47 protein-coding genes, 1 pseudogene and 2 riboswitches (1 of these 50 cut by a window edge) are annotated in these 57,671 nt (G+C 45.5%); of the genes and pseudogenes, 19 read left to right on the top strand and 29 right to left on the bottom strand.

Going from position 1 to position 57,671, the window contains the following annotated elements; all coding sequences use genetic code 11:
- Positions 1 to 843 (top strand): annotated as a pseudogene (locus DXX93_RS02250) (LysR family transcriptional regulator); it begins 15 nt to the left of the window's first position.
- A 57-nt stretch (positions 844 to 900) separates the two neighbouring features.
- On the opposite strand, the gene DXX93_RS02245 reads toward DXX93_RS02250, so the two are convergent.
- From DXX93_RS02245 to ftrA, 3 genes are all read right to left on the bottom strand, one after another.
- Positions 901 to 1,467, bottom strand: a complete 567-nt coding sequence (locus tag DXX93_RS02245) for a S41 family peptidase (RefSeq protein ID WP_258872744.1) — start codon at positions 1,465 to 1,467, stop codon at positions 901 to 903.
- 26 nt (positions 1,468 to 1,493) lie between these two features.
- Positions 1,494 to 1,934 (bottom strand): hypothetical protein, encoded by a 441-nt coding sequence (locus DXX93_RS02240; RefSeq protein WP_116006614.1) that lies wholly within the window; start codon positions 1,932 to 1,934, stop codon positions 1,494 to 1,496.
- Between the two features lie 88 nt (positions 1,935 to 2,022).
- Positions 2,023 to 3,057, bottom strand: coding sequence for a transcriptional regulator FtrA (gene ftrA / locus DXX93_RS02235; protein ID WP_116006613.1), 1,035 nt, complete (start codon positions 3,055 to 3,057; stop codon positions 2,023 to 2,025).
- A 180-nt stretch (positions 3,058 to 3,237) separates the two neighbouring features.
- On the opposite strand from ftrA, the gene DXX93_RS02230 reads away from it, so the two are divergent.
- Positions 3,238 to 3,633 carry a rhodanese-like domain-containing protein gene (locus tag DXX93_RS02230; protein ID WP_116006612.1) on the top strand — a complete coding sequence of 132 codons (396 nt, stop codon included), beginning with the start codon at positions 3,238 to 3,240 and terminating at the stop codon, positions 3,631 to 3,633.
- 72 nt (positions 3,634 to 3,705) lie between these two features.
- Here DXX93_RS02230 and DXX93_RS02225 read toward each other — a convergent pair whose 3' ends face one another.
- Positions 3,706 to 4,206 (bottom strand): lactoylglutathione lyase family protein, encoded by a 501-nt coding sequence (locus DXX93_RS02225; RefSeq protein WP_116006611.1) that lies wholly within the window; start codon positions 4,204 to 4,206, stop codon positions 3,706 to 3,708.
- A gap of 110 nt (positions 4,207 to 4,316) precedes the next feature.
- Between DXX93_RS02225 and DXX93_RS02220 the strand changes: the two genes are divergently transcribed.
- Positions 4,317 to 5,204 (top strand): LysR family transcriptional regulator, encoded by an 888-nt coding sequence (locus DXX93_RS02220; RefSeq protein WP_116006610.1) that lies wholly within the window; start codon positions 4,317 to 4,319, stop codon positions 5,202 to 5,204.
- Positions 5,205 to 5,206: 2 nt separating this feature from the next.
- On the opposite strand, the gene DXX93_RS02215 is transcribed toward DXX93_RS02220, so the two are convergent.
- On the bottom strand, positions 5,207 to 6,052 hold the full coding sequence (locus tag DXX93_RS02215) for a metalloregulator ArsR/SmtB family transcription factor (protein ID WP_258872566.1): 846 nt from the start codon (positions 6,050 to 6,052) through the stop codon (positions 5,207 to 5,209).
- Positions 6,053 to 6,527: 475 nt separating this feature from the next.
- Here DXX93_RS02215 and DXX93_RS02210 point away from each other — a divergent pair, with 475 nt between their 5' ends.
- A complete protein-coding gene (locus DXX93_RS02210) occupies positions 6,528 to 8,336 on the top strand; it encodes a lysophospholipid acyltransferase family protein (protein ID WP_116006609.1) in 1,809 nt (602 codons plus the stop codon).
- An 88-nt stretch (positions 8,337 to 8,424) separates the two neighbouring features.
- Here the strand turns inward: DXX93_RS02210 and DXX93_RS02205 are convergent, their stop codons facing one another.
- The 6 genes from DXX93_RS02205 to DXX93_RS02180 all read right to left on the bottom strand — a co-directional run bounded on the left by DXX93_RS02205 (position 8,425) and on the right by DXX93_RS02180 (position 14,497).
- The gene (locus DXX93_RS02205) at positions 8,425 to 9,177 is read right to left on the bottom strand and encodes an NRDE family protein (protein WP_116006608.1); all 753 of its coding nucleotides are present in this window, start codon (positions 9,175 to 9,177) and stop codon (positions 8,425 to 8,427) included.
- 12 nt (positions 9,178 to 9,189) lie between these two features.
- Positions 9,190 to 9,702 (bottom strand): DinB family protein, encoded by a 513-nt coding sequence (locus DXX93_RS02200; RefSeq protein ID WP_181902117.1) that lies wholly within the window; start codon positions 9,700 to 9,702, stop codon positions 9,190 to 9,192.
- Between the two features lie 422 nt (positions 9,703 to 10,124).
- Complete coding sequence (locus tag DXX93_RS02195; RefSeq protein WP_147302628.1) at positions 10,125 to 10,508, bottom strand: hypothetical protein; 384 nt, start codon at positions 10,506 to 10,508, stop codon at positions 10,125 to 10,127.
- 206 nt (positions 10,509 to 10,714) lie between these two features.
- The gene (locus DXX93_RS02190; protein WP_258872565.1) at positions 10,715 to 11,140 is read right to left on the bottom strand and encodes a hypothetical protein; all 426 of its coding nucleotides are present in this window, start codon (positions 11,138 to 11,140) and stop codon (positions 10,715 to 10,717) included.
- The gene (locus tag DXX93_RS02185; protein WP_116006605.1) at positions 11,140 to 12,423 is read right to left on the bottom strand and encodes a hypothetical protein; all 1,284 of its coding nucleotides are present in this window, start codon (positions 12,421 to 12,423) and stop codon (positions 11,140 to 11,142) included. Before DXX93_RS02185 ends, DXX93_RS02190 begins: the two co-directional genes overlap by 1 nt.
- Positions 12,398 to 14,497 (bottom strand): putative bifunctional diguanylate cyclase/phosphodiesterase, encoded by a 2,100-nt coding sequence (locus DXX93_RS02180; RefSeq protein ID WP_116006604.1) that lies wholly within the window; start codon positions 14,495 to 14,497, stop codon positions 12,398 to 12,400. The genes DXX93_RS02185 and DXX93_RS02180 overlap by 26 nt, the downstream gene beginning before the upstream one ends.
- 255 nt (positions 14,498 to 14,752) lie before the next feature.
- Here DXX93_RS02180 and DXX93_RS02175 point away from each other — a divergent pair, with 255 nt between their 5' ends.
- From DXX93_RS02175 to DXX93_RS02155, 5 genes are all read left to right on the top strand, one after another.
- The gene (locus tag DXX93_RS02175) at positions 14,753 to 15,772 is read left to right on the top strand and encodes a YncE family protein (protein ID WP_147302627.1); all 1,020 of its coding nucleotides are present in this window, start codon (positions 14,753 to 14,755) and stop codon (positions 15,770 to 15,772) included.
- Between the two features lie 120 nt (positions 15,773 to 15,892).
- Positions 15,893 to 16,408, top strand: a complete 516-nt coding sequence (locus DXX93_RS02170; RefSeq protein WP_116006602.1) for a nuclear transport factor 2 family protein — start codon at positions 15,893 to 15,895, stop codon at positions 16,406 to 16,408.
- Positions 16,409 to 16,826: 418 nt separating this feature from the next.
- Complete coding sequence (locus DXX93_RS02165) at positions 16,827 to 17,405, top strand: GbsR/MarR family transcriptional regulator (protein ID WP_309545391.1); 579 nt, start codon at positions 16,827 to 16,829, stop codon at positions 17,403 to 17,405.
- 126 nt (positions 17,406 to 17,531) lie between these two features.
- A complete protein-coding gene (locus tag DXX93_RS02160; RefSeq protein ID WP_258872564.1) occupies positions 17,532 to 18,965 on the top strand; it encodes a cytochrome ubiquinol oxidase subunit I in 1,434 nt (477 codons plus the stop codon).
- A gap of 57 nt (positions 18,966 to 19,022) precedes the next feature.
- Positions 19,023 to 20,036 (top strand): cytochrome d ubiquinol oxidase subunit II, encoded by a 1,014-nt coding sequence (locus DXX93_RS02155; protein ID WP_116006601.1) that lies wholly within the window; start codon positions 19,023 to 19,025, stop codon positions 20,034 to 20,036.
- A gap of 83 nt (positions 20,037 to 20,119) precedes the next feature.
- Here DXX93_RS02155 and DXX93_RS02150 read toward each other — a convergent pair whose 3' ends face one another.
- The 8 genes from DXX93_RS02150 to DXX93_RS02115 all read right to left on the bottom strand — a co-directional run bounded on the left by DXX93_RS02150 (position 20,120) and on the right by DXX93_RS02115 (position 28,925).
- Positions 20,120 to 20,596 (bottom strand): pilin, encoded by a 477-nt coding sequence (locus DXX93_RS02150; RefSeq protein ID WP_116006600.1) that lies wholly within the window; start codon positions 20,594 to 20,596, stop codon positions 20,120 to 20,122.
- A complete protein-coding gene (locus DXX93_RS02145) occupies positions 20,593 to 21,441 on the bottom strand; it encodes a hypothetical protein (protein ID WP_116006599.1) in 849 nt (282 codons plus the stop codon). Before DXX93_RS02145 ends, DXX93_RS02150 begins: the two co-directional genes overlap by 4 nt.
- A gap of 146 nt (positions 21,442 to 21,587) precedes the next feature.
- The gene (locus DXX93_RS02140) at positions 21,588 to 23,450 is read right to left on the bottom strand and encodes a TonB-dependent receptor domain-containing protein (protein ID WP_116006598.1); all 1,863 of its coding nucleotides are present in this window, start codon (positions 23,448 to 23,450) and stop codon (positions 21,588 to 21,590) included.
- Between the two features lie 61 nt (positions 23,451 to 23,511).
- Positions 23,512 to 23,647, bottom strand: a riboswitch (cobalamin riboswitch).
- A gap of 103 nt (positions 23,648 to 23,750) precedes the next feature.
- Positions 23,751 to 24,683: a cobalamin-binding protein gene (locus DXX93_RS02135; protein WP_258872563.1), complete on the bottom strand. Its 933-nt coding sequence runs from the start codon at positions 24,681 to 24,683 to the stop codon at positions 23,751 to 23,753.
- 24 nt (positions 24,684 to 24,707) lie between these two features.
- Positions 24,708 to 25,328 (bottom strand): cob(I)yrinic acid a,c-diamide adenosyltransferase, encoded by a 621-nt coding sequence (gene cobO, locus DXX93_RS02130; protein ID WP_116006597.1) that lies wholly within the window; start codon positions 25,326 to 25,328, stop codon positions 24,708 to 24,710.
- Entirely contained in the window at positions 25,315 to 26,865 is a 1,551-nt protein-coding gene (locus DXX93_RS02125; RefSeq protein WP_116006596.1) for a cobyric acid synthase, read from the bottom strand. The genes cobO and DXX93_RS02125 overlap by 14 nt, the downstream gene beginning before the upstream one ends.
- Positions 26,866 to 26,904: 39 nt before the next feature.
- A complete protein-coding gene (locus DXX93_RS02120) occupies positions 26,905 to 27,987 on the bottom strand; it encodes a FecCD family ABC transporter permease (RefSeq protein ID WP_116006595.1) in 1,083 nt (360 codons plus the stop codon).
- Positions 27,984 to 28,925: an ABC transporter ATP-binding protein gene (locus tag DXX93_RS02115; RefSeq protein WP_116006594.1), complete on the bottom strand. Its 942-nt coding sequence runs from the start codon at positions 28,923 to 28,925 to the stop codon at positions 27,984 to 27,986. The genes DXX93_RS02120 and DXX93_RS02115 overlap by 4 nt, the downstream gene beginning before the upstream one ends.
- Before the next feature lie 117 nt (positions 28,926 to 29,042).
- Positions 29,043 to 29,277, bottom strand: a riboswitch (cobalamin riboswitch).
- Positions 29,278 to 29,446: 169 nt separating this feature from the next.
- Here DXX93_RS02115 and DXX93_RS02110 point away from each other — a divergent pair.
- Positions 29,447 to 30,850, top strand: coding sequence for a GGDEF domain-containing protein (locus DXX93_RS02110; RefSeq protein WP_116006593.1), 1,404 nt, complete (start codon positions 29,447 to 29,449; stop codon positions 30,848 to 30,850).
- A 127-nt stretch (positions 30,851 to 30,977) separates the two neighbouring features.
- Here DXX93_RS02110 and DXX93_RS02105 read toward each other — a convergent pair whose 3' ends face one another.
- The gene (locus DXX93_RS02105) at positions 30,978 to 32,054 is read right to left on the bottom strand and encodes a hypothetical protein (RefSeq protein WP_181902116.1); all 1,077 of its coding nucleotides are present in this window, start codon (positions 32,052 to 32,054) and stop codon (positions 30,978 to 30,980) included.
- A 230-nt stretch (positions 32,055 to 32,284) separates the two neighbouring features.
- Here DXX93_RS02105 and DXX93_RS02100 point away from each other — a divergent pair, with 230 nt between their 5' ends.
- Positions 32,285 to 34,258 carry a DNA topoisomerase III gene (locus DXX93_RS02100; RefSeq protein WP_116006592.1) on the top strand — a complete coding sequence of 658 codons (1,974 nt, stop codon included), beginning with the start codon at positions 32,285 to 32,287 and terminating at the stop codon, positions 34,256 to 34,258.
- A gap of 88 nt (positions 34,259 to 34,346) precedes the next feature.
- Here DXX93_RS02100 and DXX93_RS02095 read toward each other — a convergent pair whose 3' ends face one another.
- Together DXX93_RS02095 and DXX93_RS02090 are read right to left on the bottom strand one after the other, a co-directional pair.
- The gene (locus DXX93_RS02095; protein WP_116006591.1) at positions 34,347 to 35,135 is read right to left on the bottom strand and encodes a hypothetical protein; all 789 of its coding nucleotides are present in this window, start codon (positions 35,133 to 35,135) and stop codon (positions 34,347 to 34,349) included.
- A gap of 369 nt (positions 35,136 to 35,504) precedes the next feature.
- Entirely contained in the window at positions 35,505 to 36,155 is a 651-nt protein-coding gene (locus tag DXX93_RS02090) for a PEP-CTERM sorting domain-containing protein (protein WP_116006590.1), read from the bottom strand.
- A 372-nt stretch (positions 36,156 to 36,527) separates the two neighbouring features.
- Between DXX93_RS02090 and DXX93_RS02085 the strand changes: the two genes are divergently transcribed.
- Positions 36,528 to 37,514, top strand: coding sequence for an aldo/keto reductase (locus tag DXX93_RS02085; protein ID WP_258872562.1), 987 nt, complete (start codon positions 36,528 to 36,530; stop codon positions 37,512 to 37,514).
- A gap of 12 nt (positions 37,515 to 37,526) precedes the next feature.
- Complete coding sequence (locus DXX93_RS02080) at positions 37,527 to 38,135, top strand: DUF6064 family protein (protein ID WP_116006589.1); 609 nt, start codon at positions 37,527 to 37,529, stop codon at positions 38,133 to 38,135.
- 90 nt (positions 38,136 to 38,225) lie between these two features.
- On the opposite strand, the gene DXX93_RS02075 is transcribed toward DXX93_RS02080, so the two are convergent.
- Positions 38,226 to 40,616, bottom strand: a complete 2,391-nt coding sequence (locus DXX93_RS02075) for a TonB-dependent receptor (protein WP_116006588.1) — start codon at positions 40,614 to 40,616, stop codon at positions 38,226 to 38,228.
- 148 nt (positions 40,617 to 40,764) lie between these two features.
- Here DXX93_RS02075 and DXX93_RS20700 point away from each other — a divergent pair, with 148 nt between their 5' ends.
- Positions 40,765 to 41,025, top strand: coding sequence for a hypothetical protein (locus tag DXX93_RS20700; protein WP_147302626.1), 261 nt, complete (start codon positions 40,765 to 40,767; stop codon positions 41,023 to 41,025).
- 150 nt (positions 41,026 to 41,175) lie between these two features.
- Here the strand turns inward: DXX93_RS20700 and DXX93_RS02070 are convergent, their stop codons facing one another.
- A complete protein-coding gene (locus DXX93_RS02070; protein WP_116006587.1) occupies positions 41,176 to 42,906 on the bottom strand; it encodes a solute:sodium symporter family transporter in 1,731 nt (576 codons plus the stop codon).
- Positions 42,907 to 45,081 carry a glycoside hydrolase family 31 protein gene (locus DXX93_RS02065; protein WP_116006586.1) on the bottom strand — a complete coding sequence of 725 codons (2,175 nt, stop codon included), beginning with the start codon at positions 45,079 to 45,081 and terminating at the stop codon, positions 42,907 to 42,909.
- Between the two features lie 414 nt (positions 45,082 to 45,495).
- Here DXX93_RS02065 and DXX93_RS02060 point away from each other — a divergent pair, with 414 nt between their 5' ends.
- The 4 genes from DXX93_RS02060 to DXX93_RS02045 all read left to right on the top strand — a co-directional run bounded on the left by DXX93_RS02060 (position 45,496) and on the right by DXX93_RS02045 (position 49,625).
- The gene (locus DXX93_RS02060) at positions 45,496 to 46,245 is read left to right on the top strand and encodes a GntR family transcriptional regulator (protein WP_116006585.1); all 750 of its coding nucleotides are present in this window, start codon (positions 45,496 to 45,498) and stop codon (positions 46,243 to 46,245) included.
- 369 nt (positions 46,246 to 46,614) lie between these two features.
- Entirely contained in the window at positions 46,615 to 47,574 is a 960-nt protein-coding gene (locus tag DXX93_RS02055) for an aldo/keto reductase (RefSeq protein WP_220347547.1), read from the top strand.
- A gap of 10 nt (positions 47,575 to 47,584) precedes the next feature.
- Positions 47,585 to 48,610 carry a TauD/TfdA family dioxygenase gene (locus DXX93_RS02050; RefSeq protein ID WP_116006584.1) on the top strand — a complete coding sequence of 342 codons (1,026 nt, stop codon included), beginning with the start codon at positions 47,585 to 47,587 and terminating at the stop codon, positions 48,608 to 48,610.
- A 22-nt stretch (positions 48,611 to 48,632) separates the two neighbouring features.
- Positions 48,633 to 49,625, top strand: a complete 993-nt coding sequence (locus DXX93_RS02045) for a YeiH family protein (RefSeq protein ID WP_374188920.1) — start codon at positions 48,633 to 48,635, stop codon at positions 49,623 to 49,625.
- 14 nt (positions 49,626 to 49,639) lie between these two features.
- Here the strand turns inward: DXX93_RS02045 and DXX93_RS02040 are convergent, their stop codons facing one another.
- The 4 genes from DXX93_RS02040 to DXX93_RS02025 form a co-directional block, all read right to left on the bottom strand.
- Positions 49,640 to 49,930 (bottom strand): DUF2845 domain-containing protein, encoded by a 291-nt coding sequence (locus DXX93_RS02040; RefSeq protein WP_181902115.1) that lies wholly within the window; start codon positions 49,928 to 49,930, stop codon positions 49,640 to 49,642.
- Positions 49,931 to 50,214: 284 nt separating this feature from the next.
- Entirely contained in the window at positions 50,215 to 51,378 is a 1,164-nt protein-coding gene (fadA, locus tag DXX93_RS02035; RefSeq protein ID WP_116006581.1) for an acetyl-CoA C-acyltransferase FadA, read from the bottom strand.
- Between the two features lie 15 nt (positions 51,379 to 51,393).
- On the bottom strand, positions 51,394 to 53,559 hold the full coding sequence (fadB, locus tag DXX93_RS02030; RefSeq protein ID WP_116006580.1) for a fatty acid oxidation complex subunit alpha FadB: 2,166 nt from the start codon (positions 53,557 to 53,559) through the stop codon (positions 51,394 to 51,396).
- 326 nt (positions 53,560 to 53,885) lie between these two features.
- Positions 53,886 to 55,844, bottom strand: coding sequence for a methyl-accepting chemotaxis protein (locus tag DXX93_RS02025; RefSeq protein WP_116006579.1), 1,959 nt, complete (start codon positions 55,842 to 55,844; stop codon positions 53,886 to 53,888).
- Positions 55,845 to 56,456: 612 nt separating this feature from the next.
- Here DXX93_RS02025 and DXX93_RS02020 point away from each other — a divergent pair.
- The gene (locus DXX93_RS02020) at positions 56,457 to 57,647 is read left to right on the top strand and encodes an MFS transporter (RefSeq protein ID WP_116006578.1); all 1,191 of its coding nucleotides are present in this window, start codon (positions 56,457 to 56,459) and stop codon (positions 57,645 to 57,647) included.
- The last annotated feature ends 24 nt before the right edge of the window (positions 57,648 to 57,671 follow it).

Below are 57,671 nucleotides of genomic sequence, written 5' to 3'. Positions count from 1 at the left end.
CTAAACAGCTTGAGAGTCTTTGAAGCCACTGCCCGAAAACAGAGTATGTCGGCAGCGGCAGATGAGCTGTATCTGACCCATGGTGCCGTTAGTCGCCAAATAAAATCGTTAGAGCACGCGTTAAATGTTCAGCTATTCGAGCGCAGAAATCGTGGGATTTATTTAACCAAGGAAGGAGCGGAATTACACAACACGTGTCAGGATATATTCTCGCAACTTACAAGCACCATAAAGAAGCTCACCGACAAAAAGCCTGTCAATTCATTGGTAGTATCATGCGAGCCGACGATAGCAATGCGCTGGTTGATAGCGAGATTAGGCGACTTTCAAGAAAAACATCCAGATATTCTGGTACATTTATTTGCTGGTGGTGGAAAAGTCGAGTTTTTCGAACAAGGAATAGACCTTGCGATAAGGCGAAATGACTTTGCGATAGATTGCTATGTAAAACCTGTGGCAGATGAGATGGTGGGACCCGTTTGTGTTCCGCAGCTTGCCCATACCGCGTTAATCGATGCCCCCCGTTTACATGCCCAAACGCGCAAAAACGCATGGTGAAACTGGTGCTCACAAAACAACCAGCCAATCGATACCAAGAGCGCAGAACGAGATTTCGAGCATTTTTATCTGAGCATCGAAGCGGCAAGCGCAGGTCTGGGTGTCGCTATCGCTTCAAAGTACATGGTTGAACAAAGCATAGCAGATGGTCGACTAGTGGCTCCTTATGGTTTCAGTCAAGACGGCTCAAAATACTGTTTGCTGTCGAATACAGAATTTGCCCTTGATGACAGAAAGCTTATTTTCTTGGAGTGGTTAAGAGCACAATTTAACTCGACAGTGTAAGTCTTCCCAATAACTCAAATCATGTAATCATTACCAATAACTCAAATCATGTAATCATTACCAACTGTTAATTTTTACACACCACTGTGCGGTCATTCGCTTTGCCTCCGTTAAGCTAGCTTCTAGTGCAATGTCTATATCGGGCGTTACCCCAATATGCTGCCAATTATTACCGTTAGGATCTTGATAGTGCGCGACTGGCATGTCAATTTGCAGTCCCAAAGGTAAATTAAAACTTTCCAGCCAAGTACTAACGCCCATAGTAGCGCGGCCAATCAGTGTCGTTTGTGGTCGTTGTTTTAGTTGATAGGCAAAAAATTCGCCACTGGCCTGCATAAACGGAGATGTCAGCAATACCACGGGCATATCTGCCTTTACGCGCTCACTCTCAAGTGTTGGCTGGCTCATTAAGGCTAAATAATCACTGGCATTGTCATTCGCTAAGCGACCAAAGCTTTGCTCAGAGGGGAAGAAGTAGCTCAACAGATGTTCAGCGGTGTTGATATCACCGCCATCTAGTTCAGTAAAATCTAAAATTAATGCGCAGCTGTTATGCACGGCTTGCATGGCATTATCTATGGCTTGTTTTGCCGCACCTCCCGTATCAAAGTTATTCAGTTTCAGGTAGCCGACACCTTTATCATCAATAGTTAGTTGTTCAATGCTCGTGACTGAGCTTTGGTCACTCGCTCGGCTTGGCTGGAGGTAAGTCTGACTAGACTTTGCTTTGCTTCAAGCCCTAAGTTGAGAAAACTGTCTTGGCTCACTGAGGTTAACGTGTGGCGCAGCAGATCTACTAGCTCATCTCGACTATTTGGCATTCGATAGGATGGCTGCCAGCTCAGCCCTTTTAACGCTAACACCAGTTCATTGGCGATGACCTTATCTGGATAGTGTTGCTTAATGAGTTGGCTTAAAGCTGTGATCACCTGTTGCTGCTCAGCTTGGCTAAACCGGCTGGTTTGCGTATTAGATGCCAGCAATTGCGGCTTAGTTAATTGATGTTCACTGAGTTGATGATCGCCAGCAATTCCATTAAAACTCCAACACAAAGCGATCAACAAAATCACTTTCCCTATTACTCGCATCATTAACACCACTCCTTAACGTTTACAAAAAGATATGGTCATTGAGCTTATCGCTTTCAAGGGACAGTGTTTTCACCTTAACCCTCCCTCGTTATTTCTGCTCAGTCATTGTTTTATTTAGCTGATTGCTAAAATGCCTGCGATAAGCCGTCGGCGAGATGTTTAATCGGTGGCGAAAATGATGGCGCAGTGTCATCGCTGTCCCTAAGCCACTTTGCTCAGCCACAAGTTCTAATGGCAAACTGCTTTGCTCGAGCAGACTTTTGGCACATTGCAGGCGCTGTTCAATCAACCACTCTGCTGGTGTTGTGCCAGTCGCGGCTTTAAAGTGTCGCAATAAGCTGCGCTCACTCATATGCATAAACTTGGCAAGCTCAGCGTTACTATGAGGTTTACTGATAGTTGCCTGTAGATAGGTTAATAACGGTGTCATCCGGTTGCGCTCATTGCAGGGGATTGGCTGTTCAATAAATTGTGCCTGACTCCCCTCTCGGATTGGCGGGATCACTAAACGTCTGGCAATGGTATTCACTACTTGCTGTCCGTAATCTTTTCTCACCAAATGCAGACATAAGTCTAAACCAGCGGCGCTGCCCGCAGACGTTAACACTGAGCCATTGTCAACATAGAGCACATCAGTATTCACCTGAATATCAGGGTACTGCTGTTGTAACTGGCTCGCATAGCGCCAGTGGGTAGTCGCCGTTTTGCCATTGAGTACGCCAGCGGCAGCGAGTACAAACACGCCTGAGCATATTGATACTAAGCGAACACCTGCTTGATGTGCTTGTTGAATCATGGCAATCAAGGCATTGGGCACGGGTTGATCTACCCCGCACCAGCCGGGAATAATCAGGGTATCGAGTTGCGTTAGCTCAGTGGCCGCTAATGTTGGTTGAATTTGCGCATGATATTGCGTGATAACAGCTGTACCGTCTATCGACAAGGTATCAAAGCGATAGCCTTTTGTTAACCACTGCTCACCTAATTCAGGGCGCGCTAAACCGAAGACTTCAGCAACACAACCAAATTCAAATACACACAAGCCGTCGTATACCAAAGCGGCAACGCGTTTTTGCTGATTGCCCAGCAGGTGGCTCTGATGGTTACTTAGTTCGTCACTCATAATATTCCATCAACATTCTTTTGGCGGCTTATTAACGATTATTGGCAATTACGCCAATATTGTCGACTCCATTTTCTCGCTACAGTTTGCTTACTCACGATTTATTACTCGCAATGCTTACACGAGTAGTTTTGTGACATCCGAGAGACACATGCTAGGACAACAAAAAAGGAGAACATCATGACCAATCCCGTCACCCAAGTACCTGCCGCGAGCAGTGAGCAAGCATTGGCGCATTTTGAAGCCATGTTCAGCGTTGAAACCGACTGCTGGGATACCCATTTCGCCCTGCAACAAGCAGCGCCTGAGTTTGTGCTACTGGATGTGCGCAATGAAGCGTTATTTCGCCAAGGTCATATCAAAGGCGCCATACATTTGCCGCATGGCAAAATTGTCGAGAGTAAACTGCAGCAATGGCCAGCTGATACCTTGTTTGTGGTTTACTGTGCAGGCCCCCATTGCAATGGCGCGGCAAAAGCTGCGGTTAGGCTGGCTAAATTAGGTCGACCGGTAAAATTAATGGCGGGGGGCATTACCGGCTGGCTAGATGAAGGCTTTACCCTTGAGTCTTGGTAGTGACCTGCCTATTAACAAGCAAAAGGCCGCTATAGATAAGCGGCCGATTACAACTTGCTTGGCATGCCGCAATTAATAAGCACCTGCTGAATAGGTTAACTCATAACTATGGCTGTAAATTTCTAAAATATTGCCAAACGGGTCTTCCATGTAAATCATACGATACGGCTTTTCACCCGGGTAATAATAACGTGGCTCAGCCATACGCTTTTTACCACCAGCGGCAACAATTTTCTCGACCAGCTCTTCAAGGTTAGGGTCTTGCACGCAGAAGTGGAAAACACCGGTTTTCCAGTACTCAAAGTTATTATCAGGGGCTTCATGGTTAACGAACTCGAATAATTCAACTCCAATGCGATCGCCGGTTGCCATATGGGCAATGCGGAACTTCTGCCAGTTGGCACCAAACACATCAGTACACATTTCACCAATCGGGCTATCGTCTTCAACAATTTCTGTTGGCTCCATAATTAAGTACCAACCGAGTACCTCGGTATAAAATTTAACGGCGGCTTCAACATCGGGCACCGAAATGCCAATGTGAGAAAACGTTCTTGGGTAGGCTTGGGTCATGATCTTATCCTCAATGATTACCAGGGGTGCTGAGTTTGTAGTGAGGAGTATAGAAGCTATAATTAACGACAAAAAATTATCATTAATTATGATTTTGAGTAAATTTTGTAATGATTAATTTAATCTGGTTGAAAACCTTCTGCACCCTTGCCGAAATTGGGCATTTTACGCAAACTGCTGAACAGCTGTTTATGACGCAATCTGGGGTTAGTCAACACATTAAAAAACTTGAGCAGTCGCTAAATACCGCCTTGCTCATTCGCGCGGGAAAACGTTTTTATTTAACTCAGCACGGTGAGCAGCTTTATCAGCAAGGATTACAGCTGCTCAGTGATGCCAGTGCTTTGTCGACAAATTTTAGCGAAGACAGCCAATATCAAGGGCAAGTGTCTTTGATGTCGCCCGGTAGCTTGGGCTTAAAACTTTACCCTTACCTGCTCTCGATTCAGCAAACCTACCCTGAATTAAGTATTGATTATCAATTTTCGTCAAACCGTGGCATCGAGCAAGCGCTTAGCGAGCACCAATTAGACATCGGCTTGATGACAGCCTTGCCTGTCAACGGTGAGATTATTGCCCAGCCACTCACCCAAGAGCCAATTGTGCTGGTTACGCCTAGCCATATTGAGCACCCAAACTGGCAGACACTGCAAACACTAGGCTTTATCGACCATCCTGATGCGCACCACCACGCGCAATTGTTATTACCATCAAACTATGCGCAATTTGAACACCTTAGCCAATTCAAGGTGCATGGTAAATCCAATCAAATTAGCTTAATTTTAACGCCTGTGGCTTTGGGGTTGGGGTTTACGGTACTGCCACTGCACGCGGCGTCTGCATTTACTGAGCAAAGCAAAATTCGCATTCATCACCTCGCCAAGGGTGTTTCCGAGCCAGTTTATGTGTGCCATCATCGACGCGCCCAACAACCGCGAAGAGTGAATTACATTAAACAGCGAATTGATGGCTACCTAAACAATAAACTAGGTGACTAGCGCTAACCGCAAAAGCTGGCTTTATCGGGGCGATTTTCCATGGTTGTTAAACGGGTTAAATCTGGTCTGATCAAGTCCACATTATGCTCCAAGGTTTGGCTGATCACTTGCTTAGCCCACAGCGGTATGTCTGGGTTGATGCGATAAAACACCCACTGGCCATTTTTACGCGCGGTGAGCACACCCGCTTTTTTTAAAACCGCTAAATTGCGTGATACTTTTGGCTGACTTTCCTCGTCCAACGCTTCCATTAATTCACAAACACAAATTTCGCCAAAGTAGTTAGTCAACAACAAGGTTTTTAATCGAATATCATCGGTTAAACATTTGTAAAAGCTAATGGGTTCAAGTGCTACAGGCGCAGCGTTTTTCGGCTCACGAGTAGTAGAGGATTGGTCGTTAAGTACCAAAAACATCTCAATGCGGTTGTTAATTTCAGTGAAGGTGGTGGTAAATGGCTCAACCCCAAGCCGCGCTTTTGGATCAGGAAAATCCCAAGCAATTTGCTCCCCTTTGGTTTCAAACGAGCGACATTCCTGCATTGCTTGATCACACAAGGTAATGACATAGTCAAATTCAAGGGCTGCAATCTCTGACAATGACTTTGAGCGCAAGCCTTGTGTGCCTAGCCCAAATTTCGCGAGTGTTGCTAGCGTGCGCTCATCAATACCCTCAGGCTGAGTGCCTGCACTAAACACGTCAAACGTATCACCCGCTTTGGCACGTAAAATTACCTCAGCCATTTGCGAGCGCGCAGAGTTGCCAGTACATAAAAACAATACACGTTGTTTGGGTTGCTGAGCATCTGTTGAGTGGTTTGATTTGCTTAGCTTTTGGGCTTGATTCACTTGGCTTCCTCTTGATTCACTTGGCTTCCTCTTGATTCACTTGGCTTCGCCTTGGTTTACTTAGCGTCGAATTGTGCCAATACGCAACGTTAATATAAATTATTTCATATATAAGATGGGTAGGATAGAGAAAACGGGATTTGCTGCTAACCTTACTGCTCCAGTTGATACGTGTTCGTCAAAATGCTGGTTTAACTTGCCTGCTAAACCGGATTACACTGCGCTACTTTGATAGCTGTTTTTGGCATACTTATTTTGGCTTTGTTGAATAATTTTTGTGAAAACACGGTTCTTTTATGCCGTACTATATGTTCAGGCGGTATGCTTTGGTGAATATTGTCGAACAATTAGTGCCTTGTACGTAGCTGAGCCACAGCAAATAGCGAACGAGTGGCTGAAACGAACGTGAAACAGCACTAGACAACGATGGTAGACAACGACGGGAAAGAAAATTTCTTTGGTTTAAGCAGTACATATGACAGTAAAAAACTCCGCAATAAAACATCGCCTCAAAAAGAAAAACGGCAACTATCAATTGTCGATTAGAAACGTTATTGCTAATAAAGGGCTACTCAAACCCGTTTATTGGCTCGCCCCGTTAATAGATCGTCTTGTTGGCCTCAAACAGCTTGATAACATGTATCAAGACAATCAATTTGAAGGGTTAGACAAGGCGGCTTTTACCAAAAAATTTATCAGTACCTTTGCGCTTGATTTGCAAGTATCCGCGCAGTCACTTGCACAAATTCCCAAAACTGGCCCTGCGATTGTGGTTGCCAACCACCCATTTGGCGGTGTTGAAGGGGTCGCACTCGCGCACTTGTTAAGTGATATACGGCCGGATATAAAGATTTTAGCGAATCGCGGCTTATCTATTTTCCCCGAACTCGCGCCATATTTTATCTTTACCAATCCACTTAAAAGCAATGCCAAAGGTAACAGCCAGTCTTTAAAAGCGTGCCTGAAACACCTCAAAAGTGACGGCTTGGTGGTTTTGTTTCCCGCTGGCCGAGTGAGTTACCCAAAAGATAAACACAGCCCGGTCAGCGATCACGAGTGGCATCGCATGGTTGCTATGCTCGCGCAAAAATGCAAATGCCCGGTTTTTCCTGTGCATATTGGCGGCCAAAACCGCCCTATTTTTTATCGCATGGGGTTAATCTATTTCCGTTTCCGTCTGCTAATGTTGATCAGGGAAATGATCCACAGCCAAGGCAAAACCATTCCAATTACTATCGGTAAAGCAATTAATAACATGACTCATAAAGCGTTAAACAATAAATCAGATCAACAACTAACTGATCTCACTCGCCTGCTCACCTATTTGCAAGATCCTGCACTGGTTCAACACTGGCCTGAGCGCGTTAATCCTGAAATGCAAGCCATCGCCCCAGCAATATCACCGGATGTAATGGCTGAAGAGATTGCGCAATTGCCTGAGTCACAGCACCTGGCAAGCTTTAAAAGCCTTAGCACTTACTACGCAAAACGCGCACAAGTGCCGAATATCATCGAAGAAATTAGACGATTACGGGAAGCAAACTTTCGTTTGGTTGATGAAGGCAGCGGCCAGCCGCAAGACGGTGACGATTTTGATGACAGCTATGTGCACTTATTTATTTTTGATCGCGACAACAAGCAAATTGTCGGTGCTTATCGCATGGGGCAGTCAGACGAGTTATTAGCTGATAAGCAATCGAACGGTATTTACCTCGCCAATATGTTTAATTTTAATAGCGAGTTTATTAACCAGCAGGCACCGTGTTTAGAAATGGGACGCTCGTTTTTAATTGCTGAGCAACAAAAGAGTTTCCATGGTTTGCTATTACTATTTAAGGGCATTGGCGCGTTCGCTAAGCAGTTCCCTCGTTACCGCACCTTATATGGCACAGTATCACTGAGTACACAATATCAACCACTGAGTGTCATGTTGATTGAACAGTTTTTAGTTGCACCAGCACATCGCCAAGGAGTAGCGGCGAAAAAGCCATTTGCGCACAAAGTGCCTTACGAGCTGAATGAATACTTAACCCAATATGGCAGTGATATTGACGTGTTAGACTGGCTAGTGAGCCAAATTGAACCTGATGGCAAAGGCTTACCTGTGTTAGTTAAACAATACCATCAGCTGGGGGCTAAATTTCACTGTGTGGCGATCGATCCAAATTTTGCGAATACACCAGGGCTATTGCTGAGCGTTCACTTGCCAGACACGCCAGAAAAATTGCTAAAACTCTATTTAGGCAAAGATTACCAAGACTACTTAAATTTTAGTGAAGGTTAATCGCTAGGATAAAGTTAATGGGTAAACAGGTTAATGTTAGTCGCCAACTGACATTAACCGCTAGTGGTGAAATTAAACGCGTTATGAGCTATTGCGAGGTTAGATTGATTTGCGTTTTAGCTGCTGGATTAGCAATACTTTGACAAGGGCTGCCTTGATAGTAATCAAACACTACAGTTTTACCGCTGACGACTTTTATATGGCTAAAGCTCACCGTATGTGCGTCTGCGCGATGCATGCAAACCGAAAAAGCACTGCGCTCAGGTTGATGACTGGCATGATAATCCAGATGTACTTGGGTGCTTTGTGGTTTAATCTCATCAAAATACTGATAACGGGCAGTACTCACCGCCGGAAAATCTAACCCTGACGAGGTTAATGGATTACGCGCTGGTAAGTTGCTGAGCTGCTTGCCATCCCACACTAAGTGCTGAACTTGCCCTTGCTGCTGGTTTAAATCCGCAGGGAAATAACACAATACAAAGGGTGAAAAGCGCGCTAACGGCAACTGAGCAATTAAGCTCGCAAGATCATCGATTTTGTCGCTATGCTGAGCTTGCTGGTTTATTTGCGCCAATAAACGCAGAATAATTTCACCTCGACTAATCGCATCACGGGGCTGATATACCGCCTGCGCTTGGTAGTTATTTAGTAAACACAAACAGCCTCCCGCTTGAGTTAGTGCGATCCACGTGCCACCGCCTTGTGGATCAACGGGATATGCGGCGCATAATTCAGTATGGAAAGTGACAGGTTGTGCAATAGCGCGGCTGCGCTGTTCATCGCGATTAAAATAAACTTGATAGCCATTTGGCTCAAGTTGCCAACTTAATGTACACAATGTAAAAGCACCCTATGACTGAGTGCTATCTTGTTGGCGCATGTAACTGGCAGTTGATGGCGCTAGGCCAAATTGCACGGAAGATTCACCACCAAAGGTCAAATGAATCGCCTTCATGGTGGCGTAATGATGAATGGCATGACTACAAGCAAACATTAACTCGCGGCCAAAGGTACTTTGCACAGACATGACATTGTCAGTACCAATTCCCACATCGGCTTGCACTTCTACTGACTGGGTAAAAACGCTGTCTGGTAAGGCTGAAAGCCATGTTTTTAGTTGTTCAAGGCGCGCTAACGCTTGGGCTAAATCACGTTCCATCGGGCTGTTGCGTTGGCGTAATTCGTAATTGACCAACGAACTTTCCAGTGCAAATTCCAACGCCACAAAGTGATCAACAATATGGCGGATATGACCACCTATTGCACTTAAAAAACCATCAGGAACAGTTGTGTACTGTGTTTGACTCAAACCAGATAGAAAATCGATACCTTGTTGTATCGTTGCGACAAAATCACGCTGCACTACGCCAAAAACCCTATAAACTTTATGTCTTTTGATAGACCTTTCCTTTAGAGAAACTCTTTCACAAAGGAAAATAAATTTTGTTATCAAATGTAGTTGCAAGTGATACAGCTTGATGCGCTAAACGTTGGTTAACGATTAGCTTAACGCTCGTTTAAGCCTGACTGAAAAACTCACGATAACATTTGCCCTAGGTAACGAAATGACTTTAGCTAGTGCTTAGCCCTTACCAACGCATTAGCTGAACTAAACACTGTCTGCCCCCAAATACAGTGTGCAGCATATGTTAATTGCGACCAGCATATTACCCAATATCAGGATAGCTCAAGTACACAGGACAATAAAGCACACAGATCAATGATTACTGTTTTCTCGCCAACCGCAAACACTGTAGCCACGTGCTATTAACTGGCTGGTAAACACTAATCCCCTCTTTTTAACGCCAAGATCTGGTTACCGTGAGCGTCATAAACAAACACACGGCGCTTTTCCTTTTTAATACTCACAGGCACAAAAATACCACGCTCAGCATGGTACATTTCCCCCAGCCAAAGGTTATCGGGTTTAGTTGCTTTAGTGATCTTTCTGATCACGGTTTGTCCTTGGTTTTTCGGGTGCGAGCGATGAGCTTTAACACAACCCACACCGGTATCGAGATCAAACTCAATTAATGCTGGCTTATGCGCATGTTGCCAAATCCCAGCAATGCTAGAGGCGGCGTGAGCGAATAGTGGCTGAATCGATATAGCTGCAACAATAAACACCACCGACAAGCGCATGGTATAAGAGATTTTCCGGTGACTCATAATAAACCTAAAAAACGACTAAACAGTGTGCGACAAGCCTAACACTGCCGCCCAACTATGCAAACAAATAGCAATTGCAGGCAAACAAATGGTAATGAAAAGTCAATTGCTGCGATAAACGACTAAACAGTGTGCTACAAGCACAACACTGCCGCCTAACTATGCAAACAAATAGCAAGTGCAGGCAAACAAATGGCACTGAAAAATCAATTGCTGCGATAAATTACCGTGAGCTCTTGCGGAATTTCAATACCTGCGGGCAGATAAGCAACGGTATTTTTGTGTTGTTGTATAAAGCGCAAAACAGCTTCAACATCACTGAGTTCTCGTGGTGGCCTATTTCTCCCGCTAAAGCGCATCTGCGCCCAATAAGATTGAATTCGAGCCTCAGTTAGCCCAACCACTTTAGTGTTAAACAGCACGCGGATTGGTGATTCTGGCGGCAACGCCACTGGCTCTAATTGTATTTTACTTACCCTACCCATAAACAAATTGCGCACCTCACGTTGCGTGAATGTCAAGTGTACGTCATCGGTGTTGGCGACAATGATCAAACTATAGGTACTGTTGTTCTGTGCACTAGCACTTGGCTGTATCAGCACGAAGATTGAAAAGAGAAGTAATATTCGCATTAAAATACCCACTCCACAGCCACTTGGTATAGGTTGGCACGGCGATCAAACTGGGCATTATCAGCAACATCAAAAAATGACCGTGCATCGCGATCGCCCACAAGTCGCGTAAATTCAACTTTAAATGCTAAATTGGCACGCATATTCCAGCGCGCACCTAAAGTGTATGAATCTAAGCTATCACTCGGTAAGCTATCGATAACTTGATCGTAACCCAAAGCGAGTTGGTCCAGTTGCGGCGCGATACCGCGCGGAATTTCATTCTGTGAAACCGCATATTCGGGAGCTGCACTTGCATAAGTCAGGTGCAGCTGAAATGGCAATAAGTTGATCCCTGCCGTCAGGTAATAACCATCAACGGAAGGCACGACAAGTAAATCGGCTTCAATTCTGAACCATTCGGCAGAAGCAAAGTAGTCGAGATCATCGTAGCGCACACCCACCTGATAGGAATTGGCACTGCCATCAAATCTCAGCGAGTCTGCACTTTGTTGAAATCCAGCTCGCTCCAAGACGACAGCCAAGTCTTCTAAACCGAGAAAATCGGCAAAGAACTCATTACTTTCCGCGTACGCAGCGCGAACCTGTAGGTTGTCGTGCTGCACTTGAAAGATCAGTCCAAGTATTTCGTCTACCTCAATATTCACTTCATCCCCACCAACGAAAACACTGTCGTCGTATGTCCCCCAGTAGGCTTCAATATCAATGTTAAGGTCGGCGAAGGTATTGCGGTGTGTAACACTCAGCCCATCAAAATTAGAAAACAAATAGCTACTGTAAAGCTGTTGCGGCGGGCTTATCCACGAGTAAGCAAAGCCGACATCTAATACATCACTATATTGCAAAAACGGCGTGCGCAATTTACCCGCCTTAATTCGCCAATACTGATCGGGTTCATAATTAAGATAAAGCCATTCAATACCCGATTTTCGCTCTTCGCTGCTATGTGCCAGTAATTGCGTGGCGACAGTGAGTGTGTCGGTTAAATGAATATCCGCTTGTAAACCCAGTAGTGATTGTTCAGATAGGCTTATATTGTCATCATAGCCCTCGAATGAAGCCGCTTCCTCATCCAAATAGCCCGCAACAATCCGAGCAAAGCCGGAAAATTCAACCCGTTCGTCCATAAAATCTCGCGCCAATACTGGCTGGTAAAGCACATTGGAAAAAACCAGTGCTAACAGTGTATTCGATAGGTTTTTGATTCTTTTTTTAAACAACATAATATCCTGGTTTTCATGTGTTAATACGGTTTCTTTATTGGTCGGTAATGGTGCCTTCAAGTTTATCCGCTTTGCTGGCAGCGCCAAGACTGGCGAGGCGCTCAGGCTTTCCGAACAAATACCCTTGCATGTAGTGACAACCGTTATCGCGCAAAAAATCAGCCTGCTGCTGAGTTTCAACGCCTTCAGCGCATAGGGTCAAACCAAGCTGCTTGGCCATTTCAATAATGGTTTTGGTGATCACACTGCTGCGTTTGTAAATGCCCACCTCGTCGACAAATTTTTTGTCGATTTTCAATGTATCTATTTTAATTTGAGTCAAATAGCCCAGTGAAGAATACCCAGTGCCAAAATCATCCAAGGCGATTTTGCACCCTAGCTCTCTCATCTGTTTGAAAAAGCTATTGGCAGTATCGAAATGTGTTAAGTAGGCCGACTCCGTTATTTCAAATTCAATGTTTTTAGGGTTTATGCGGTAGATCCTAAACATGCGGCTGATGTCGTCGGAAAGCTTGCTATCTTTAAGGTCAATGGCAGAAAGGTTAATGGCCACTCGGATGTCCTGCCCGTAGTTACGCAATAGTTGCGGTAAATCGCGGCAAGCCTGTTGAACAACCCATTGTGTAATTGCCTGTATTTTGCCACTTTGCTCAGCAATGGGGACAAACTCGGCAGGAGAAATTGCCCCTAGCTCCTCGCTTTGCCAACGTATTAACGCTTCAAAGCCCATTACTTGCTGATTCACGTCAACTTTTTTCTGATAATGCAACTGGAACTCATTGTTTTTCAGTGCCGGAACAATGGCATTCGCGACATTGATGCGTTTGAGGTTGGCACTGACCATATCGGCGTTAAAATGAGTAAACTGACTTTTCCCCTCACTTTTTGAGCGATACATCGCCAAATCAGCACACGACACCCAGTCTAAGGGCTGGTAATTAGCATCTGAAGCATAGGCAATACCGATACTGGCACTAATACTGACTTTCCATTGTTCAATATCAAACGTTTTGTCTAGGCCTGCAATAATTCGTTGCGCTATGGCTGACACAATTACTGGCTCAGGATCACCGTGCAACAAGACTAAAAACTCGTCCCCGCCAAGGCGCGATAGCGTGTCACCTTCGCGAATATAATGTTTGACATCGTTAGCGACGGCGATCAGCAGTTTGTCGCCAATGTCATGCCCAAAGGTATCGTTGACAGCTTTAAAACCGTCGAGATCAAAAAACAATAAACTGGGATTTCGGTTCTCTCGCTTGGCTTTTTTCAGTTCAATTTTAATGGTTTCAATAATAAACTGACGATTAGGCAGCCCAGTCAAGGCGTCAAAATTTGCTAAGTGCTCCATTTGCATCTGCTGTTGCTCTAACAGTTTTGTTTGCCTGCGATTTTTCTTCAACTCGTCACTAATTGTCCCCATTAGCTCGTTGATACTGACTGTCAGATCAGACACTTCCGACTTGCCGCTAATACGGGCTGATTGACTGTAATCACCGGAAGCCTTGACCTCTTGAGCAAACCTGCGCAGCGCCAACAGGGGCTCTAACAAACTATTTTGAATAATCAGCAGTACCACAATGACCAATATCGAAATAATCAAGGCAAATGGAAAAATAGAAAGCAACAATTGATTCTGGCTCTGCTTTAATGGCCCAGACAAATCACTCACCACAATTAAATAACCAAGTGGCAGCCGCTTGTCGCCTATTTGCTTTATTGCGTAAACGTTATCGCCAAGTTTGCCCGTACCAAACGGGAAGTTTAAGAGTTGTTGTGCTCGTTCTAACGAAAAACTGGGTTCATCGGAGCCTGCAGAAGAAGCCTTATTCGCATCGCCAAAGTATGGCTGTAATAGCTGATATTCCTTGTCATAAACGCCAGCAAATTTAATTTCTGTGTATTGCTCAAGACGCAATAATTGCGACGAGACGGCAAATAAATCTGATTCGTCAACCAGGTTTGGGATCAGATCACTGGCCAAGTTTTCAGAAAGTGCGTCTAGGTGCTTTATCGCCGAATCGGCATAAAGTGACTTGTAAGCAAGGATGGAAAAATATAGTACACAAGTACTCACAATAAAGATTGCCAGTACCGCCGTCCCTGTGATTGAAGTTCTAAGGCTATTAAACAACTAGATCCCTGTGATTGAAGTTCTAAAGCGATTAACCAACTAGGTTTATAATTAGAGCTAAAGCACTAGCTTATACCAATTAGTACATTAACAAAAGATACATTCTATTAACACTTAATTACACTTTTTAAAGGCATGACTCGCTCTAAAGCATTCGCAGTTCTGCACTTCATCGATTAAGCTTTTCCTGTGTAAACCTTGCTACGTGTTAGCTGGGATATGCTGCGTTTATGCATGTAATTAGCACCAATAGCAGTGACAACGACAATAACAGTAGGCACGGTATTTATGCGCTACCTCACTTTAACATTGACTTTTCTTCTCACCCTTGCCACTTCGCTAGCCGCTATAGCAGCGCTCTCTGGTACTTTAGTTGTGGTCAACAAGCGGGGCGATAATATGAGCTTTATCGACCTAGGTAGTCGCCAAGTTGTTGCAACCAGAGCAACCGGCAAGGGCCCGCACGAAGTGGCGGTCACTAAAGATGGTAAATGGGCGGTTGTCACCGATTATGTGGGGGGTAATAGCTTGTCGGTATTTGATATTGTGCAAGCGAAAAAGGTGCGCACTATCGATCTAAGCCAATACCCTTGGCCACACGGCATTTTGTTTTTAGCTGATCAAAAACGGGTTGCAGTTTCTGCCGAAGGTGCCGATGCGGTAGTCATTGCCAATATCTTTAGCGGCGAGATCACCCAAGCGCTCAATACCGAGCAAAAAGGCTCGCATATGGTGGCACTAACAGGTCGCACCGACAAAGTGTACACCACCAATATGCAATCCAATTCAGTGTCTGAGCTGTCTATTGATGAAGGTAAGTTACTCAGACAAATTTCCATGCCTGAAACACCAGAGGCGATTGCGATTAGCGCTAATGGCGACGAGCTTTGGGTTGGTAGCAACAAAGCAGGTTTAGTCACTGTGTTTAACACGGCAACCGGCGAACAGCTCAAACAGTGGCGTGATTACACCTTTCCCTACCGCATCTTACTGAGCCAAGATGAAAAATACGCTGTTATCCCAGACTTTCGTCAAAACACCTTAGACATTATTGAAAATGCGACAAAAAAGCGCCTAAAACGCATCCAGTTTCCAGAAAAAACAACGCCGAATGGCGTGATTTTCGCCCCTGATCAGCGCACCTTGTTTATGTCAGCCTATGATCAAAATAAAGTATTCGTTATTGACGTTCCCAGCGGTAAAGTGAAGTTTGAACTGCCCGCTGGTGATGGCCCAGACGGCATTGGTTACTCGCCGTTTACACTAGGCCAGTAACTTATTTAATCAATAAAACATAGTGCTTCGAAATTTAACATTTAGTAATACTTTATTTCGTCAGTCGAGCTTAAAACGCGTTACTCTGTGAGTTTATTTGCCTGACAACAGGGATGAACCATGGCTCGACTTCCAGTTTGGCTAACACTTACACTGCTACTCAGTAGCTTACTTATTGAAAACAAGGCACTCGCGGATCACCGAGCACCTGCTGATGCCCGCCAGCAAAGCCCTTCTCAGGTAGAGCAAGCCATAAAGCGCGCTGTACTCGACTATATTGAGTCACAAATTCAGGTTAAGCCTGAGTTAATGGCAAGAGGGCTAGATAAAGCGTTAGCAAAGCGCACCTATTGGCGAGATAAAGCGGGAAATGAAAAAATTGTCGAAACCAGCCATGATTTTATGGTTGAACTCGCCAACTGGTATAACAAGAAAGGCGATAAATTCTCAGCAAATCCACGCATTGAAATTGATATTTACGACATTGATCAACGAGTGGCCTCTGTTAAGCTAACTGTTGATAAGTGGATTGATTACATGCACCTGTATCAAAACGATCAAGGTCAATGGAAAGTGCTTAACGTGCTTTGGCAATACCACGACACGAATAAACACCAGAGCAAGGCTCGCCAATAACGCTCACAGTTTCAAAAACTAGCACAAAAGAAAGCATGAAAAAATGCCATGCAAAAAAGCAGGAAAAAATCGTAAAGTCAAAGAGATAAAGCGCTGAGAGCTAGCAAAGGCAGAGAGAAAAAATAAAAAAGCCCAGCTAAATAGCTGGGCACAAACGCCCCGTCGGGGTGACTGATGTAGACGCTCAGCGCACCCGATAACGCCATCATAACCACTTCAAACAAACATTTTATTGACTTATATCAAATTATTTTTATAATTTTCAGAAATTACTGAAAATTCAGAAACAGTTAAAATTGCAAACTAATACTGATTAGCCTGAGTAAGCAGACGTTAACAGACTGACAGTAAGTGGTGATGGCCTAGTCGTTCTTGACAATGAATAGCAAAGAAATAGACAAGGCCAAGTGTTAAAGCAGTGCACATAGCAGCGGAGTATCAAGCAATGAAAGTATCCCCCATGACCCAATCGTTAATCCTTCACTTTGGTGAAATGGGTTCAAAATGGGGCCTTAACCGCACGCTTGGTCAAATGTACGCACTGATTGTACTAACTCAAGAACCACTGAACGCCGACCAAATAAGTGAGTGCTTACAAATTTCACGCTCTAACGTTTCTATGGGATTAAAAGAATTAAAATCGTGGAACTTGATCAAGCTCCAGCATATTCCCGGCGATAGAAAAGAATATTTCTCTGCCCCTAGTGATGTTTGGGAGATCGCGCGGACACTGGTGGTCGAACGCCGCAAGCGCGAGTTAGACCCCACGCTTTCCATGATGCGCGATGCTTTATTGCAATCGCCAAGTAATGAAGCAGATCGCTACGTACAACAGCGCGTGCAGGAAATGCACGACCTGATGGAAATGGTTACTTTATGGTCAAACGAGCTCCAAGGGATGTCATCGGAAAAACTCGCCGCCTTGTTAAAACTGGGCGAAGGCGTTGGCAAGCTGCTGGATATGAAAGACAAACTGCTACCCAACAAGAAAGCTTAAAGCCCGAATTGTAACCAGCTTCGCCATTCAACGCACAACGCAGTAACCCCTTTGGCCATGAGCGATAGACGCTTAGCAGTGATGTAGAAAAGTTTTTTATTTAGTCGTGCGCCTAAGGAGGTGCTTATGATTTCTTTTGCTCCACTCGCCTTTATGGAACTGGCTTCTGACACTGGCTTGATGCTGTCTCGCATCCAATTTGCCGCCAATATCAGTTTTCATATCTTGTTTCCCACCATCAACATCGCCTTGTGTTGGATACTCGTGTTTTTTAAGTGGCGTTATAACCGCACACAAGACGATGCTTGGCTGCGAGTCTATCGCTTTTGGGTACGAATATTCGCCCTGACCTTCGCCATTGGGGTCGTCAGTGGCATTACCATGTCGTTCCAGTTTGGTACCAATTGGCCGGGCTACATGGAGAAAGTCGGCAATATCGCTGGCCCATTGTTGGGTTATGAGGTGATGACAGCATTCTTTTTAGAAGCTTCATTCTTATCCATCATGCTTTTTGGCATGGATAGAGTCTCAAATCGTGTGCACACCATTGCCACGGTGCTCGTCGCTGTTGGCACTAGCTTGTCGGCCTTCTGGATTTTAGTGCTCAACTCTTGGATGCAAACCCCCGCTGGTTTTGAAATGATCGACGGTGTTGCCCATGTGACGAGTTGGTACGAGGTCGTGTTTAATCCCTCCATGCCCTACCGCCTTGGCCACATGCTACTTGCCTCTGCGCTAACCGCTGCCTTTCTTATTGCCGGTATCTCAGCGTATCGTTTACTCAAAGGCGATAAAAAATCATCGGTCAAATATGCGCTTAATTTCTCCGTGGTGCTGGCAGCTATCCTGATGCCATTGCAGGCTTTTGTCGGTGATTTGCACGGTCTAAACACCTTTGACCATCAGCCAGCGAAAGTTGCCGCAATGGAAGGCGTATGGCAAACCGAGCGCGGTGCGCCACTCTTGTTATTCGCGGTGCCTGACGAAGCAATGCGCACCAATCATTTTGAAGTGGCAATTCCCAATTTGGCGAGCCTTATCCTTACCCATGAGCTTGACGGTGAAATTCGTGGCCTCGATGAATTTAAAGGTGAGCACCCGCCAGTCGCTCCAGTGTTTTACAGCTTCCGATTGATGATTGGTATTGGCCTGTTGATGCTGGCCATGTCATGGCTAGCAAGCTATCAGTTTACGCTGAAAAAGCGCTACCCTACTTGGCTACTTAAAGCGACTGTTGCCATGACCTTTTCTGGCTGGGTAGCCACGCTGGCAGGCTGGTACGTCACCGAAATTGGCCGCCAACCCTATTTAGTATCAGGCGTGCTTACCACCAAGGAAGCTGCCACAGGTATCGCCCCTGAAAATATCGCCTTGTCGCTGACCTTGTATTTGCTGGTTTATGGCTTCTTACTGGTAGCCTATATCAAAACCTTGTTTGTGATGGCTGATCGCGCCGTTAAGCTTGAAGCGGCAAACCCTAAATTGGCCGATATGCAGCAAGCAGACGCGCCAAGCGAAGCGTCAAGTAAAACACTAAGCACGCCCGCAAGTGCGCAGTAATTCACTTAGCAATAGTTCACCTAATTTAAGTATCAAGAAGTCGTTAAGGAGTCTGTCATGGAAAGCTCAACGTTAAACTGGTTACCTATGGTGTTTATCGCACTGATGGGCTTATCGTTTTTAGTGTACGCCATTTTAGATGGTTATGATTTAGGGGTCGGTGTGTTACTACCAACCGATAAAGCGCCGGCAAACCAAGCCGCGCGCGATAAAATGATCTACTCCATTGGCCCGTTTTGGGATGCCAATGAAACTTGGCTCGTACTTGCCATTGGCTTGATGCTGATAGCCTTCCCCAAAGCCCATTCAATTGTGCTGCAAGCGCTTTATTTACCGACTGCGCTTATGCTGTTTGGCTTAATTTTGCGCGGTGTTTCCTTTGATTTTCGCACTAAAGCACCGAGTAAAGACAAACATAAATGGGATTTAGCCTTTAAGGCTGGCTCATTGATCGCCACCCTTTGCCAAGGCTATATGCTAGGTCGATACGTCACGGCCTTTGACACGAGTACAGCCGCAACGTTATTCGCATTGTTATCAGCCATTTGCGTTACTGCAGGCTATTGCTATGTCGGCGCGGCGTGGCTTGTAATGAAAACCGAAGGTGAATTGCAAAAACGTTCGGCAAAATGGGCAATTTGGTCGAATCGCTTTATGGCATTAGGAATTATTGCAGTTTGTATAGCAAACCTATCAATCGATCCCGTCATCGCTGATAAATGGCTGGGCTTTCCGCAAGTTTTTGTGTTGATCCCCTTAGTGATGCTGTTTGGCTTTATGTTTGTCACCGTTGAGCTCTACCTGCGCAAAGTCCCTATAGCGGACGATCTGGGCTGCTGGTACCCCTTTGTGTGTGCAATTATTATTTTTACTTTGTGCTTCTGTGGTTTAGCGTACAGCTTTTACCCGTATATCGTGCCCAACCAACTCACCATTTTTGAAGCCGCCAGTGCGCCAGCATCACTGCTGGTGATTTTCTGGGGGGCAGTGATTGTATTGCCGGTGATTATTGGCTACACGATTTTTGCGTATAAAGTGTTTTGGGGTAAAACCAGTCAGTTAAATTACTAGTGGTTGCGACAAAGCTAACTTAACTAACAGTTACAGGTAAAATTATCAGGGGGGAGCACTATGCTCCCCGACATGCTCATCTGCTAATAGCATTCACTGGCAAGCATTTCTCGCGTGAGATCGGTTTTGTTTTCACCAATGGCTTTCATTCCCGTTACAGGTCTTGCATATCCGCATAACCATGAAATTGGACTAATCGGACTACCCTCCACCACTGCTGGGCGAAAGGTAAGCACTTTACCTGCCAGTGGCTTAGGCACTTTGTTACCCATGGTAATATGAAAAGCGCCATTTTCGACAACGACACTGGTGATTTTGTTTGAAATCAATTTGTCAGCTGAAGGCAAGCCAGCTTGGTCATTGTCCTTGGGGAAGGCTAAATGCTCGCCGTAATAATCCGTTACCGCTTGTCGAATTGTGCCAGCGTAGCCGTATGCTTCAACAACATGAGCTTTGATTGTGTAAACATGGTACTGAGGCAAGGCAACAGCTGCCAAAATACCAATAATCGATACCACAATCATTAATTCAATTAGCGTAAAACCGCGAACGTTTCTCATTGTATTACCTCGCCGAGTTTAAAAATGGGGTCATATATCTGCACAATATAAAAACCAATACCAAGCACAACTGCGCCATACAGCAACTGATGTGCACGATTCGCATAGTCATGGAGAGTCAGTGTCAGTTGCTGTGCGTGATACTCAAATAACAGGGCAAGTTCAGCTGATTCATCATGGCGTAATTGGGCGAGTTCATTTAGTTGTGCGTCAAATTTATCAGTCGTTTCGGCTCGCCGCCCTTGCACAGACGGCGTGGCAATAATCTGCTGCAATTTACTCGCCGTAGCGAGTATTCGTTTAGGCAACAAAAGTATCGCGATGCGATTGGGTGAGTTAACCACTGCGCGATCTATATTTTTGATTTGGTGTTTAAGTGCTATCGACATCACTAAAGTGCTCAAGGCGACAATTAATCCGGCAACCCATGCAGACGGCAGTAATTCAAATGAATCACTTTTTAGCGCTGGATACTGTGCGGCTAAATCAGCAAAAACGGGAAATACATAGACTTGATAAAGTGTGATGAATGCCGCAAAGAAAATAGAAATGGAGGCTAAATAACTTAACTTAGCGACGAGATCCTTAGCAGCACCAGATAAAGCTAGACACCCAGCAAAATCTATCGAAGCATATAAATTAAGTGTTCGCTGCGCATCTTTGATACTCGATAAATGAAAAACTTTATCAAGCAGGCTTTGTTGAATACCGGAAAGCGACTGTTCGCCATAAAGCTTTGCTAGGCTTGAACATTCAAGAGATTGTTTTGCTTGTTGTAAGGTCGAGCCTTGGTTGAGAAGGTTTAGGTAATATCGACAATTAAAATTAAACTGCGCCCAGCTCATACATTCCTTGCAATAAGTAGACTTCCTTTGACGTTGACCTTAGCGTAAATGTTGTTGTTTAACAATTGTTCAGTGATTTATTTAACGACACAAAAAAGTGAGGGCTAGCCCTCACTTGCTAACTTTAAGATTTAATTAAACGTTAACTACATTGCGTAGTTAATGCCAATATATGCCGCGCGATCTTGCGTATTGTAATTAACCGCCGTCTCATAGTTTTCGTTAAACAAGTTAGTAATGCGCGATTCAACCGTAAGGTTTGGCGTAACTGGGTAGCTGGCACTTAGGTTAACCAAGTGGTAGCTGTCGAGTTTTACGCGTCCAACACCAAACACATTATCTTCACGCTCACCGCGATATTGGTATTCAACGTACAGTGATAAATGCCCAATGTTAGTGTCGAACTGGTAGCTAAATTGATCTTTCGCGCGGCGAATTAGCTGCTCGTTTGTTGCTTTGTCTTCAGCGTCAACATAACCCGCATTGATTTGATGCTGACCACCAAAACCTTGGTACTTGGCAGTAAATTCAACGCCCAACATTTCGGCTTCATTTACATTCGTCGGCTGGTAGAAGAAGTTTGCATCGGGTAACCAAACAATTAAGTTATCAACATCCGTTTGGTAAAAGTTAAACGCCATATCGACATCGGCATAATTCGTTTCAAACACTAGCTCAATGGTATCTGAGGTTTCCGACTGCAGATCAGGGTTACCTGACGAAAACTGGCTCGCAGGAAAGTATAAGTCATTAAAACTTGGCGCTTTAAAGCCACTGCCTGCGTTTAGTGCAATGCGCGTCTCATCATTAATTTGATAACCAATACCTGCGTTATAAGTGGTTTCCGAATCCACATTTTCAACATCGTCGTGACGAATCGCCGCTTCAACCGTTAGCTGGTTTTTACTGTACAAACTGTGGGCGTAAACAGCAGTAACATCGCGCTCGTCTTTAGCAAAGTCGGTGGTGCTATTAAGCTGCTCGTTGTAATAATCAACACCTAGATTAAACTGTAAAAACGGGAAGACTTGTGCGTGATTGACCAGCGAGAATTGATCGCGGCGGGTTTCAAACACTGTGGTAAATACGTCTGTACCGTCAAGGTAATTTTCAGAATAATCGCGGTTTTGACCAAGCGATACGGTTGTGTGATTTTGCACATGACCGATAATTTGGCTGTAAGTGCCGCGTACTAACCACGCATGGTTACGCGTTTCTGCTTCATTAGCACCGCCAAAGGCGTTGTCGTATTCGTTGTCACCTTGATCGGCACGCGCTAACCAGTCAATCGCCAATTGATGATTGACTTGTTGCTGACCTTTAATCGCCACCGAGTCATACTCATAGCCATCGTTATCCTCTTCGGCTGTTTTTAACACGTCAAAGCCATCGCTTTTCTCGCGATTAACGGTAATGCTGGTATGGCCTTTACCCATTCCGTTACCTAAGTCATGGGCGATGCCAGCACCGGCTTTATATTGGCGATAATCGTCAGCACCCACCGTCACCCCCGCAATATATTCACTGCCTTCGAGCTGACGGGTGAAAATTTGAATCACACCACCGATAGCATCTGAACCCCAAATGGCCGCACGAGGGCCTTTAATAATCTCGATACGATCAATCAATTCAGGGGCAATAATTTGCGTATTGGTTGAGCCCAAGCTAGCAGAGCTGACTCGAATGCCATCAATTAATACAAGCACTTGATTAGAGTTAGTACCGCGCAAAAATAACGAAGATAGTTGGCCACGGCCACCTTGATTGGTAAAATCGATACCGGCAACTGTCGCTAACACATCATTCAATGATTTTGGCTGAATACGCGCTATATCTTCGTGTGTGATCACCACAACGCTAGCAAGCGCAGTGTCAATGTTAACCGGAGAGCGGCTGCCCGTTACGGTAATAATTTCTTCATCAGCAGGTGCTTGCGCGTAAACGTTAGCGTTTAACGATAGTGCAGCGCCAACGGCAACTGCGAGTTTAGATAAGTGTTTTATGTTCATATTTCCTCAATTATCGATGCCCACCGCATCAAATACTGCATGTGTTTTAATTAAAATGTTGGTTGAGTTATTCAGGTAATCGGGCTTTATGACTCAGAGCTCTTATTTAACCATTAAGTGCGGTCATATTACCGTTGCGGGGGCAGCGCTGAACTTTCATCAGCTTCCCCTAAATAACTCACGTTGCCAATAACGCTGGCTAGACGGCGTTAACTTGCTAGCGCCAACTTTTTTTCTAGAGCTAGCTTCCTAGCGTTAACGAAATTTCTTTATCAGCAATGTGCTTGCTAGATGTTGATGCTATTCACGAAAGCTATCCAATTGCTGACACATATCGGCTAAACCCGTCAACATATTGCTGCTAAAGCGATGCATGACATCACCTTGGGTGTGAATAATCTGTTGTTTCTTTACTGCCGGAATTTGCGGCCACTGTTGCCAGCCGGCATCAGGTTGTTTGCTACCAGCGGCACTACTGGCATCTGGAATAACAATCACTTCTGGCATAGCAACAAGGACATTTTCAATGCTCACCTGTGGTGTTTTGGTCGGTGCATTCGCAAACACATTGGTTGCATTGCAGCTGGTGATCAATTGATTAATCCAGCTTGCTTGATTAATGGTCATCAGCGGCGCTGACCACAGTTGATAAAACACCGACAGCGCTTGCTTACCTTGATACTGGGCTTCAATGTGATGGAGCTTAGCCATAAATTGCTCCGCTCTATGCTGAGCAATGTGTGTCTGCCCTGTTAGCTCCCCTAGCATCACGAGTTCTTTTGCGACATCTTCCAGTGCTTTCGGGTCACTGAGCCGCACATTCAGGCCAAGTGAGCGCATTTTTGCTAAGTCTTGCGCCTGATTGCCACCTTGCCAGAACAACACCAGATCCGGTTGGTAGCTGAGTAGTTTTTCCATACTCACACCAGCGTGATTGCCGATCCGCGGGATCGCTTTGGCCGCTGCTGGATGATTCGCATATTCAACCGTCGCCACAATGCGATCACCTGCGCCAATCTCAAACAGCATTTCCACGATATGTGGTGCCAGAGCGACAATGCGCTGAGCTGGCTTTGCTGCTGTGAAAGTATCAGCGGATGTTACCTCAACCGACCGGTTATTATCACTTTGTGCAAGCGCTTGTTGGCCGATAACCAGTGGCATCAAAGCCAATAAGCAAAGCAACTGATGCATTACCGATTTTGATAGGTTTAATTGTGCTAATGATTGCATTGCAAGCTGGCCTTATGAGTCAAATTAGTAGTCAAAACCTAGTTGCGCCTTGATACCTGCATCAAAGGCATGTTTAACGTTTTTCACTTCGCTCACGGTATCAGCCAGCTCCACTAATTTGCGATGGGCAGCGCGCCCTGTGACGACAACAAACTGGTGTTTAGGGCGATTTGCCAAGCACTCAATCACTTCATCCACAGGTAAATAGTCATAGCTGAGCATATAAGTCAGCTCGTCAAGTAAGACGATGTCTAGCTCAGAGTTAGCGAGCATGGCTTTTGCGCCTTGCCAAGCTTTCTGTGCGGCAGCGATATCCGACTCACGATTTTGTGTTTCCCAGGTAAAGCCGGTTGCCATCACCACAAAAGGGACATCAAATTTTTCAAGTAAATTGCGCTCACCACAATCCCAAGTGCCTTTAATAAACTGCACAACGCCCGCCCTTAAACCATGACCAACCGCACGCGTTACTGTGCCAAAACCCGCTGTAGTTTTACCTTTGCCATTGCCCGTAATCACTTGCAAAATGCCGCGCTCTTCTTGCGCCGCAGAAATGCGCTCGTCGACTTTTTCTTTAAGTCGCTGTTGGCGCTGCTGGTGGTTATCCGAGCGATTTGTCGATTTATCTTGGTCACTTATTGCCATGACGATAAAACTCCTGTGTTATGTCTAATAATCTGTCGATATCTAAATGCTGTTCACAGACCGCAGCCAAGCGTTCAAGCTCTTGTTCACGGTGAAGGTCTAAATCGAGTGCGGGCACTGCCAGCTGCGGCTTGACCCAATGTAAAATGGCTTGCGTAGGCGCGGCTTTATCAAATAGGCCGTGCAAGTAAGTACCAATCACTTGGCCATCGTCAGTAACAAAGCCATCACTAACTTCCTGCCCTTGCACATTGCGGTATTTGGCAAGTGGCCTGTGTAACGCCTTACCTTGGCTGATCCCACAATGAATTTCATAACCTTGGATCAAAATAGGATCGTCGCTGCTTTCAAATGCTTTGTCTTTAAGCGCTGGCTGAGATTCAAGCAATAGCTCAGCAGTAACTTTTACCAAGGCTTTTTCTTCGCTTAGTTCAGTTTCAAAATCAGCAATGCCTAATGTTTTTTGCTCAGCAACGGACGATTCAATACCACAGGGATCGCAAATTTTATTGCCGAGCATTTGCAAGCCGCCGCAAATGCCCAACACTTTGCCGCCATAACGTAAATGCTGCTTGATCTGCTCGCTCCAACCTTGCGATTCAATAAATTGATAGTCACCAATCACGTTTTTCGAGCCGGGCAGAATGATCAAATCACAGCTTGGAATCACTTGCCCTACTCGCACGTATTCAAGGTTAACCCCTGGGTTTAAGCGCAAGCTGTCAAAATCCGTATGATTGGAAATATGTGGTACTAACAGCACCACGATATTAATTTGTGTGGTTTGCGGTGCTTTGACATTGGCAAGCGCTAGCGCGTCTTCCGCATCCAGTGCTAAGTCGTGCAGATAAGGTAAAACCCCCAACACAGGTTTTCCGGTTTCTTGTTCAAGCCAATCAAGCCCAGATTGCAGCAAACCAATATCACCGCGAAAACGATTAATCACAAAACCTTTGACTCGCGCCTGCTCACTTGGCGATAACAACGCGAGCGTGCCAACTAAATGGGCAAATACGCCGCCTTTGTCGATATCCGCAATAATAATAACGGGACAATCTACCGCTTCGGCAAAGCCCATATTGGCGATATCACCCGCGCGCAAATTTATCTCGGCAGGACTGCCCGCCCCTTCCACCAACAAATAGTGATAATGATGACTGAGGCGTTGGTACGAGGTCAGTACGGCATCCATCGCCACTTTTTTATAGTCTTGATAGGCTGCCGCCTCCATATTATTAATCGCCCTGCCGTGCACAATAACCTGTGCGCCAGTATCTGAGTTGGGCTTGAGTAAAATGGGATTAAAGTCCACTTGGGCAGGGACTTTGGCGGCAATCGCTTGTAGCGCTTGAGCGCGACCAATTTCACCAACGTCACCGCTGTCCCCTATTGCCGCAACCGCGCTATTAAGTGCCATATTCTGCGGTTTAAATGGGGCAATGCTGAGCGCGCGATTCGCTAATGCCCGGCATAAGCCAGCCAAAAGCGTGCTTTTACCAGCGTCTGACGTAGTACCTTGCACCATTATCGTTTGCATAGACAGGGGTTGCATTGAAGTAGAATTCACTTCGTTCACCTAGGACTGACCTTGGCGGCGAAAACGCACCACCATTAGTGATAAGAAAAAGCCACTGCCCAACAAGCCGGTGATAATGCCAAGCGGTAATTCCTGATGCGACAGCAAGGTACGGGCAATCACATCAACCCACACCATAAACAGGCCGCCCAGCAGGCAAACCGCTATCGGATGCAGTAACTGCGCCTGTGAAATAAACAAGCGAACAAGATGGGGGATCATCAAACCGACAAAGCCAATTCCCCCGCAAACAGCAACCAGGCTGGCAGTTAGTAGCGAGCTCAGTAGCAGCATGGCTAAACGAAACTTGGCAACATTAACCCCTAGGGTGATTGCGCTCTCGTCGCCGAGCAATAATGCGGCCAGTTGACGGCGAAACAACAATACAACGGCAAGTGTGCATAACAGTAAGACAAATGGTAGCAATAGCTGTAACCACTGCGCACGCGCAAAGCTGCCCATCGTCCAAAAGATTACCGCACTGATCGCTTGCGGGTCGCTAAAGTACAAGGTCACACTGGTGATTGCACTAAACAAGAAGGATAAAGCAACACCCGCCAGCAACATAGACTCCACCTGCCGACCAATGGCAGAGCCTGCCACGGCTAATAAAATCGCAATGGCGACCAAGGAGCCAACAAAGGCTGCAACGGACAAACTCAGTTGATTGAACAGGGAAAGAAACCACGCATCACCACTGACAAGGGCAGAGCCAGCAAAGGTCATAAACAGTACTACGCCGACGGTTGCCCCTGATGATATGCCAAATAAATACGGGTCGGCGAGCGGATTGCGGGTCACGGTTTGCAACATTAAGCCAGCGAGGGCCAAGCCGCCACCCGCAATAAAGGCCAATAGTGTGCGCGGCATCCGCAGCTGCCAGACGATCTGCTCTGCCAGCGCGGTACTGGAGATATCACGATCATTTGCCAATACATGATGCGCACCTTTGTCAATCACTGACTGAAAAGCTTGTGTCATACTAATATCGGCCGCGCCAAATGAAAGCGCAGCAACCAGTGAAAAGATTGATAAAGCCAGAAGCCCAGCAAACCACCACAGTGCGCTATGTGGGTTTGTCATCTTTGTTCGCCTTGGTCATTACCCTGTGGGCGTGTGCTTTGTGTTGGTGCTTGTTCCGGTACATCTGTTTTAGGCGCACTTTTTTCAGGCAGTTCTTGTTCAGGAAAATACTGATAGGTGATCAATGGCTTGCCATGCTCTGGGTGAGTTTGCAGCTGAGCAGTAACCCCAAAAACTTGAGCCAATAAAGTTTGGCTCAGTATGTCGCTCGGTTTGCCATCGGCCACTAATTCGCCATTGCTGAGCACTAGTAAACGATCACACATCGCGCTAGCCAGATTGAGATCGTGAAACGAAGCGAGCACTGTGATACCCAATGACTTGGCTAAATTGATAATTTGAATTTGGTATTTCACATCAAGATGACTGGTGGGTTCATCCATGATCAACAGCGACGGCTGCTGCACAATAGCGCGCGCGATTAACACGCGCTGCTTTTCACCACCAGAGAGTGAATCAAAACCCTGCGTGGCCTTGTCCAGCATTGCTACCTGCGCCAGCGCATTTTCTACGTGTTGTTTTTCTGCTTTGCTAGTGCGATGCCAAACAGAAGTACGCGGTAATAACCCTAATTCAACAACATCACTGACCGACAAATTAAAAAAGCTGGGCGATTCTTGCAGTACCACCGCCACTTGCTGGGCATAAGCCTGTTGGCTGTAACTTTCAAGCGCTCGACCTTGGTAGTGCACCTGCCCAGCGGTCGGGCTGTGATAGCGATAAAGGCAACGCAACAAGCTGGATTTACCCGAGCCATTGGGGCCAAGTAAGCCAACAAACTCACCACTTTGAAGCGCAAAATTAATACGCCGTAATATCGCTTTGCCGCCCGATTGCCAGCCCAACTCGGTGACGTGAAGCTGAGCGCAGGCAACCTGAGAACTAGCGGCTTGATTGTTGGCTGCTTGATAAGTGGAATCTTGTGGTACTCGCTGCATCGCCTTGCCAGTGTTAAAAACTATCTAATGAGTCGTATTAAATGTCGGCAAAATTGCACAGCAAAGCCCGGCCAGTATGACCGCAATGACAATGCCCGAGTAACCCGCTCGACTTGTTAAAATGAGATGGTAAATACTGGTATCCTGACTTACAGCATCTCGACCTAAGCCTTCCCAAGCTGGCAATATCGTTAAATATGCGGGGCTCAGTGGCTTGCCATTAATTCGCAATTTACTATAAACAAATCGCATTAATGACAGATAGGCTGCTCTGTTAACAGTTGCGGGTACAGTTGAGGATTTTCACCTCATTCCCAAGTACTTACCTTGACGAGCAATTATCAAGGTTAGTGCTAAAAAAGCAAGTATAACTGGCGATAACTTATACCGTGCGAGCATTTTGACTAAGGTGTTGACCACATTAAAGGCTCGATATCTATTAATTACAATTTATCAATGGTTAAGCGTTCAGCAATTCGTTAAAATCCGCGCAATTTTTTTGTTAATACTTTGTTACACCTATGTCTGTAAGTGAAAATTACTTAAAAAAAGAGCTGTATTCTTTGGTACGAGAAGACGAGAATATTTTTGAATTTTTACAGTCAGGCGCCACAGATGGCATGTGGTATTGGGATTTAGAGCAACCCGAAAATGAGTGGATGAACCCTCAATTCTGGACCGAGCTTGGCTATGATCCCGCCGAGAAGTCGCATCGTGCAGATGAATGGCAAGGTATTATCAATCAGGACGATTTACAGCTGGCACTGGAAAACTTTCAAAAACATTGTGATAACCCTGATCACCCTTACGACCAAGAGGTAAGATATCGCCATAAAGATGGCTCCACGGTTTGGATCCGTTGTCGCGGTATCGTTATTCGCAATAGCGACAACCAGCCCTATCGCATGCTTGGTGCACACAGCAATATAACGGCACTGAAAGAGAGTGAAGCACAGCATCGGAAAAGCCTTAAACAGCTAGATCATGCTTATGCCTCAATCAAATTAGCACTGGAAGAAAGTGAACGTTTATTTGAAATGGCACCGGACGCCAATTTAAAACTGGATATCCGTGGCAATATTCTTAAAGCCAATCAGCAGGCAGAAGAGCTATTTAACTGCCCACGCACTCAGCTGGAACAGCTTAGCGTTTTCAGTTTAGTGCCACTTGCTAAACTAGAAAAATACCAGCAGGCATTCAAAAAATATTTCGACCCTTGCTATGCAAAGGACAGGGTATTTAAAAAATCACTGGCCATTATTGACTACGCTGGCCTGCCGTTAACCATTGAAGTAACGCTTAACCTGATCCCGACAAGAACAGGTAAAATTGCCCTTGCGACTATACGTGATGTTTCAGAAAAAGAAGCCCTTATTCAATCGCTGCAACACCAGCTGGAAGAGAACAGAAAGCTGCACGCATTAGCGTTGTCAGATCCCCTGACGAAAATTTTCAATAAGCGTCATTTTAACAATATGATGCTAGAAGAGCACAATAAGGCGGTTCGTCATCAGCAATGCCTATCGTTAATCCTCTTCGATATCGATCATTTTAAAACAGTCAATGACACTTATGGTCATGATGTTGGCGACAAGGTATTAACGCAACTGACAGAGCTGATTAGAGGGCTTGTTCGCGAGGAAGACACCTTTGCCCGCATTGGCGGCGAAGAGTTTGCCATTATTACACCATTCACCAACTCAGATGCGGCATTAACCATCGCCGAACGCATTGTTGAAGAGTGCGCTAAACATCAATTTGTGATTAATGATCAGCAACTATTGAACATCACGGTTAGTGTTGGCACCACGACCTTGAACAATACCGATAAAACTTGGCCACCATTGTTTGAGCGCGCTGACAAAGCACTATACCAAGCCAAGCGTTTAGGGCGTAATCAAGCGCAACTTAGTACACTGTTTTAAACTAAGTTTTTAAGCTAACGTTTTAATTTAACCCTGCTAGCGCCAATACTCGCGCAGCTGCTTACCGCGCGTTTATTGTGACTGGTTTTAAAGCTAGGTGATGTAAAATTACTTAGTAATATTTGGGTTAGCTCGCATTTGCTAAGTATACTGGCGCTGCCTGCACTTGAGACAATTTCAGTTTTAGCTGTTCTGGATTATCAACAGCAAGCCAGAGCTTGTTAACGGACTCAGGCATTTGCCCCATCATCGCCATATAGGTTTGCGGTTGGCTAAACACCAGCTCGATATTGGCCGTTGTTCCCTTGTCTTTTTGCGGATAATGATTCTTGCCAAGTAACAACTGATCTTTATCATCCGCTTGGTGAAAAACACCTAGATTGATCGCAGCCAGCGCCTTGGTATCGACCACCATAAAACTCCACATACCAAGGTTGATCACTAGCTGTTGATCCAGCAAGTAAATGGAATGATGGCGAGCCACGCGATAATTCGCTGTACACAAAATCACACTATAAAAACACAAGCTGGCCACAATAATGGCGACTAACTCACTCCAATCCACCAATAGTGAATAACTGCCGCTGCCAATGGCAATACATGCTGAAAGTAATAACAACAAATGCCAGCTTTGAGCAGAGTTTACTTGCAACTGAGCTAGCGCTTTTGCGTGATTTCGCGAAAACTTGGGAATGGCGTAGTACCAACTGGCTGGCTCACCCGCCAACATAACCCCAAGCGCGAGCTTTTTATCGTCATCCTTATGCTGATTAAACGCATGAACGCGTGGATCGCCACTGAGTTTTCTTGCTTGCCATAAGCCTTTTACTATGGTCACCATCAAATACACTTCAATGATCAGCAATACCGCGATAATTGGATAGCGAAGGTAGGTAATAAACTCAAAGTACTCGGCAATATTAGTAGGAAAGCTATAGCGAGCACACAAGGCGCTGAGCGAAAATACAATCAGCATTTTCCATGGCTTTTGCTGACCCGCTTTAATCACCCAGAACCAATACAGCACAGGTAAAAACACGAAGTAGCCAGCCACTGCAAGTAATAGCGGCGACATGGCAACTAGGTTTTCAATCGTTAGTGCAGGGCTGAATGCTAACTGCTCTGGCAATAGCTGAAAACCAGCGGTAAATACCACCAAAGCCGTCAATAAGAATTGCAGTCTTTTTCTAACAGGCGTGCGCATCGCTTCTTCCTTGAATTGTTATTGTTAAACTTTTGGCGTTACTCTTTACAATGAAAAATAAAGTCATGAAGAATACAGCCACAAAGAGTACAGTCATCTCGCCGCGCAATTTATTACACTCTCGGCAGTAATTTACGAAAATTATTGAAACCACCACACAACTGGATATTTAAACAGTACCAAGTTACACTCGGTTTATATCCCATTAATCATTCAATCTGTGCCATTCGATGAAGCTGTATATTGCTGAAAAACCTAGCCTTGCCAGAGCTATTGCCGACGTACTGCCCAAACCGCAAAAGAAGCAGCAAGGCTATATTCAAGTGGGTAATGGCGATATCGTGACTTGGTGTATTGGCCATATTTTGGAGCAAGCGGAACCCGAGGCTTATGGCGAGCACTACAAAAAGTGGCAACTCGAGCACCTGCCCATTATTCCCGAAAGCTGGCAACTTAAACCCAAGTACAAAACTAAAAGCCAGCTAACCGTGATCCGCAACTGGCTCAAAAAAGCCGATGAAGTCGTGCACGCTGGCGATCCCGATCGCGAAGGGCAGTTATTAGTCGATGAAGTACTTAATTACCTCAAACTGTCCAAAACAAAAACCGCACAAGTAAAACGCCTACTGATCAGTGATTTAAACCCTGCGGCCGTAAAAAAAGCACTTTCACAACTCAAATCTAATCAAGCCTTTATGCCACTTTCTGTTTCTGCACTGGCGCGCAGTCGTGCTGACTGGCTGTATGGTATTAATCTCACTCGGGCACTAACGATTCAGGGAGGTAAAGCGGGTTATCAAGGAGTCTTGTCGGTCGGCAGAGTACAAACGCCAGTACTTGGTTTAGTGGTGAATCGCGACCGCGAAATCGCCAACTTTGTTAGCAAACCCTTTTATGAAGTAGAAGCGGAGTTGACACCTGATAGCACTGCCATTTCTCCCTGTATTATGACGAAATGGCAACCCAGTGAGGCTTGTCAGCCCTATCAAGATGAAGACGGGCGCGTGGTAGTGAAAGCCTTAGCCGAAAATGTTGTTGCCCGTATCACAGGCCAAGAAGCCCTGGTCAGCGAGTTAAAAAAGCAGGACAAACAACAAAATGCGCCACTGCCTTATAACTTGTCTGCCCTGCAAATTGATGCCGCCAAACGCTACGCGATGAACGCTAAACTGGTGCTTGATGTTTGTCAGGCGCTTTATGAAAAGCACAAATTGATCACCTACCCAAGATCAGATTGTCGCTACCTACCCACAGAACACTTTAGCGACGCGCCGCAAATTTTATCCATGCTCAAAGACAGCCAACTACCACTGGCGAAGCAGTTAGGCGATGCCGATCCCAAGCGCAAAAGTCGCGCTTGGCAAGACAGTAAAGTGGGCGCTCATCATGCCATTATTCCTACCACCAAATCGCCAACCAAGCTCAATTTAAACAACTTTGAGAAGAATATTTATCAGCTGATTTGCCGACAATATGCTGCACAGTTTTTTCCGACTTATTGTTACCAGCAACTTAAAGCGAGTTTTTTAATTGCCGGCGGCTTATTTCAATCAAGTGCGACTATTGTTTCGCAATTAGGTTGGAAGTCTTTGTTTGGGGGAGAGAAAAATACCAACTCAGAAGACGGTCAGCAAAGCGCCAGCCCTGCCCTTGCTCAGCTCCTATCGCAGCTAACCCAAGGACAAACACTGTACTGCCAGCAAGGCCATTTGCGAGAGAAGCAAACCGAGCCGCCTAAACATTTTACCGATGCCAGCTTACTTGCCGCAATGACGGGGATTGCCCGTTTTGTCACCGATAAATCCCTTAAAGCCATCCTCAAAGAAACCGATGGTTTAGGCACAGAAGCGACCCGTGCGGGCATTATTGATTTATTGTTTAAACGCGGGTTTTTAGCCCGTCAAGGCAAACAAATTCATGCGACCGATACCGGCAAAGGACTCATTGATGCCTTGCCCATCGACTGCACTCAACCCGATATGACGGCGCGCTGGGAGTCGTCACTCAATCAAATTGCTGATAAAGCCTGTAGTTATGGGCAATTTATGCAGCCCATTGAAGGCTCATTGCACAATTTGATTAATCTGCTTAGCCAGCAATTGCCCAGTTCATTACAAGGACTGAAAAGCCCACAAAAGCCCGCTTACAAAAAGCGTAGAAAAACATCACCTACCAAGCGCAAATCGAGCACAACTAAAAAGTAACAGACTCAATAGCATCAGGTGCTTGATTAAGCATTGTCAGCTTAGTTCGAAGATGACGGGCCCTTAACATGGCTCGCGATGCAATGAGCTACTTAGACCACTTTTTGCGTCGAATACATAACGCGACCAACGACAGTGCAAATAAACTCAAGATACTTGGTGTCGGGATCGTTGCTACTTCGCGAACTAACCATGTCCCTACAGTGGCATTAGCAAATTGCGCAGTATTGGTGGCATTAAATGAGAGAATATCGGTCACGTTATCATTGAATTGAAAACTGGTTTGCCCATCCAAAACAAATGGAGATCTAAACTTACCACGATTACCTACAGCAGTATTTGTATATCCGCGCGTTTCACCTATGTTGGGCAAATTGGGGTTTACGTCATTAATAGTGGCACCGCTATCTTCCGATGCCTCATGCACAGTGTCACCAAAGGCGAGAATAAACTGCTCAGTGAGATCACTTGCGCCATTTCCTATCGTTACTTGCTCATTACCCACTAAAGTGAGACCAAAAAACGTTCCAAATAAGCCGGTAAGATCTGCACTCGCCACTGTTGACCAACCATTACTCAGATCAGGGGCAAGATTTAACACATCATTCAACGCCCCAGTGTTCGTGATCAATAGGCTAGTAGAATTGTTTAATCGTCCATCATCGTTCAAGTCGGCGACAAGGCTGTTATAGGAAATACCATTGGTAACAGACAGATCTAGCCACTCCCAGATACTGCCATCACTTCGATATTCAAGAACGGTTAGCCCGTTGTCTTCAAAATTATTGTCAACGCCGATCATCGCCGCTTGCGAGTTGACTGATAAGCTGGCGAGCAAAAGCGCGCCGACTAATGTTACTGATTTCCAAAAACTCATAAAAATTCCTTATTTACTAACCACATAAGATAACTACATCAAGTAGCTGCATCAAAAGCGCCAAATCACTTGCCTGTTTATCGACTCGCGTTGCCATCGACTATCTGTGCGAGTGCTGGGGCGTAAACCTCATCCGACGAATACAGGCTAACAACAAAATATGGAGGGAAAATGGAGATAAACTTGTTGATTTAAATTAAAAAATGCTTTCGAGAAGAAATGTTTATAAGAGGGAATGGCTGTGCCTTAATGGCTCAGCCATTAGCTTAACTCTGGCCTAATAGCTAACTGGAAAAGTGGCTATTAGGCCTATGGCTTAAAGGCTTAGTAACTTATAGGCATAGTAACTTATAGGCATAGTGACTAAGCCTATTGATGAACAGAGTTCACTTTCCACAACCGTATTGCCACCAAACCCAATGCCAAAATCGCAATAGAACTAGGCTCAGGTACTGGTGTTGGTGTCGCACTTATCACTTGAATACTATCAATGTTTAAGCCATTGCTTGAGCGATCAAAAATAGAGGCAGCGCGATGACCTGAGCGGACAAATAATTGATCAAAGCCGCCACCTTCAAAGCCCAACACACCTCGCTCTTTTTTGCCAATGTCGAGCGCACCTTCAAATACCACTTGACCGTCATTCCAAAGGCTGTAATGCACCGCCAGATTATTTAAGTTGGGGCCAAGAAAAAGAAACTCTAACGCAGTAAATTCAGCGCCGCTCGCCATAGTAATTTCGGTATAGCCATAATCTCCACCATTGGGATACCAAGAGCGTTCACCTTCTAAGCTAAAACCCAGTGCAATATCATTGCCCGGTTGAGCGAAAATTTGGCGCACTTGAATACCATCTTCTTCGTAATAGTTTTTACCGCTTTTAAAGGTATTACTAAAGCCTTCAAAGCCGTTAAAATGCGTTAGGTTTGACTCATCAATAAAATCAGTGGTGTTAACTATGAGCCCTGCATTCGCACCAAACGCCAATAAACAGGAAAATATAAAAACTAATTTAGTCATACGCTTACCCTTAATTTATGCGTTCTTATCTCGGTGAAGTAGTGCTACAACTTGGCACTAAATCGTCAGTTGTAGCAACCATATCAGTCAATTATGGAGAAAAAGTGGGTGACGACAGACTCGTCAACTTCTTGCGTCTTATTGCAATTCCAATGAGCACGAAGGAAAACAACAACAGATCGACGGCTTTAGTACCCCTACAGCACTAAACTCAAGAATCAACTGACTCGCCCTTATGCTGCGAGCTGACTCAATTTTACCGTAAATATATTGCAACCTATCGCATACCCTCAGCTCAACTTAATCAGCACAAGATAAAAGGGCTATGCTCAATAGAGTAAGTAATTTGCGAAGCAGATATTCGGGTGAATTATGGCAATCAAAGATACACAACTAACGAGACGCGCGCTATTAACCACGTTGGCTAAGCTGGGGATTGGCGTTGGTTTATTACCCTTGTCAGCAGTTGCTGAGCAGCACAACAATGCGCTTAACCCCAACACTATTGCTTACCAGCTCAAAGCAGCGAAATTTCATACTAAGGTTATTCCAAGTACCAACCAGCGCATTCACCCTATTGGTATGGGGACTTGGATCACGTTTAATGTGGGCGACGATATTTTACTGCGCAACGAGCGCACCAAAGTTCTGGAGACTTTTTTCAAGCTTGGCGGTGAAATGGTGGATTCATCGCCTATGTATGGCTCAGCTGAAGCGGTAATGGGTTATGCCCTTAACCACATTCAATCGCCTGCCAAGCTGTTTGCCGCAACAAAAACTTGGACAAGTTCACCCAGTGAAGGCAAGCAGCAATTTGTTAACTCGCAGCAACTTTGGCAGCAAGCGCGGTTTGCCTTGCTACAAGTTCATAATCTGGTGGCTTGGCAACAACATTTACCTATGCTGCGAGAGCTTAAACAACAAGGCTTAACTAAGTATATCGGCGTAACCACCTCACACGGTCGTCGCCACCGTGAACTGGCGAAAATTATGTCCAATGAAGCCATTGATTTTGTTCAGCTCACCTACAATATTCTTGATCGTGAGGTGGAAAATGAATTGCTGCCATTGGCACAAGACAAAGGCATTGCGGTTATTGCCAACCGCCCATTTCAAGGAGGGCGATTGATGCAGCGTTTTGAGCAAAAGCCACTGCCGAGCTGGGCAATAGCGCTTGGCTGTGAAAATTGGCCACAGTATTTACTGCGCTTTATTATTAGCCACCCCGCAGTAACATGTGCCATTCCTGCCACCTCGAAAGTGGCGCATATGCAAGAAAATATGAGTGCCGCCAATCCCATGGCGCTGCCCAATGCCACACAGCGCCAGCAAATGGTGACTTATCTCAACACCTTATAACGATGAAGCCTAGTGATTGCCGATCTACTTAACCAATTATTTAGCTATTCACTTCATGACTTTTTGCTGTTTTCGTCGGAAGTGTATTGGCGTTTAGTCACTCACTACCTTAACGCGCATCAACTGATCGGTGCCGATGTTGCGATTGCCACCAGCATCGCGGTTTACCTGCTCGTCAAACACCGCTATCCAAGGTTAGTGTTGTGTTTTATTGCCTTACTTTGGCTTTGGTTGGGCTGGCAGTTTTACCTGACTCACTATCAAACCATTAACCACCACGCCAGCTACCTTGGCTTTATCTGTTTATTACAGGTCGCTTTATTATTAGCGCTGGCAATAAAAGAGAATTACTTTCAAAACAAAGCCGTTAACGCAAAAAAAATAACCGTTGGTTTGATTATCAGTACTATGCTGACCATGCCAATTGTAGCTGTTAGCAGTGGCTTGCCTTGGTCGGCAGGTATGGCGGGACTGATGCCTATTCCAACCGTTATTTTAAGCTTATTTTTCACCAGCCAACTTGCTTCAAGATGGCGTTATCTATTGTACCCACTGCCAATATTGATTGCTGTTGTCGAGCTACTGACACTGGACTTACTCACTTGGCAGCTTATTACCTAGACTGTTAAATAGATATAAAAGCGCACTTGGTTTGAAAGCAAAAACACCGCCGAGGCGGTGTTTTGCTAGATAAATACCTTGATAGTTCGTTTAGAAATTTGCTCTAAACTGGACGCCGAAATGACGATCCGCATCACGCGGCACTTGATAACGGAAGCTATCGCCACTGTAGGTGGTAAAGAAGCTTTCATCCGTTAAGTTTTTACCGATAAAAGTGACACGGTAAGCATCGTCATTAAATGACAAAGCAACACTTGCATTCAAAATGCCATAGTCAGGTAACAAAACGGCAGGATTAAACTCGCCATTGTTGTTTGGCAAAGTCGCAAATTGCTCATCGGTATAAATGTATGAGGCATTGAGTAACACTTCCATACCGTCCATTTCCCACACGTAATCAGCCGTTAAGTTGTACTTCAAATCCGGCGAGAAAGGTACGTCTAAGCCTGAGCGATCGGTACACGCTGCGCCGTCAGGACAGAAAAACTCGTCTATTTCTGCCTCAACGCTGGCAAGACCACCCGATAAGCTCAGCTGATCGGTTGCCTGCCACAAGAAGTCAATTTCAAAACCTTGGGTACTGACATCACCGGCATTAGTTAAACGGGTAATGGTGACCCCAGATGAGTTGTCAAAGTTATTCGCTTGGAAACCTTCAATATCGGTACTAAAAACCGCAGCATTCACCATTAAGTTACCCACGGCGTATTTGTAACCTAACTCGTACGAGTCAGAAACCTCATCGCCAATCGCTGCCGTGTCTTTTTCCGCCATATTGTAAAACACGTTAAAGCCTGGGCCTTTGTAACCTTGTGCATATGTTGCGTACACCATGCCCATATCGCCTAAGTCGTACTGGGCACCGAGTTTAATTGACGTATTGGTTTCTGTGGTTTTTCCATCAAAGTTAGTGTTTTCACTGGCGGGGCGCACACCAACACCGCGACGACCGTAAACATCATTACTAATGCGATTGTGCATAAACTCCACTTCATCGTCGGTATAGCGCAAACCAAAGAGCAAGCGGAAATCCTCACTGACATGGTAGCGGCCATCCCCAAAGACCGCCCAGTTGTTGAACTCAGTGCGCATAAAGGCAGTGGCGCTAACAATATCATTGGCGTTACAGGTAATGCCCTCTTGGCTTATAAAATCTGCTATTGCCTGCTCGCTTGGGTTAGCAACCCCCAGCTCGTTTTCTAAATAAAAGCCAATTTCACTGGCGAGTTGGCCATTGTTGTTTTGACAACTCGCGTCACGAGTAAAGTTACGCTCTGAGTCTTTCTGCCAGAAAAATGCACCGACTAACCACTCCAAGGACTGGCCAACAGGTGACGTTAAGCGAAATTCTTGTGAAAACTGATCCCAACTTTGCGGGCCAACATCATGTAATTGGAAAGGCACGCCGAATACGGGTTCAGTTGATTCCCCCGCGATAGAGGTAAAATCCCCTTCGCGGAATTCGGTGTTTTCCCACTCGCGATAAGCGGTGATTGAGGTGAAGGTATAGTCGCCAAAGTCGTGCTCTAATTGCATTGAAAATGCGGTGTGCTCGTCAACTGTCCGTGATTCGAAATCATGATCAATACGGCGCTGATCTAAATCTAAGTCGGCAACACCGTTAACAATACCATTGCTGTTTGGCGCGGCCTCAGACGCGGGATTACGGCCACTTGGCAAGCCTTCGATATCCGCGCAGCAATCGTCGTCTGCCTCCATGGTCTCAAAGATAAACAGCATGTTAGTGTTGTTGCTGATTTCAGCATCAACCATGAGGCGCATCCCCTCTTTATCGTAGCCATTGACTTGCTCGTTGTTGTAAACATTAAACAAGTTGCCGTCAAAGGCTGATTTGGTCGCCACTAAACTGGCGTTAACGTTATCGGTGATCGCCCCTTCAATTTTGGCTTTCAAGCGATATTCGTTATCTTGCATTAGTGTCGCTTCCACCATACCTTCGGTTTCGCCCGTTGGTCGTTTCGTGGTGATATTAACCACACCTGCTGACGCATTTTTACCGAACAGTGTCCCTTGTGGGCCACGCAATACTTCGATGCGCTCTAAGTCATAAAGATCGGTAAAAGCTTGGCCTGAGCGGCCGAGTACGACACCATCGACTACCGTTGAAACGCTAGGCTCAGCGGCGACACTAAATGAAATAGTACCGATACCACGCACTGTGATCGCCGAGTTTCGTGTCGTGGTACCTTTGCGAAAACTCACCGACGGCACTAAGGTTTGTAATCCTTCAAAACCCGCAGTAAAGGTATTGTCGATTTGATCGCTGCGCAGTACAGAGACGGCAACGGGTATTTCTGATAAGCGCTCAACCCGTTTTTGTGACGTGACGGTGATGCGTTCAATTTCACTTTCGTCTTGAGCTGCTTGGGCAGCGAATACTTGTGTTGGTAGGCTAGTTAATGACAACGCGGCGGCTACCGCTAAGCCCAACTTATTTCGTTTCTGGTTGGTTAAGTTCATGTCCATCTCCCTCACTATTTTTTATTAGTGTTTTATCGCGTTGCGATCGCTCTGCGGCGATTTATTGCGCGGGAATAACGGATGACACCATTTGCTCATCGGCGATGCTAAACCAAAGCCTAAACAAAATTTTCCGAGAACTGCTTCCTTGACGCTTGTTGTATACCCATACCACAGCCCTAAACACTTAGTGTCGGTTGCGCTATGGCGAAGGTTATTCTTATGTCGTCTGCTTGCTGTCGCTCTTTTTATCGAACTTGTTGTTTTGCCCTATGTCGCTATTGTTTTTTACGTACATAGCGTTCAGCTATTCTCTGCTGGGCTATTCTGGCTATCCAAAGTGCTAGCGCCAGTAAAACTAAACCAAGAAATGAGCTGTACATTATTCAAACAACACTTTACTGGCTAACTTCGCTTATTACAATATATATCTTATATAAGACTTAATGTGCCCGTGTTAACTATAGACCACAATAAGCAATTTGCGATTAAAGCCCGCAACTCACCGCGTAACACAAACAATCAAGTTGATCTCAGTTAAACTCAAACCGGGCTTAAATCAACTGGTTGAGACTGCCTTTGCTGACTGCTGATAGCGCTTTTGCCAGCGTTTAACACTCCAGACACACAAACCCATATTCACCACTAAAAGCACCGCACTGATGACATAAAATGTTGACCAAGACCCAGACACCACACCGAGCGGTGAAAAGAAAACATAGCTAATAATAATTAAAGTAATCAGGGTGATAGCTACTGGATGTGCATAGCGCCACGGAACCAAATCAACGGTGTTTTTATGATGGTAAAACTGTTGCTCTTGGGTTGGCAAAAAATAGCCAAACAGCAACATCATGGCGGTTTCTGTGACAAATAAAATGGCGTAGATATGAATAAAATTAATGTCGACATCCCAAATAAATTTCAATAACGCATACGCCAACACATGGAAGATGATCACAACTTTGGCGGCAACCGCTGGCACGCGACGAGTAAATAGACCCACAATAACGATGGTGATCACCGGGATATTATAAAAGCCGGTAAATACCCGAATAATTTGCCATAAACCTTCTGGCGCAAACATCAGTAAAGGCGCGACCACAAACGAGAACAACGCAATAATCACACTGGCGATTTTAGCAACTTTGATCAACTGTTCATCGCTCACTTTGTCTTTTTTCAGTGGTGCATACACATCCAAACAAAACAGAGTTGCAGCGCTATTGAGCAGTGAGTTAAACGAGCTAAATACGGTACCAAGCAGTACCGCTAAGAAAAAGCCAGCAAGCGAGACCGGCAGCACGTCTTTTACCAATCGCGGGTATGCCATATCGATAGTTTCAAGTTGGCTGGTTTGGTACAGGTGAAACGCGATCACCCCAGGGATCATCATCAAAAATGGTACCAACAGTTTAAAGTAGCCTGAGAGCAGCACACCTTTTTGCCCTTCTGCTAAATTCTTCGCGCCTAAGGTGCGCTGAATCACATATTGATTGGTACACCAATAGAACAAATTCGCAAAGATCATGCCGGTAAAAATCGTACCAAACGGCACAGGATCAGTCGGCTCACCTATCGCGTTGAGTTTGTCAGTGTGCTCAGTTAAAACGGTGCTAACGCCCGCCGTAAAACTACCACCGCCAAGCATCATAAAACCGAGCACAGGCACTAAAACACCAATAATTAGCAAACCAACGCCGTTAATGGTGTCGGACACGGCAACCGCTTTTAAACCACCAAAAATCGCATAAACCGCCCCAACGCTGCCGACCATAATAATCGTCACCACCAAGGATTGCTGGTAGCTCATCGACAGCAGTGTCGGAATATCAAAGAGTTTAAGTACCGCGACCGAGCCGGAATACAAGACCGAAGGAATAGTGATCAGACCATAGCCGACCATAAACAACACCACCGTCATACGGCGCACTGTGTCGTCAAAGCGTTGTTTTAGAAATTCAGGCAGTGTTGTGAATGCGCCAGAAAGGTAACGCGGTAGAAAAACCAAAGCCATAATAATGGTCGCGATACCTGCGGTAACTTCCCATGCCATGGCACTGAGATTATAACCAAATGCAGAGCCATTTAAGCCAATTAGTTGCTCAGCAGATAAGTTGGTAAGTAACATAGAGCCAGCGATAAAAGTACCGGTTAGGCCGCGCCCAGCTAAAAAGTAACCATCTTTTGAATCAACTACTCCTTTGGTTTTTTGATAGGAAATCCACGCCACCAAGCCCATAAAAAACAGGCAGCTAATAAGCGTGAACGCAATATCTTGGCCAGCCATTTATGACGCTCCGCCCTGTGCTATATCAACATCAGGCCAATAGCGCGTGACACTAGCGACCGACATGCCTAGTGCTTTGAGCTGTTCAGTATGTTCAACAGCAGCACCCAGTGGCACAGTGTCGCCTTTGCGAATAAACACGGCATAGTCCGCTAACGCCAAGCGCTCTCGGTACAGTTTGCTGCCTTGGTAGTGTTTAGGTTGTGTAATGTCGGCATCAAGGTCAGGCTCAAATCGACACCAATCACCAAACGGCAAATAAAACTCAATATCACCACCTGCTTGCAGGCAAGGAATCACAAGTAGCTTATCGCCTAACATAAACTGATCTTCAAATGCCCAGGCTTGTCGCTCGTTTGGAAAAGCCAGCACCATAGCGCGTTGCACAGGCAACCCAGTTTCCGATGCTTGCATCATGGTTTGATGTAGGTAAGGCAGTAATTGATAACGCAGCTTCAATGCTCTATTCGCGGCTTGCTCAGCCAATGCGCCATAGCTCCACGGCTCTCGTTGACCGATACCGTGCAAACGCATATGGGCGGAAAATACCGCCGATTGGAGCCAACGCACATAAAGCTCAGCGTCTCTAGTATCTTTATAAAAACCGCCAACATCCGTCGCGTAGAACGGTGCGCCCGTGAGCCCCCACGACTGACCACCGCGTAGGCTCGCTGCCAAGCCGCCCCAATCAGCTTGCGGATCGCCGCCCCACTGGGCTGGGTAGCGCTGCGACCCCGTCCATGCCGAACGGCTAAATAAAAACGCGCCATTTTGGCTAAACTCTTCAGCCGCCTCGTAGACACAGCGGTTGTATAGCAGACTGTAAACATTGTGCAGTGCCATGCCCGATTCGCCATTGCTGGCAAGCATATTGTCGTCTTCAATTTGCTCGCCAAAGTCCGCTTTGATCATATCAATACCCAGCGCAAACAAGCTTTGATGGCTATCACGCCAAAAGGCATAAGCCTCAGGGTGAGTAAAATCTAAAATGCCAGATTTCGGCAAGGGGGTAAGCACTTCGCCAAATGCACTCATGTCCCATTCGTATTGGTAGGCTTGCCCTGTGCGTTTGTCTTTGATTAACCAGCCCTTGTCGGCTAGCTGCTGATAAAGCGGGTTTTCCACTGATATCAGCGGATATTCCCAGATACAGATTTTAAACTGCATGGCTTTAAGTTGGTCGATTATTGGTTTGGGATCGGGGTAGCGGGTTTTGTCCCATTCAAAGGCAAATCGTGTCTCCGTATCTTGCCAAGCTCGGCCGTCAAGGGTGATCACATCGCACGGCATTTGCTGCTGTCGCACGGCCCTTGCCGTTGCTAACAATTCGTCTGCATCTTGATAATAGGCTTTGGAAAGGATAACCCCTAAGCTCCATTCTGGCGGCATGGGGGCTTTACCCGTTAGCTCGGTATAGGTCTGTATTTGCTGCTCACCGTTATGACCGGTAAATATAAATAGGTCGAGCGCGCTATCTTCAACGAGCACGCCATAACTGCGTTGCGACCAAGGCGCATAACCAACACCATGGGTGACTGGTGACGGCGTATGAACGAATAGTCCCCAACCGTTTGGACTCCATGCAAAAGGGGCATTTTTATAGGAGATCTCTGCATTTACACCTAGCGCATCGTGATTAAATGAGCGAATCAGCTGGCCGCGTTTGTCGAGTTTGCCCCACTTTTCACCCAAGCCATAAACTGGCTCACTACTCGCTAGCTCCCACGCCATAAACCAGCCTTTGTCGACTCGCGCCAGCGGAGGCAGCCGATAACGGCGAACAAAATGACCATCGCTCGCACTTTGCTGAATGACTTTGTCGTTATGCTTTATTTGAATCGCAAACGGTTGGTGACTGATCACGACTTGGGTTGCACCGCTAACGAGCTTGGTTTGCATTGCTGTTGTGGATAGTGCTGCGGACAGTGATGAAGACGCTGAATCGGGCTGAGCGATAGTTAACGCTTGCGCGTTGGGCTTGTTAACCAGCAACTGATAGTCAAAATCGATGCGATCACCAATTTGCAAACGCACACCAAATTGATTCACGCTGACACGCAGCACGCCCTGATCCGTTGGGATCAAGGCGTGATCTTTTTCAATACGGATCTGATCGATAACTTCGACAGCATCGATAGTGTCCCAGCTTGGTGACTCAACACTAAAGCCTGACATTGCTTCCCCCTTGTGATACAGACCTTAGTAATGCGTTTTTTAATCGTTATGTAATGCTTATTTTGATGTTCGCTACGATGACAACTTTGAATGATTTATATGATACGTTTCGTGTCAGCAAAGCTAATTCTTAGGTCTTATATAAGAATATAAACTACCTTAGTTCGGTTATTTGTCAAACTTATTTTTTAACCACTTTGTTTAAGGTTTAAGCATTTGCAAACTTTGAATAAGCAATAACATTTGCTCATTATTTTAGGCAATTTACTTTTCTGTCTAGCCAAGTATGATAGAAAAAGCGATATTCTTATATAAGATAAAAGAAAGCCTTAGCCTGCGTAGTCAATGTCATTTGCACAGCATTAGGTAATGAAAATATAGAGTGTCGATTTGCTTATTTGAATAGGAATAAAGATGGCTGATACTGAATTTGGTAATAAACTTGGCACGTCTGGCTTAGCGTTTTTACCCCTGTACAAACAAGTTGAAAAACACGTTACTCAACTCATTGTTGAACAACGCTGGAAACCCGGCGATATGCTGCCAAGCGAGTTTCAATTGGCCAGTGAATTTGGTGTTAGCCAAGGTACAGTGCGCAAAGCGTTAAATACGCTAACCGATGAAAAAGTCCTGACCAGAAAGCAAGGTTTAGGCACCTTTGTCGCTGAGCACACTGGTATGCCCGCCTTGTACCGATTTTTCCCGCTCGTGGCGGATGGCCAAAGCCCAGAACTGCCCATTTCAGAAGTGCTGTCGTTAACCATAGCGCCCGCCAACAAAGCAATTGCCCGAGAGCTAAATGTCTCAGCGAAAACCAAGGTTGTGCTACTCAAACGACGTCGTACGATTGGTGGTGAGTATTGTTTACTTGAAGATATTTACCTGCCCTACTCAGCATTTGCAGGCATTGAAAATGAGCCAGAAATTCCGCACACGCTCTACCATTTCTATCAAACCAATTTCAATTTAACCGTGCATAAAACCGAAGATAAGATCAAAGCCATTTTAGCTCAGGCAAGTGATGCCGATTTACTGGGTATCGAGACAGGGACGCCACTGCTAATGTTTACCCGTTCAACCAAATCGTTGAATGAGCAAATTATTGAATATCGCATCACCCGTTGTCGTTCAGATCACTACCACTACTTGGTAAACTTTGATTGATTTTTAGGTTAGCGCTTAGTGTTTACAGACCCCACTTGAGCATCAAATAACGGCGTTTTCCTTGACCATTGGCTAAAAATGCTCAGTACCTAAGCTAAAAGCGAAGCGCCGTTTTATAGTGAAGCAGCCATTGCCTAACCCCACTAATCAAGGCCAATGTATCAAGAGCTTTTGTCATTCACGACGACACGTACCTTATCAAGTCGGTGATTTTTTCATCAATTAATTGACACCTTAGATCGCCAACGCTAACTTATAGTCTTATATAAGATATAAATCTTAAATAAGATTTTGAACCTATAACCCATAACCACGTTCGCTAGCGCATTAGCAGTATCAGCAGCTTAACGAACTCATTAAGAGTAAATTATGGCAACTACTACTATGCCTCAGGTCGGCTTAGGCCTATGGAAAATTGCAAAACAAGACTGTGCACAAACCGTATACGATGCCATTAAGGCAGGCTATCGACACCTCGATAGCGCTTGTGATTACGGCAATGAAATTGAGGTTGGCCAAGGCATTGCCAAGGCGATAGCTGACGGACTGTGCAGCCGTGAAGAGCTTTGGGTTACTTCTAAGCTTTGGAATACCTACCACGCGCCAGAGCATGTGCAGCTGGCATTAGAGAAAACCCTTAAAGATCTTGGTCTAGATTACTTAGATCTGTATTTGATCCACTTTCCGATCGCGCAAGCCTATGTGCCGATTGAAGAGCGATATCCACCTGAGTGGTTCTTCGATCCAGAGGCAGAGAATCCGAGTATGAAGCTTGCACCCGTACCGCTTTATCAAACTTGGGCAGCGATGGAGGAGCTGGTCGATAATAGCCTAGTGAAAAATATTGGCGTCTGTAATTACAATTCCGCACTAATGCATGACTTGATGACTTATGCCCGTATTAAACCCTACGCACTGCAAATTGAATCACACCCTTACAACACCCAAGAGCGGTTAATTTCTATGACCAAAGCCTATGGCGTCGAAGTCACAGCATTTTCGCCGCTTGGCGCACTCTCGTATTTAGAACTGGATATGGCAGGTGCCGATGAATCGGTATTAACCCAGCCAGCTGTGATTGCCGCCGCCGAGCGCTTAGGGAAAACACCAGCGCAAGTGGTACTGCGCTGGAACGTGCAGCGCGGCTGCTCGATTATTCCGAAAAGTACCCAACTTGAGCGTTTAAAAGAAAATATCGCGATTTTTGACTTCGCGCTCACCGACGAAGAAATGGCAGCCATTAGCGCCTTAAATCATGATAAGCGCTTCAATGATCCCGGTCATTTTTGTCAAGCGGCGTTTAATACGCTTCACCCGATTTACGACTAGGAGTGTGGCCATGTCTCCAAGTAATAAGTCTTCAAGTAATGTGCCGTTTACCGAAATCAGTGATCAGTTTTGTGCAGGCCAGCCAGATGTATTTCCAGCAGTTGTCGTTAATACAGACGCTTGCCAAAACGTCACTCAGAGTGTTGAATTTATCAAACAGAATAGAGTCGCCATTGAGCAACAGTTAGCGCAATCGGGGGCTATTTTATTTCGTGGCTTTCCGCTCGACTCTGCCGAAGCATTTGACGAATTTACCGCCAGCTTTGGCTACCCGAATTTTTATTATAAAGATTCACTTTCAAATGCCGTACGCATTAATTTCACAGAGCGGGTATTTACCGCCAATGAAGCCCCCAAAGACGTAGAAATTTACCTACACAATGAAATGGCGCAAACGCCAATATACCCCGATAAGATTTTCTTCTTTTGCCTAACGCCCGCCGATCACGGTGGCGCCAGCCCGATCTTACGCTGTGATTTACTGTTTAACGCCTTAGCTCAAGCAAACCCAGAACTTGCTGCGGCATTCGAGCAAAAAGGCGTGAAATATACCACTACTATGCCGGGTGAAAATGATCCCAATTCGGGTCAAGGACGCAGCTGGAAAAGTACGCTGAGTGTTGAAACACAAACCCAAGCAGAAAAAAAGTTAGCGCGCTTAGGCTATCGCTGGCAATGGCAACAAGACGGCAGCTTAAAAGCAACCACGGGGAAATTACCTGCGGTGCGCACCTTAGCTGATGGTCGAAAAGTGTTTTTCAATCAACTGATCGCAGCTTATCAAGGCTGGTCAGGGGTGCGTGAACATCACCAAGATACCTTATGTTTTGGTGATGACGCTGAAATTCCCAAGGCATGGTTGGAAGAGATTATCGCAACTGCCGAGCAATATGCGTTTGATGTAGCGTGGCAAGCAGGTGATGTCGCCGTGGTTGATAATAATCTGGCTATGCATGGCCGTCGCCCTTATAGCGGTGAAACAAAACGGCAAGTGTTAGTTGCACTTGGCGCCGCAACAGATAATATACCAGCCTAGTTGTAAAAACCTGTGTATGTTAATGAAAATAAAGGCGCTTTTTCCTGGAAGTTTTATTGCGGTTATCACTGGCCTTGCTGCCTTATTTCTTGCTGAGTACTACAATGCTCCCGCCATGCTATTTGCCTTATTACTGGGCATTGCCCTGTCGTTTTTACATGAAGAAACCAAATGTAAAGCGGGCATCGAATTCACTGCCTCAACGGTTTTACGTATAGGTGTTGCCTTGCTCGGCTTTCGCATAGCTTTTGATGATTTAATGTCGCTTGGTTGGTCAACCGCTTTGCTACTGATTGCCGCTATCAGCTCAACTATTATTGTTGGCGTATTGCTCAGTCGTGTCATGGGCATGAGTCGGCGTTTTGGCATGTTAACCGGTGGCTCTGTCGCCATCTGTGGTGCCTCTGCTGCGATGGCGATTTCAGCCATACTGCCCAATGACAAAAACAAAGAGCGCGATACTCTGTTGACTATTATTGGTGTCACCTCACTTTCCACTATCGCCATGGTGCTCTATCCAATTATTGCAACCAAGTTGGGTTTAACCGAACACGACACCAGTATCTTTCTTGGCGGCACGATTCATGATGTTGCGCAAGTGGTTGGGGCTGGTTATTCGGTTTCAGAGCAAACCGGTGACTTATCAACGCTGGTAAAATTAGTACGGGTTAGTTTTTTAATGCCAGTGGTGTTAATGATGCTGCTAGCACTTCGAGAGCAATGCAAACACGACAAGCAAGTGGATCATAAGCCTCATTTCCCCAATTTCTTAATCGCGTTTGTCGTCTTTATGGTGATTAACTCACTGGTTGATTTACCCACAGTGATCACCGAAGGAGCAACGACCATCAGCCGTTTTGCATTGGTGATTGCTATTGCTGCAATCGGCATGAAATCGAATCTGTCCAAACTGACTAGCGTTGGTGTCAAGCCCATTATCATAATGGTGGCAGAAACGGTGTGGATCGCGCTATTTATCCTTATTTACCTGCTGTGCCTAACCATGATGGGCTAATTGATCTGAAATACCTAGCGCGACTCAGTAATATTAGCCAGCTTGCCACCGCGAAACGTAAAGATAATCAAAGGTGCTTTAGGCGATTGTTTAAATTTATAAACTAACCTATCTATTTTGACCTGATCATCACCGCTTATCGTCTCTTGCGCTCGTGGATTACCGCAGCGACCAATCACTTGGTATTTATCCATACCGTGGCGAATATGACCACCATCACAGCGAACTGAACTGCGATCACGCTCCATTGCCAATAATGGCAAGCTCGCCATGGCACTCAATATCATTGTCAATAAGTACTTCAAAAGCATTACTCCTGTATTTATGATCAAAGCCAACTCAACACTTTGAGCCTTATGTTTAGAGTAGACCAGACTAACCGATAAAAACTTAACACTCGCTTAAAATAAAACGTGACAATCAGGCACAAAAAAGCACCGCCTAAGCAGTGCTTTTAAATTTATTAGCGTTTAACTATTTTACTAGTATTTATCACGCCGGATAATGACGTAAATTCAAGGCGGAAGCGCGGAATGTACAAGGGTACATGAGCACTTCCAACGTAGAAGTTACGTTATTAAACCAGTGATTAAACGCGTTCGAAGACGGTTGCTACACCTTGGCCTAAACCAACACACATAGTCGCTAAACCAATGTTCACGTCTTGCGCTTCCATTAGGTTAACGAGTGTGGTCGAGATACGTGTACCTGAACAACCTAGTGGATGACCTAATGCAATCGCACCACCGTTTAAGTTGATCATATCGTCCATCTTATCTTCAAGACCTAGCGCGCGAACACACGAAACCGCTTGTGCAGCAAATGCTTCGTTGAATTCAGCTAACTGAATGTCTTCTAATGATAAACCAGCGCGTTTAAGGGCTTTCTTAGTGGCTGGTACTGGACCGTAACCCATAGTTGATGGATCGCAACCTGCTGACGCAAAACCACGGATTTTAACGCGTGGTGTTAGGCCTAGCTCTTTCGCTTTGTCGGCAGACATGACTAACATCGCTGAGGCACCATCAGAAAGTGCTGATGACGTACCTGCAGTGACTGTACCGTTTACTGGATCGAATACTGGGCGTAAGCCTGCTAATGATTCAACGGTTGTTTCAGGGCGAATGACTTCATCGTGCTCGATTAGTGACAATACGCCGTTCGCGTCGTGACCTAATGTTGGGATGATTTCGTTTGCCCAGCGGCCTTCAACAGTTGCTTTGTGAGCAAGCTGGTGAGAGCGCGCGCCAAAAGCGTCTTGCTGTTCACGTGTTACACCGTGTTGCATACCTAGTAACTCAGCGGTTAAGCCCATGTTACCAGCAGCACGAGAGATGTACTTGCTTAACGCTGGATCGAAATCCACATCGTACATCATAGGTACGTGACCCATGTGCTCAACACCACCAACCATGTACACGTCGCCTTGACCTGCCATGATGAAGGCAGAAGCATCGTGTAATGCACTCATTGAAGAGCCACATAAACGGTTTACAGTAATCGCGCCAACTGACTTAGGAATGTCGGTTAGTAGCTGAGCGTTACGAGCAATGTTGAAACCTTGCTCTTTAGTTTGCTTAACGTTACCCCAGATAATGTCTTCGATTAACGCAGGGTCTAAGTTCGGGTTGCGATCTAATAGCGCTTGCATTAGGTGCGCAGATAAGCTCTCGGCACGTACGTTACGGAAAATACCAGCCTTAGAGCGACCCATAGGGGTACGAATACAATCGACAATTACGACTTCTTTCATTTTTCTTTCCTCGGCTTAAGCTGTTTTCACATCAGTGGTGTAGTAAGACTTGCCAGATTTAGCCATCTCACGCATACCGTCTGTTACTTGGTAAATTTCACCTAAGTGAGCGAACTTGTCCGCCATTTCGATGAACTTCTCTAGGCCAACAGTTTCTAGGTAACGAATTGGACCACCGCGGAATGGAGGGAAACCTAAACCGTAGATTAAGCCCATATCTGCTTCAGCAGCCGTATCAACGATACCTTCTTCTAAACAGCGAACCACTTCGTTCACCATAGGGATCATTAGTCGTGCGATGATTTCGTCAGCGTCAAAGTCTTTCTTGTCAGCAACGTTGCCAGCAAATAGTTCAAACGCTTTTTCTGCTGGAACTTTTGTTGGACGACCGCGCTTGTCTTTACCGTAGTCGTAGAAACCTTTGCCGTTCTTCTGACCGTAACGATCATCACCAAATAGAATGCTTACTGGATCGTTGTCGATCTTCTGCATTCGTGTTGGGAAGCCAGCAGACATCACACCAGTACAGTGATCAGCTGTGTCGATACCGACAACGTCAAGCAAGTACGCAGGACCCATAGGCCAGCCGAATTGCTTCTCCATCACCTTATCAACGGCAGTAAAATCAGCACCTTCTTTTACTAAGTGGCTGAAACCAGCAAAGTATGGGAATAATACGCGGTTTACGTAGAAACCTGGGCAGTCGTTAACCACGATAGGTGATTTACCCATTTTCGCTGCATAAGCAACAACAGCCGCAACCGTTTCGTCAGACGTTTCTTTACCACGAATAACTTCAACAAGTGGCATTTTGTGCACAGGGTTGAAGAAGTGCATACCACAGAACTTGTCTTTGCGCTTAACGCTTTCGGCTAGTAGGTCGATAGAAATCGTTGAGGTGTTTGAGGCAAGAATTGCGTCGTCACCCGTAACCCCTTCAACTTCGGCTAATACAATACCTTTTACTTTCGGGTTTTCAACAACCGCTTCAACGACAACGTCAACATCTTTTAAGCTGTCGTAGCTTAGCGTTGGTGTGATGTTGTTTAACACGCCCGCCATTTTCTTAGCGTTCATGCGACCACGTTCAACTTGCTTAGTTAATAAGCCCGCTGCTGTGGTTAAACCTAAATCAAGTGCGCTATCAGCAATGTCTTTCATGACAATTGGCGTGCCTTTAGCAGCTGATTGGTAAGCGATACCGCCACCCATGATACCAGCGCCAAGTACCGCAGCTTTTTCAACAGGTGAACCTGCTTTCGCCGCTTTCTTCGCTTTGCCTTTGATCACTTGATCAGACATGAAAATGCCGATTTGTGCTGTTGCTGCGTCAGTTTTCGCCAGCTTAGCAAAACCTTCGTTTTCAATTGCCATTGCACCGGCACGGTCTAAACCAGCTGCCGCTTCTAATGACTTAACCATCGTCATTGGTGCTGGGTAGTGCTTACCCGCTTTTGCTGCGATCATACCTTTACAAGTATTGAACGTCATGATGGTTTCAGTTGGCGTTAGCTTTAATGGTTCTAGTTTAGCTTGGCGTTTTGCTTGCCAGTTTAACTTACCGTCAATCGCTTGTTTTACCATAGCAATGGCTGCATCGCGAAGTAGCTCAGGGGCAACAACCGCGTCAACGACACCAACGGCTAGTGCTTGTTCAGCTTTATGAGCTTTACCTGTCGACATCCACTCAACTGCGTTGTCGGCACCGATAATGCGAGGTAAACGTACGGTACCACCAAAACCTGGCATTAAACCTAGTTTAACTTCTGGTAAGCCAATTGAAGCTGTGGTGTCTGCAACACGGTAGTCACAGGTTAAAATCATTTCACAACCACCACCTAGTGCGAAGCCGTTAACTGCTGCAACTTTTGGTAGGTCGATGTCTTCAAACGAATCAAATAAGTCAGTAGCCGCTTTAACCCAAGGGATTAACTCGTCCATTGGCTTTTTGAATGTTTCTAGGAATTCTGTGATGTCAGCGCCAGCAATGAATGCTGATTTGCCAGAGGTAACAATAATACCTTTTGCTTCGCTGCAGTTTTTGATCGCGTCGACGACTGCGCGATATTCTTCAAATGTTGCCTGATCGAACTTGTTTACTGAACCTTCGGCGTCGAATTTAAATTCAACAATACCGTCAGCAAGTAACTCGGCAGAAAGGCTTTTGCCTTGAAATAACATGCCTGATCTCCTCCACCCGATTAAGGTGCTTGTTAGACTGGTTTTTGTAATTACTTTTAAATAACTAAGTGTTATGAATTGTAATACTAGCCGACTGAGTTTGCCTCGAAAGAACACTAAAAGCAACGTTTTTTAAACGGGTGTTTTAATTGAGCGTTTACTTGTACGCTCAAATTGTCAACCCCAAGTATAATCGGCTATAGAACAATCTTACACACTGACAGTTAGCATCCCAAAATACCAATGAATATTGGTAATATGCTCTATAGATATGGGCGTATATGGCAAAAATTCAAGTAATTGTCGGCATATACGCCAGCGCGGCTCTAGTTCAATTTAAATTGCGCTAGTTGCTTGGAAAGGTCGTCGGCCAACTCCGATAAGCTGCCCACAGCTTGTGCTGCATGGTGAGCAGATTGCAAAATGGTCTCTGCACCTTTGGCAATGTTTTCGGTGTTGCTGTCAATGTGGCCCAACATACTGTGTTGCTGGGTCACGGCTGCTGATATTTTATCTGTACCGCCAACAATATTGTTCACGGAGTCAGTTATCTCGTTAAACGATGCTGATACAAGCTCGGTTTGTTTCACACCTTGTTCGGCTCGCTCAACCCCTTGCGTCATCGCTTTCACCGAGTCTTGAGTACCCTGCTGAAGCTTCTCGATAATATCTTGAATCTCGCCTGTTGCGTCTTGTGTTTTACCGGCCAGATTACGCACCTCGTCGGCAACTACCGCAAAACCTCGGCCTTGCTCACCCGCACGGGCGGCTTCAATCGCAGCGTTAAGCGCCAGTAAGTTAGTTTGGTCGGCAATTTCGCGAATCACACTGACAAACTGCGCAATTTCTGTGGTGTTACTCGCCAATGTATCAATGACTTGTGAAGTGGCATTAACTTCTTGAGAGATCTGACTGATCACCGACGCGGTATCAGCAATAATACTCTGCCCGCCTTTAACGTGCTCACTCGCCGCATGGGTAACATTGCGTGCATTGTCAGTGATTTCAGCGATTGACTGCACTGACTGTGAAATGTCGGTGATCGCGCCAATCACGCCATTGGTGTTGTCTTGCTGGTTGGCAACTTGGTGTTCCATATCGTCAGTCATTTCGCGAATATTCGCCGTGTCTTGCTCAAGCTTCTCGATATCCGCTTGCACGAGCTGAAGCAGCCCATTCACTTTTTTCTGCATGACACAGAAACTTTCGCTGATATCACCAAATTCGTCTTTGCTATCAATGGCTAAATGCTGAGAAAAATCGCCTTCACCCATGACTTGTGCCGCTTGTTGCAATTGCTGAGCATTGCCTTTAATTGACCAATAAATGACAAACAAGATACCGGCAATAAGCACAACACTGAGCGAGAGAAAAATGCCAAGCAAGGTTAATGCATTAAGCTGTGTTGACTGTACCGCTTGCAAACGCTCGGAAAGGAGTTTGTTAATACGTGTTTCGGTATCAATGACTGCATTTAATGCCATACCCGCAGCACGCTGCGTGTCTGCACGAGACCATTGGATACTGTCAGGGTCGATAACTTGCTGTTGCAGCGCAGCCTGAAACCTATCGGTGTTACTCACAATGGCTGCTAAATCAGCCGCCAAGCTTTTAGCGGTAGCTTTATCCACGCGCTCTAATTGCATTTGTGACTTGTCGAATTGGTGTTGGATTTCATCAATACGATTGTTTAAGGCAACTAACGAAGTATACGACTGCGCGTTAAACCCTTGGTTGGTAATAATGTTTTGCGTTAAGTAACTCGTACGAGCTAAGTATTCATGTATTGCCGGAAGGCGCATACGGCCTAGTTCTGAAAGATAGAATAAGCTGGCATCACCTTCTCGGCTTAACCCGGTAATTGCCGCAATGTTCTCACGCAATGACAAGGTGAGCTCGTAGATGTCAGCAACACTGGTTAACTGAGTATCTGACTCGTTTAATTGATAGCTACCGACCAGTTCTTGTAACTGCGTGACTTTATTGCGCACAGGTGAAAGTAATGGTGTTTGACGGATCGCTTTGCTTAACTTGGCCACTTGCGCTTGCGCTTGGCTCGATTGCCCAGCTTGGTAGATTAGCTGTTCGATACTGACGATTTGTTCAATCAGCTCGTGACCCATCAATTCTTGGTCGAGCAACTCAATTTTGTTTTGTTGACTGTCTACAATCCATAAAAATGCGCCAATTAGCGGAATAAAAAAGACGATGGCTAATAAGGTGAACTTGGTTTTAAAGCGTAATTGATTAGAGGCGGCACTTACCGCGGCGACCAGAGAGCTCATATACTTCCCAACAAGTTAGTTAAGGATGTCTAAAACACGGAGATTAAAACTTACCTTGCGCGATCACCAATGCACGATCCTTAATGCACGGGAAAAATAACGCTCAAGCTCTAACTCACCAGATTCCAAACAAGGGTTTAAAATTACAGTTTCAAATAACGGTTTCAAATAATGGTCTATACCCATGCTACTCCAAAGTGCTTGTTTCAGTTGGAATTAAAAGCGGTTTAGGCAAGGCATTGATTGCAGAGAATGGTTGTTCCCTTGTCAAAATCAATAACGCAGCATAAATCGCTTTTAAACCAACCTTTTGGGCGCTTCACAGGAACTCACTCTCTGCGTTGCAGCTTATTGAAAGGGAGTGACCATTCCGGCAAGCTGCGCCTTGATATTGAGCCCCTGTGACAGCGCTGAAATCAAGCATCTTGAAGTAACATGGGTATTAATGACCTTTGATGGTTTAATATACTTTCATTGCTGATAAAATGAATCCAATCAGCAACGCCGTAATGAGATTCGCAGTATAGCTGATGAATCATATTTTCAGTCAAGCGAACTGCGACAAAAAGTCATAATTAGGCGTTGTTGCTATAGACCATAAAAGGATCTTCCATGTTTACCTTGCGTCAACGCTTTTATCAGCCTCAGCACCTATTATTGGCCATGGCGTTTATTATGCCGCTTGTTTTCTCGGTGTGGATGGTACTGCTCAACAATTTTGTCGTTGAAAAAGCCAGTTTTACCGGCCGTGAAATTGGTATTTTACAAAGCTTGCGCGAAGTACCCGGCTTTCTGGCGTTTACAGCAGTTTACCTGCTGTTATTTATCAAAGAGCAAAAACTGGCGCTCCTGTCACTTGCCATTACCGCTATAGGAGTTGCCGCTACGGGCTTTTTTCCTAGTGTTTTTGGCCTGTATATCACGACGGTGATTATGTCTGTTGGCTTTCACTACTTTGAAACGGTTAATCAGTCGCTGACCTTACAATGGGTGGATAAAGACAATACCCCACATTTTATGGGTAAACTGCTTTCTGCCAAATCGGTGGCATCGCTGGTGGCGTTTAGTAGTGTGTGGCTGTTAATGGACTACTTCACTTGGTCTTATCAAGCCACTTACACACTGTTTGGCGGGGTTGCTTTAGTCATGACCCTATTACTGGCGATGACCTTCCAACAGTTTCCGTCCCCAACAGAGCAAAGTAAAAAACTCATTTTGCGCAAAAAGTATTGGTTGTTTTACGCGTTGACCTTTTTTAGTGGCGCTCGTCGTCAAATTTTCGTGGTGTTTGCAGGCTTTTTAATGGTGGAGAAGTTTGGCTATTCCGTTGCCGATATCAGCGCCTTATTTCTGATTAACTACGTGTTTAATTGGCTGTTTGCACCTGCGATAGGCAAGATCATTGGCAAAGTTGGTGAGCGCAAAACGCTCTTGTTTGAATACACGGGCTTGATTCTGCTCTTTATCTCTTACGGCTTAGTGGACACAGGTTTTGTCGCCGCTATTTTATATGTGGTTGATCACCTGCTATTTGCGCTGGCTATTGCGATCAAAACCTACTTTCAAAAAATTGCTGAGCCGCAAGACATCGCCGCTAGTGCTGGCGTGAGTTTTTCCATCAACCATATCGCGGCCGTCGTGATTCCCGCTTTGCTTGGTATCGTTTGGTTAACCAACCCGAGCTGGGTGTTCTTTGTCGGCGCTGGCTTTGCTGCTTGTTCACTGGCGCTTTCTTTACTCGTCCCAGACAAACCCGTTCAGGGCATTGAGTGGCGTTTCAAAGCCGTGGAAAAAAGTGCATAACGCGCGTTCGTGGAGCTGCATGTT

The sequence above is a fragment of the Thalassotalea euphylliae genome (genome assembly GCF_003390335.1).
GTDB classification, from domain to species: Bacteria; Pseudomonadota; Gammaproteobacteria; order Enterobacterales; family Alteromonadaceae; genus Thalassotalea_F; species Thalassotalea_F euphylliae_B.
The sequence above is the reverse complement of the archived record's forward strand: the minus strand, read 5'-3'. Positions and strand labels throughout refer to the sequence as shown.

Excerpts from the sequence above, each read along its gene's own strand:
- DXX93_RS02155 (WP_116006601.1), top strand. The coding sequence starts at position 19,023 with ATGGAAAGCTCAACGTTAAACTGGTTACCTATGGTGTTTATCGCACTG.
- DXX93_RS02120 (WP_116006595.1), bottom strand. The coding sequence starts at position 27,987 with ATGACAAACCCACATAGCGCACTGTGGTGGTTTGCTGGGCTTCTGGCT.
- fadA (WP_116006581.1), bottom strand. The coding sequence starts at position 51,378 with ATGAAAGAAGTCGTAATTGTCGATTGTATTCGTACCCCTATGGGTCGC.
- DXX93_RS02065 (WP_116006586.1), bottom strand. The coding sequence starts at position 45,081 with ATGTCAGGCTTTAGTGTTGAGTCACCAAGCTGGGACACTATCGATGCT.
- DXX93_RS02050 (WP_116006584.1), top strand. The coding sequence starts at position 47,585 with ATGTCTCCAAGTAATAAGTCTTCAAGTAATGTGCCGTTTACCGAAATC.
- DXX93_RS02115 (WP_116006594.1), bottom strand. The coding sequence starts at position 28,925 with ATGCAGCGAGTACCACAAGATTCCACTTATCAAGCAGCCAACAATCAA.
- DXX93_RS02070 (WP_116006587.1), bottom strand. The coding sequence starts at position 42,906 with ATGGCTGGCCAAGATATTGCGTTCACGCTTATTAGCTGCCTGTTTTTT.
- DXX93_RS02195 (WP_147302628.1), bottom strand. The coding sequence starts at position 10,508 with ATGAGTCACCGGAAAATCTCTTATACCATGCGCTTGTCGGTGGTGTTT.
- DXX93_RS02045 (WP_374188920.1), top strand. The coding sequence starts at position 48,633 with ATGAAAATAAAGGCGCTTTTTCCTGGAAGTTTTATTGCGGTTATCACT.
- DXX93_RS02160 (WP_258872564.1), top strand. The coding sequence starts at position 17,532 with ATGATTTCTTTTGCTCCACTCGCCTTTATGGAACTGGCTTCTGACACT.
- DXX93_RS02100 (WP_116006592.1), top strand. The coding sequence starts at position 32,285 with ATGAAGCTGTATATTGCTGAAAAACCTAGCCTTGCCAGAGCTATTGCC.
- DXX93_RS02020 (WP_116006578.1), top strand. The coding sequence starts at position 56,457 with ATGTTTACCTTGCGTCAACGCTTTTATCAGCCTCAGCACCTATTATTG.
- DXX93_RS02125 (WP_116006596.1), bottom strand. The coding sequence starts at position 26,865 with ATGCAAACGATAATGGTGCAAGGTACTACGTCAGACGCTGGTAAAAGC.
- DXX93_RS02240 (WP_116006614.1), bottom strand. The coding sequence starts at position 1,934 with ATGATGCGAGTAATAGGGAAAGTGATTTTGTTGATCGCTTTGTGTTGG.
- DXX93_RS02075 (WP_116006588.1), bottom strand. The coding sequence starts at position 40,616 with ATGAACTTAACCAACCAGAAACGAAATAAGTTGGGCTTAGCGGTAGCC.
- DXX93_RS02190 (WP_258872565.1), bottom strand. The coding sequence starts at position 11,140 with ATGCGAATATTACTTCTCTTTTCAATCTTCGTGCTGATACAGCCAAGT.
- DXX93_RS02085 (WP_258872562.1), top strand. The coding sequence starts at position 36,528 with ATGGCAATCAAAGATACACAACTAACGAGACGCGCGCTATTAACCACG.
- DXX93_RS02210 (WP_116006609.1), top strand. The coding sequence starts at position 6,528 with ATGACAGTAAAAAACTCCGCAATAAAACATCGCCTCAAAAAGAAAAAC.
- DXX93_RS02220 (WP_116006610.1), top strand. The coding sequence starts at position 4,317 with ATGATTAATTTAATCTGGTTGAAAACCTTCTGCACCCTTGCCGAAATT.
- DXX93_RS02230 (WP_116006612.1), top strand. The coding sequence starts at position 3,238 with ATGACCAATCCCGTCACCCAAGTACCTGCCGCGAGCAGTGAGCAAGCA.
- DXX93_RS02140 (WP_116006598.1), bottom strand. The coding sequence starts at position 23,450 with ATGAACATAAAACACTTATCTAAACTCGCAGTTGCCGTTGGCGCTGCA.
- cobO (WP_116006597.1), bottom strand. The coding sequence starts at position 25,328 with ATGGCAATAAGTGACCAAGATAAATCGACAAATCGCTCGGATAACCAC.
- DXX93_RS02055 (WP_220347547.1), top strand. The coding sequence starts at position 46,615 with ATGGCAACTACTACTATGCCTCAGGTCGGCTTAGGCCTATGGAAAATT.
- DXX93_RS02135 (WP_258872563.1), bottom strand. The coding sequence starts at position 24,683 with ATGCAATCATTAGCACAATTAAACCTATCAAAATCGGTAATGCATCAG.
- ftrA (WP_116006613.1), bottom strand. The coding sequence starts at position 3,057 with ATGAGTGACGAACTAAGTAACCATCAGAGCCACCTGCTGGGCAATCAG.
- DXX93_RS02145 (WP_116006599.1), bottom strand. The coding sequence starts at position 21,441 with ATGAGCTGGGCGCAGTTTAATTTTAATTGTCGATATTACCTAAACCTT.
- DXX93_RS02225 (WP_116006611.1), bottom strand. The coding sequence starts at position 4,206 with ATGACCCAAGCCTACCCAAGAACGTTTTCTCACATTGGCATTTCGGTG.
- DXX93_RS02105 (WP_181902116.1), bottom strand. The coding sequence starts at position 32,054 with ATGCGCACGCCTGTTAGAAAAAGACTGCAATTCTTATTGACGGCTTTG.
- DXX93_RS02110 (WP_116006593.1), top strand. The coding sequence starts at position 29,447 with ATGTCTGTAAGTGAAAATTACTTAAAAAAAGAGCTGTATTCTTTGGTA.
- fadB (WP_116006580.1), bottom strand. The coding sequence starts at position 53,559 with ATGTTATTTCAAGGCAAAAGCCTTTCTGCCGAGTTACTTGCTGACGGT.
- DXX93_RS02025 (WP_116006579.1), bottom strand. The coding sequence starts at position 55,844 with ATGAGCTCTCTGGTCGCCGCGGTAAGTGCCGCCTCTAATCAATTACGC.
- DXX93_RS02170 (WP_116006602.1), top strand. The coding sequence starts at position 15,893 with ATGGCTCGACTTCCAGTTTGGCTAACACTTACACTGCTACTCAGTAGC.
- DXX93_RS02150 (WP_116006600.1), bottom strand. The coding sequence starts at position 20,596 with ATGAGAAACGTTCGCGGTTTTACGCTAATTGAATTAATGATTGTGGTA.
- DXX93_RS02060 (WP_116006585.1), top strand. The coding sequence starts at position 45,496 with ATGGCTGATACTGAATTTGGTAATAAACTTGGCACGTCTGGCTTAGCG.
- DXX93_RS02095 (WP_116006591.1), bottom strand. The coding sequence starts at position 35,135 with ATGAGTTTTTGGAAATCAGTAACATTAGTCGGCGCGCTTTTGCTCGCC.
- DXX93_RS02090 (WP_116006590.1), bottom strand. The coding sequence starts at position 36,155 with ATGACTAAATTAGTTTTTATATTTTCCTGTTTATTGGCGTTTGGTGCG.